Origin of the sequence: Leptospira neocaledonica, from assembly GCF_002812205.1 — a bacterium.
In the GTDB taxonomy this organism is placed as follows: Bacteria; Spirochaetota; Leptospiria; order Leptospirales; family Leptospiraceae; genus Leptospira_B; species Leptospira_B neocaledonica.
Genome location: NZ_NPEA01000001.1, coordinates 344547 through 402217, shown reverse-complemented (window position 1 = coordinate 402217; position 57671 = coordinate 344547). Strand labels below are relative to the sequence as shown.

Here is a 57671-nt window from a genome sequence, read left to right as displayed (position 1 = left end):
ATTTCCAAGCGGAGAAGAATACGGACTCGTTCGTTTCCGGTCCAGGAGGAATTTCTAATGCGAAAAGTTTCCATTCTCCAACATGCAGAACTTCTTCCAATTCGGTTACTAAAGGAGAACCTTTTTCCGAGAAGACGCAAACTACAGTTTTGATTCCTAGATCTGCCCAGGCTCTTAACTCGTCCTGATTTTGGATCTTATCCTTTGCTCTGGCCCAGAAGGCGACTGCACCATTTGGTCCGAAGGGAATGTATTTTGTAGATGATGGCATTTTGTTCCTAAGGAAGTTCCGGAATAAAAAAATTCTCTTTTAGAAAGCTAAAAAATCGATCCGTCTAGCGGAAAGTAGATTCTGGAAATCCTCCGTTAAATTATCGGAACAACAGCATTCTATATTGAAAACAAGTAGAATAGGTTCTCTCCCAATAAGGATACCTATTTAGTTGATTACTCAGACACTGGTTAGAATCTGGATTTTGAGGATATTTATGGCGACTGCTAAGTTTACCACCAACCGAGGGACCTTCTCCGTTTTATTGGAAGATGAGAAGGCTCCGATTACGGCCGGGAATTTCATCCAATTGGCTCAAAAAGGCTTTTATAATGGCTTAATCTTCCACAGAATTATTGCAAATTTTATGATCCAAGGCGGTTGCCCGCAAGGAACTGGAACTGGTGGACCAGGGTATAAAATTCAGGACGAATTTCATCCGGATCTCAAAAACAAAAAGTATACTATCTCCATGGCAAATGCTGGACCTAATACTGGTGGTTCTCAGTTTTTCATTAATGTGAGGGACAATCTTTATCTGGACAACCGTCATGCGGTTTTCGGCCACGTAAGCGAGGGAGAAGATATCGTCCAAAGTATCGCTGAAACTCCTACAGCTCCTGGGGATCGCCCTTTCCAGCCTGTGGTAATTGAGACGATAGAAATCATCTAACGTATCCCTTACGGGATATATATTCCACAAACTCCACAAAAAGTCGAAATATGCTTGAAAATATCTATATTTCGCCATAATTAGAACCCCCTGCCCGGAATTTCTATTCCGGGCGGATCTATTTATGGGCTCCCGTTCTCCTATTTTTTCAGATTCCAACCGCGAAAATCCAAAATCTTTACTAGATTATATTCTCTCCAATTCCCCGATCGTACTGTTTTCCGCAGACGAAACTGGGCTCATGAATTTTGCCTCAGGTAAAGCGTTAGATATGCTTGGCCTGGATTCCAGCGCCTTTATCGGGACTAACTTCGTACAACATCAATGGAACGCGGAGTTTAGGGAAGAAGATGGATCGGTCCGAAGTGTGGAACAGACTGAGGCATTAAAACTTGTACTTTCCGGAAAAGAGATTAGTGCAGAGACAATCTTTTTAGGAAGGCATTTTGCCGTAAGAATCTCCCCTGCGATAGGAGAAGATGGAAAAATCAAAGGACTCGTGGGAGTTTCCCTAGATATAACCGACCGTAAGATTGCGGAAGATATATTAGAAAAACGTACTATAGATTTTCAGACTTTGATAGGTGCCTTGCCTGTAATCGTATTTTCCATTTCTCCTGAGGGAAGGATCATTCTCGCTGATGGAAAAGGATTGGATAGGCTTAAGATCAATCCAAAAGAAGTGGTGGGAAAGACCATTTTTGAAAGAGCAGGCAATCGACCGGAAGTGATGGAAGCATTTTCTAAATCTCTCCAGGGAGAAGAGAGTATATATCATAGCAACCAAAATGATCTTCTCTTGGAAACAAGAATGTATCCAAGGATCGGAAAGAATGGCCGTATCCAGGAAATATTAGGAATTGTTTATGATATTTCCGATCGCAAAGAATATGAGGCTCGTATCCGTAAGAACGAGGAGAAGTATAGGAATTTATTCCAAAACAATCCTCAGATCATGTTTGTTTTTGAAAGATCTTCACTTAAAATTCTGGCGGTAAACCAAACAGCAACCCAGATCTACGGTTATTCCGAAAAAGAATTTTTAGAAAAAAGCGCTGTGGAACTTAGACTCCCCGAAGAGAGAGAGTTTATGATGGAGAAGATCAAGGGTTTGAAACCTGGCCCGAATTTTTTCCAGGAAATGAAACATCTTAGAAAAGATGGAAGTATCGTGTTTTTGGATATAGTTTCATCTCCTATTCAATTTCAGGAGACAGAGGCCGTGCTTGTTTCCGCGATGGATGTTTCTGAACGGGTTCGATTGACAAAAGAACATCGTTTTAATTTGGAAGTCATCTCTCAAGTTAATGATGCGATTATTGCTTTAGACGGAGATCAGAAGATCACATATTATAATAGTTACGCCGCGAAAATGTATGAAGTAAAAGAGGGGGAATGTTTAGGGAAACATTATAATTCTCTTTTTGAAGAGGATTGGATTTCCGAGGAAAATTATAAAGAGGCCATGGAGGATTGGAAGACATTAGGCGCTTCTAAAAGAGAATTTATCCATACATTAAGATCAGGCAGAAAGATCACAATCGAAAGTAATTTCAAAAAAATTAATGCAGAAGGTTATCTGGTCCCGGGCCTTATCATGGTCAATCGGGACATTTCCGAAAAAATTGAATATAGAAAATCTTTGGAGGAAGCACTTCTTGGTTTGGCGAAAACGAATAAGGAACTGGAACAATTCGCTTATATTGCATCTCACGATTTGCAGGAACCACTTAGGACGATTGCGAGTTATCTACAATTATTAGAGAGAAAATTTTCGGAAGAGATCAAGCCGGAAATGAGGGAATTCATTCATGTATCTGTTGAAGCTGCTAAACGACAACAGGGATTGATTGAAAGCCTTTTAAGTTATTCCAGAGTGGGCTCGGATTCTGTAAAAAAATCGAAAGGGGATCCGAATCTGATTTTAGAAGAGCTCAGAAGGGACCTTTCTTCAGTAATAGAAGAAACACAAGCGAATTTAGTTTTAGAAGGTCCTTTTCCTGAAGTATATGCCGACCAGGATCAGATTAGGCGTTTATTCAGTAATCTGATTTCTAACGGGATCAAATTCAGATCTCCTAGCAGGAGTCCGGAAATCCGAATCAAGGTAAAACATGTTCCCGGTGCAAACGTGTTTTCTGTCTCCGATAACGGGATAGGAATGGACTCTAAATACTTTGATCGTATTTTTATCATATTCCAAAAATTGCATACTAGGTCCGAATATCCCGGCACTGGAATCGGATTATCCATCTGTAAAAAGATCGTAGAAAATCATGGAGGAAAAATTTGGGTCCAGTCTTCTGTAGGAAAGGGATCCGAGTTCTTTTTTTCTCTGCCTGAGGTTTAATTATGAGCACTTCTTCCAAACAATATTTTGATATTCTTCTTGTGGAGGATAATCCTGCGGATGTCCGACTCACTATAGAAGCATTGAACGATCTTAAGTCCGAAAAAAGATTATTCATCGCGAAAGACGGGGAAGAGGCAATCGACTTCGTAAAAGGAGAGGGAGAATTCGTAGGTGCAAGACGCCCTGATCTGATCCTATTAGATCTGAATCTTCCTAAAAAGAACGGATTAGAAGTTTTAGAAGAACTTAAATCGGACCCTGAATACAAAAGAATTCCTGTTGTGGTTTTGACTACTTCCGGATCGGAAAGGGATATTATCGCCACTTTTAATCTACACGCGAACTCATATATACAGAAACCGGTGGAGTACGATAATTTTTTGGAAGCGATGGATACGTTACGTATCTATTGGTTCAAAACTTCGAGGTTGCCTCCGAAATGAATGCAAGAGTAGTATCCGTCCGGGTAAAACAAATTTTAGTAGTGGAGGACAACGAGGACGATTCTCGTTTGTTCGAAATATTTTTGAAAGAAGCTGATCCTTCCGGGGTACGGTTGAAACATTCTCCTACGGTAGCGGACGCTTTGGAAATACTGAAAGACCAAGGAGAAGAGATCGATTGTATTCTTCTGGACCTAACCCTACCTGATAGTTTCGGGTTGGACGGTTTCGAAATGATCAAAAAGGGATTTCCTAAAATACCTATAGTAATCTGTTCCGGGACCCAGGATGAATCGGTTGCAATGGAAGCATTACAGTCGGGCGGTCAGGATTATCTGATCAAAGGAAAATTCGATTCTCATCTTCTTTTTAGATCCATTTTATATGCGATTGAAAGACAGGATATGTTGTCCAAGTTGGAAGAGCAGGCATTCCTTATCAAAGAAAATGAAAAAAGATATAGGCTGATCTTTGAACATAATCCTCATCCGATCGTTTTATACAATTATGATTGTGAAGGGATTTTGGATCTAAACCAAGAAACTGAAAGGATTTACGGTTTCGATCGGGAAGAACTTCTTCATATGAAATTTTCAGATCTGTTTATTGGCGCTTTTTCGGGAGACCGTAGGCAGTATATGGCCTTACATAACGGAAAAAATATTCCGGAAACACATGTGCATAGATCCAAGGAAGGAACTCCTCTCTTAATGGAGATTACTTCTTATAAATTCCAATTAGAAGGAAAGGAAGTGGTTCTTGCAATCTTGGTAGATATGACCAAGTGGAAACAATCCGAAGATAATCTGATACAATCTTTGAGAGATAAGGAAGCACTTCTACAGGAGATCCATCATAGGGTTAAAAATAATCTGCAGATCATGGCAAGTCTTCTAAACTTGCAGGCAAATTATGCAAAGAATAAAGAAGTGACCAGGGAACTTAGGGATACGGAGAGTAGGATCTACTCTATGTCCTTGGTCCATAACGAACTTTATAATTCCAAAAGCCTGGCTGAGATCGGTCTAGGTTCTTATGTCGAAAAGTTATTGGATAATCTTTGGAATGTGTATGGGGTCGGACCTGAAATCGGAAGAATGATCGATGTGGGAAATTTAAGTTTGGCAGTGGAGAAGGCCCTTCCCATCGGAATGATGATCAATGAGATCGCCACAAATTCTATCAAATACGCTTATTCTGAAAAGAAGAAGGGGCAGTTTTATATAAAGGCAAAATCAGGAAATGGGATATTTTATTTGGAAGTTGGGGACGATGGAAAGGGGATCCCGGATTATCCTCAGATAGAAGCCAAAGAAACCTTAGGTTTGCAACTGATCCGGATTTTATCCAAACAGTTGAAGGCAAAATTGGACATCAATACCTCAGCTCCAGGAACCCGATTCCAGATAGAGTTCGAGTATTAAGCAGCCAGTAATTTTTTAAATTCGGAAATACATGCTTTGCAAGCTTCCGAACAGGCCTTACACTCTTCGTGATGGTCTGCATGTTTATCACATTGAGCTGCACATCTTTCGCAGGACTCCAAACAAATCGAGGCTAACTTTTTAGAGGAAGCCGAACCAAGTGAAGATAATACAACGAATGCGTCGCATAATGCCACAGTCTCCTCGACTGATCTAAGACAATCCGCCATTTCCTTATGACCTTCTGCCAACATGTCCACGCACATATTGATACAAATTCTACCCTTCAAAATACAGGCAGAGGAGGCTTCTATTGCGGAGCCTGGTACGGAAGTTTTTTCGGCCTTTTTCTTTTTAGGAGCTTTTTTATCTCCGTGATCATGTCCTAAAACGGAGGAACTTGCAAGTAAAGCCATGGTAGTCGCACCTAGGCCTAGGATTTGTTTTCTAGATATTTTCTGTTCCAAAGGAACCTCCCTCGGTGCTCTAAATTATCTAAGAATCCGCTTTTCGTCGCCTAAAATAGGTTGAAAACTTTAAAAAAAACCGCTTTCTTTTCGGAACTTTTGGAATAGGTTTGGAAAATTCTTCCCACAAAGTAGCTCTTACTGAAAAGACTCGTCGGATGAATTCAACTAGTTAAAATGTTCGGACCAACGAAAGAAAAAAGCGAATCATCCGCGACGATTGGCGAATCGGACAAAATTCTCATTCTGGACGATGCTCCAGAAAACTGTCAGCTTGTAGAAAGGATCCTAAAAAAAGCAGGATACGGAGACGTAATATCTACTCAATCACCTGAGACAGCTTTGGAATGGTTAGGTCTCCAAGGAAACGCGGAAAACAAAAAAGATATTTCACTTTTACTTTTGGATATTCTTCTTCCCGGAGGAATGAACGGTCTGGATATCCTACGCACCTTAAGCTCTAAGGAAGAATTTTCCGACCTTCCTGTTATTATCATCACAGCAATTCACGATACCCAAACCTTGGAGTCCGCATTCGAATTAGGTGCGATCGATTACGTTACAAAACCTTTTGATGCTCATGAATTAAGAGCAAGGGTCCGTTCTACTTTGAGGCTTCGTCATGAGATGCTCCAAAGAAAACAAAGAGAAAGAGACCTAGAAGAGATCACCGATAAACTTTCGGAAGCCTACCAAACATTGCTCAGAGTTTCCAGAACGGATGGTCTTTCCGGGATTTGGAACAGAAGATTTTTTGATGAGATCTTAGAGGTAGAATGGAAAAGAGCCTGTCGTTCCGAAAAACCGATCTCATTACTTTTATTGGATATAGATTTTTTCAAAAAATTTAACGATACATATGGTCACCAAGCGGGAGACGAATGTATTCGTCAGGTCGCAGGAGTCCTAAAAAATACCGCCAGAAGAGCTGGGGATTTTCCTGCTCGTTACGGCGGAGAAGAATTTGCAGTGATCTTACCCGAAACCGATTCGGACAAAGCACTAGTAGTTGCGGAAAATATTCGGACTCGTGTACAAGAACTGAAGATCGCTCATGAAGGTTCCCAGACTTCTGAGTTTGTTTCTGTGAGTATTGGGATCAGTAGTCGTATGTCCGGAAAAGATAAAGAGAGCAAAAAGTTTTTGGAAGAGGCCGACAAGGCTCTTTATAAATCCAAAGAAGACGGAAGAAATAGAAGTACAGTCTTTAAAGATTAAACATTTAGGCTTAGGTCCTACCAGGGTCTTATTTCATCCTTTTTTTCCCGTATTGTAACGAATCTTCTTCATTTTTTTCCCAAAATTGGAAATTTGTTTGCATCGCACTAAGTCATATAACTTAATTAACGATACATAGAGATAGAAATGGCTATATTGGATAAAATAGTACAGGAATTCAAAAACAGGTTTTTTGAGACCGTAAAGGTTCCGGTGCAGGTGCATTCTTCTTCCGGGGATTTCCAAGCAACTTGGGAGGGGATTGAAGGTACTGCGCTCAGCTTTACCCTAGATCGTTTTCATCCCGATCCGGAAGGTAGTAATGCTGTTATAGAGATTCGTGTTCCTTTTTGGAAGGAACCCTTATTATTTTCAGGAAAACTTTTGGATAAAAAAGTGGTGAAATCCAAATCTCCGGAAAGGATTACAGATACTGTTTTGGTATTCGAATCGGAACTTTCAGAATTCCTAAAAAAGAATCTTCCCAAAATAGATCTCACACTTCCTAAAAAAAAGTAATTCTTATTTTTTAGGAAGATCCACTTCTAAGATCATCGCTGCATGATCGGAAAGGATGGGATCTTTTTTGACTGTGAGTTTTTTAAGTTTGGATTTAAGCTCCGGGGTTACGAAAAAGTAATCAATTCTCCAGCCCTTATTATTCCCTCTCGCTCCCGCTCTAAAAGTCCACCAGGTATATTCCTGTTTATTCGGATATAATTCCCTAAAACTATCCACCCAACCTGTAGAAAGGAATTTGGTTACCCAGGCTCTTTCTTCCGGAAGGAATCCACTATTCTTTGCATTTCCTTTCGGATCATGTATGTCCATTTCTGTATGGGCGATATTCACATCCCCGCAGAGTATTAGGTTAGAATGTTTCTTTTTTAGTTTTGCGGAGATTTTTAAGAATTCATCTAAAAATCTCATTTTGGCAGCTTGTCTCACGTCACCCGTGGTTCCGGAAGGAAAGTAAACTGTCCAGATCGCGTATGAATCAAATTCTACAAGGACACTTCTTCCTTCTTTATCAAATTCATCTAGATCGAGTCCATAGGTTACTTTTTTAGGTTCCTGTTTGGTCCAAATGGAAACTCCAGAGTAACCTTTTTTTACCGCTGAATGGAAGAATGCCTTGTATCCCAATTTTTCCCAAATTTCCGAACTGAGTTGGTCCGGCTGCGCTTTGGTTTCTTGGAAACATACAAAATCGGGTTTTTCAGAAGAGAGGATATCGCCAAGGCCCTTGCCCCAAGCGGATCGGATTCCATTGCAGTTCAGACAGAAAACTTTCATAGGCTTAGAAGAGTTCCCAGGATTTTCGGGATGCTAAGTCCGGGCAAAGAAAAAAAATGTCCGTATGAGCATTCGTATCAGGGAAGTAGGGTTGGATTTCTCCTTTGAACCCATTCTCCAAAGAGCAAAGCAAGACTTAAATGACACTTTGGCCCTGGTACGTCCCATTTTGGACCAGGTGAGAGAAGGCGGAGACAAAGCCGTTTATGAGCTCACCGAAAAATTCGATCGAATAAAACCTGAAAAATTGGTTTATCCTGTCTCTGGCTGGAACGGAAAAGCGGACCCAGAACTAGTTTCCGCATTGGAAAAGGCCAAAGAGAATATTGAAACTTTCCACAAAGCCCAGATCCCAGCCGACTTAGACGTGAATGTCTCCGGAAATACATTAGGAATTCGTTATACTCCAATAGAATCGGTTACTGTATATGCTCCAGGCGGAAAGGCATTGTACCCTTCTACAATTTTGATGGGAGTGATCCCGGCAAAAATTGCAGGAGTAAAACATATACAGATTGTGACTCCTCCCCAGAAAGATGGTATTCCCGACGGATTGTATGCGGCGGCTAAGATTGCAGGTGCGGATGCGATCGTAACGGTAGGGGGTGCCCAAGGAATTGCCGCTGCCTCCTATGGGACTGAAACTATTTCTCGTTCCGAATTTGTGATCGGGCCTGGGAACAAGTTTGTGACGGCTGCAAAAGTTCTCTTAAGTGGACAAGGTGTGATCGGAATTGATAGTCCAGCGGGTCCAAGCGAAGTTCTTGTGATCGCAGACGATTCTGCAAATCCGAATTGGGTAGCGGCGGATTTACTTTCTCAAGCGGAACATGGAGAAGATTCAGCAGCGATACTTTGCACAAACTCTATGGAGTTCGCTAAAAAAGTTTCGGAAGAAATAGACAAGGCATTAAAGGAAAGACCTAAAAGAGAATCTATCAAAAGAGCCTCGATAGAAAACGAAAGTTGGATATTAGTTTTTCCTAATTTAGAAGAATGTGTAAATTTTTCTAATTTATATGCTCCTGAACATTTAGAGATCCAAACTAAAAACTATCAGGAATTATTCAAAAAAATTAAACATGCCGGTTCCGTATTTTTAGGACCTTATTCTCCTGTGGCAATGGGGGATTATATTAGCGGCACAAATCATATTCTTCCAACAGCGGGGGGAAGTAGGATCTTTTCTTCCTTAGGAGTTCTTACATTCTTAAAAAGAGTGACCTATCAAGAAGTGACTAGGGACTCTTTGGAAAAATTATATCCATATGTAAAAGTTCTCTCCGAATTCGAAGGTTTGGATGAGGAACATGGAAATTCAGTGAAAGTAAGACTTTCCTGGAACGGAAAATCATGATCGTATCCAAGGATCCAAACGAGGTCAGAGACCAAATTCTTTCCTGGAAGTCCGAAAAACTTTCGGTAGGTTTTGCTCCTACCATGGGTTTTTTGCATGAAGGGCATGCGAATTTATTCGTTCGCTCGGCCGGCGAAAATTCCAAAACAGTAGTTTCTATTTTTGTAAATCCTGCACAATTCAATGATCCAGAAGATTATCTAAAATATCCGATCAATACGGAAGGTGATTTAGAAATTTGTAAATCGTCAAAAGTGGATCTGGTGTATTTACCGGATAAGGATACGATGTATCCGGGTGGAATTCCTGAAGTAGAATTACGGATCCCACATTTGATGAAAAATCTGGATGCTACTACCAGGCCTGGACATTTTGAAGGTGTTCTTTTAGTTCTTTCTCGTTTGTTTCATACAATTCCTGCGGATCGTTCTTATTTTGGTAAGAAGGATTACCAACAATATCTGGTTGTAAAAGAATTCGTAAAAGTTTTGGGATTTCCTATGGAGATCATAGGAGTGGATACGGTTCGCTCTGCAGAAGGCCTTGCATTAAGTTCCAGAAATGCTCGTTTAATAGGACAGGAAAAAGAAGAAGCACTGCTGCTCATCCGGGCATTACGTTTGGGAGAAAGTCTGATCCGACAAGGAGAAAAAGATCCTTCTGAAGTTTTGACTGTGATGAGAGATGTTCTGGATTCTTCTTCCAAAATACAAACGGATTATCTGGAAATTTTGGATGCAAACACATTGGAAGAACTTCCTATTCTAAAAGGAGAAATCCTTCTCGCCGTCGCTGCCTTCTTAGGGCAAGTAAGACTGATCGATAATCTAACCGTTAAGGTGTCTTAATTTAGTATGGCTAAATTGGCTTCCACTCCGGGCGATTGGAAAAAATCTTTAGAAGATCTTTTATCTTCTACAAAAGAGAATTCTAAAATTTCCTCCGTTCCTGTTTCCGTTCATTCTCTTTTATCTTCCGTTCTTTTTCAGGCACAGAAAAATTCTAAAATTGTAATCTCTCCTACAAATACCGAATCAGAGTTTTTATATAGAGAAAGTTTAAGTTATTTGGATCCTAATCTAGTTTGTTACCTTCCAGGCCAGGAAGTTTTACCTTACGAGTATATGCGTTATCCGGCTGAGATGAAAAGAGAAAGGATCCAGGCCCTGGCTCGCATTTTATCCGGAGAAAAAATTTTAGTATTCACTTCCGTTTCCGGTTTTTTGAAAACACTTCCTGAAGCTTCCGCACTGAAAGAAAGATCCTTATCCGTAAAATTAGGCCAAGAGATCCAACCTGAAACTTTAATGAGAGAACTTATTCGTTTAGGTTATCACAGAGTGGATATGTGTCAGGCATTCGGTGAGTTCAGTTTGAAGGGTGGTATCTTGGATGTATTTTCTTCCTTCTCCGCTGATCCTATTCGGATCGATTTTTTCGGGGACGAAGTGGAATCCATCCGCACATTCGATCCGGAAACACAAAGATCTTTGGAAAATCTGAAAGAAGCATTTTTACTTCCTGCGGACGAGTTCATTCTCACGGATTCTCAGAAAGAACAATATCGCAACCTGATTATAAATGCGGATAAGTCTTTACATTTGCCTGAGATTCCGGACGATGCAGGCGGAACATATTACGAAGAACTTATCCCGATGGTCCGGGAAAATAAAGGAATATTATCTTTTTTTAAATCAAAACCTGGACTTGTATTTCCGGATCCGAACGGAGCGAAAGAAAGATACTCTCATCTTTTGAGGGAATATGACGCACTTTACGAAAAAAGAAGTAAGGAGATTTTATGCGCTCCTCCTTCTTTCCTTTTGAGGGATAAAGAAGAATCCGAAATTTTAGAAAACCTAAGCGGTATTAAATTTACACAACTTCCGCCGAGTAAGCCTGAAGATCTGATATGCCCTCTACATCAGGCACCTTCTTTTAAGGGGAAGATCAGAGAGGTTCGAGAAAAAATAGGGGAGCTAAAAACGGAAGGCGGATGGAAAATCATCCTTACTTCTTCTTTCGAAGCCCAAACCCAAAGACTTTTGGGACTTTTTGAATCGGAAGGAATTCGTTTATTAAATTCGGAAACTTCTGAGCCGGAACCAATACTTCTTCCTAACAAATCCAAAGAAGAAGTATATTTGGCGGTTTCCGAAATACGAAACGGTTTTTTATGGGAAGAAGAGAAACTTCTATTCTTATCCGAGAATGATGTATTCGGCAGGGAATACAAACGTAAGACAAGATTCAAAAAACAAAGTAGTAAGGCCATCCAAAGTTTCCTAGACCTGAAAGAAGGGGACTTTGTGGTTCACGTAAACCATGGAGTCGGAAAATTCCTCAAAATAGAAAGAGTGAACGCTGGTGGAAAAGAAAGAGATTTTCTTAAACTGGAATATTATGGCGGAGACACGTTATTCGTCCCTTTGGATCAGATTTCTCTTGTCCAAAGATTTGTAGGCGGAACGGAAAGGCCTAGATTAGATAGCCTTGGTAAAAGTACCTGGAAAAAAACAAAGGACAGGGTCCAAAAGGCAGTCGAGGGCCTCGCAGAAGATTTGGTCCATATGTATTCCAATCGGATTAAATTACAGGGATATGCTTTTCCTCCGGACACGATCTACCAGGAAGAGTTTGAAGCTGAATTCGAATACGAAGAAACTCCGGATCAAATCGAAGCGATCGAAGCAGTTAAAAAGGACCTAGAATCCACAAGACCGATGGATCGTCTCATTTGCGGGGATGTGGGTTACGGAAAAACGGAAGTTGCCATCAGAGCAGCGTTCAAGGTGGCAATGGCAGGTAAACAGATCCTGATGCTTGCTCCTACAACGATCCTTGCCTTACAACATTATAATAATATGAAAAAGAGGTTCGAGAACTATCCGATCACAGTGGAATTAGTTTCTCGCCTTAGGACCGCGGCCGAAACCCGTGACGTTCTGAAACGTTTTGCCGCCGGAAAAGTGGACATGCTCATCGGAACTCATGCGGTTCTTGCAAATTCCGTCCAACCCAAAAATCTGGGGTTACTCATTATAGACGAAGAACAAAGATTCGGAGTGAACCATAAGGAATCCATTAAGAAGATTAAAAATCTTGTGGATGTTCTGACTTTGACCGCGACCCCGATCCCGCGCACGCTTCATATGGCATTAACCGGGATCAGGGAACTTTCTATCATAGCTACTCCGCCTAAAAACAGACAAAGTGTGGAAACATATGTGATCGAAGAAGACGAAGAGGTTCTAAGAGATGCGATCCGCACCGAACTTTCGAGAGAAGGGCAAGTATTCTATCTTTATAATAGAGTAGAATCCATTGAACAAGAGACTAAAAGATTAAACGAAATCGTTCCCGAGGCTTCCATCGGAGTTCTTCATGGACAAATGACAGAGGATGAGATCGAAGAAACCCTCGTGGATTTTTACGCCCGCAAATTTGATATTTTGGTCACAACTACCATTATCGAATCCGGGATAGATATCCCAAATGTAAATACTCTAATCGTAAAAAGAGCCGATCTATTCGGCCTTTCTCAGCTTTACCAGATTCGAGGTAGAGTGGGAAGAAGTGACCGAAAGGCGTTTGCCTACCTTCTTCTTCCTAAAGACAGGGTAGTAACGGAAGATGCGGAAAAACGACTGAATACTATTTACGAATACCAAGAACTTGGTTCCGGATTCAAGGTAGCAATGCGTGACTTGGAAATCCGAGGTGCAGGTAATCTTTTAGGAAAGGAACAATCCGGAGATATTATGGAAGTCGGCTTCGATCTGTATGTGCAGATGTTGGAAGAAGCGATCGCAAGAATTAAAGGAGAAGAAGTTAAAATTGAAGTGCGAACCGCGATCAATTTGGATTCTAACTTCTTCATTCCTGAATCATACATACCTGACACAAGGCAGAAGATAGAATTTTATAAACGATTCGAAGGCGCAAGAGATCTAGACGAAATAGAAGAAGTTGCCCAGGAAATGACGGATCGTTTCGGCGAACCTCCAGAAGAAGCAAAAACTTTCTTGATGTTGGAAAAAATTAGGACCCTTGCTTCCGTCTTAGGTTTTGAATCAGTCTCCGAGTTAGGGGAGGAAATTCGTCTGAAATTGGGAGCACATTTCTTAGGCAGTTATGACAAAATTGTAAACTTGATTTCGGCTCGGATGGGTCTTACCATGAATCCTAGAGAACCGAATGTTCTTTTGTACGTTCCCGGAAAAGCCAACCAAAAGGACAAACTTGTGAAACTTGTGTACTTCTTAACGGAAATGTTGCCCGACAAAAAGTAATGGACGCCAGGCCCGGTTCTCCTATTTTTTGCGTAGGAATTCCAACACAGATGAAAAGGCTATATATCTCCCTCACTTTACTCTTATCTTTTTTCTTATTCGCTTATTGTGGAGACGGTACTCCGGTCATCGAATCCATCGATGGCAATAAGATCACTACTGCAAGTTTTGAAAGCGCTTTGGATGTCGCTTTGGATTCTTTAAGCCGTACACAAAACATTGAAAAAAAGAATGTTATTAGATTCCTTTTCACAGAAGAGGAAAGCAAAGTCCCTCAAGCTTTCTTACAACTAAGACCTGAATTTAAAAAGAGAAAGTTTTTCGATCGTTATCATGAGATGATGGTTGTAAAAGCTGCCGCTGACAAAAGTGGTTTCAGCAAAAGATCCGATATTAAAGAAATTTTAAAATTCCAAGAGATGCAGATGATCTATGGAATGTACATCGCTGAGCAGATCGAATCCAGAATTAAAATTACCGAGCAAGAGTTGAACCAAGGTTGCCAAGAACTCCGTGCTAAATATAAACAAGCGGAGTCTTTAACTCTGGAACAATGTTATGATGCAGCAAGAGCTCAGATTAAAGGAAGAAAATCGGAAGAAGTTTATAAATCGGTTCTAGACAGAATTAAAGAATCTGTCGCTATTAAACATAACGATAAATTCGATCTGGAAAAATATCTGGAGAAAGAATTCACCATTCCTGGAGCAAATAAGGAAGAGGCGCCTAAGGCCGAGGAAACCAAGGCACCGGAGGCTACTACTCCTACAACAGCGCCAGAAGCTACTAAGTAAAAAAAGAAATTTTTCAACGATTTGAATTCATATCTAAACGCAATCTTCCGTAGCGTAATTGAAGCGATTACGGAATTCTTACCGGTGTCCTCCACAGGACACCTTTTCTTATTCTCCTCCTTCTATCCATTTTCGGAGGGAGCGGATTTCGACGACCTATTCGATATATTCATCCAAAGCGGTGCGATTCTGTCTGTTCTGGTATTATATAAGGAAAAGTTTTTAGATCAGGGAAGATCGGCAGTACGTTACCTTCTCCGCAAAGAAGAAAACAAAGAAGGATTCCTTTTCTTAATCAGAGTTACGATTGGATTTTTGCCGATTATGGCCGCTGGATTTTTGTTCAGGGGATTTTTAGATAAGATCAAGGCAAGAGAAGATATTTTGGCGATCTTAGGAGGAGCTTGGCTTATCGGAGGAATTCTTATCTTGGCATCTGAGTTCTGGTTCCAAAGAAATGAAAAGATTAAAACAAGTGAACCTATCGGAACAAAGGATGCGATTCTGATCGGTATTTTCCAATGTTTAGCTTTGGTCCCTGGTGTTTCCAGATCCGGAGCAACGATCGTAACCGCCAGATTTTTGGGAAAGGATACTAGAAGTTCCGCCGAATTTTCCTTCTTCGTTGCGGTTCCCGTGTTATTCCTGGCCGGAGCTTATAAACTATTCAAACATCGGGCAGTGTTAAATTGGGAGAATCTGCCGATTTTAGGTTTGGGTTTTGTTCTTTCCTTCCTACTTTGTTTTTTCGTAATCAAATGGTTCCTGAAATACTTGCAGTCCCATTCCTTTACCGGGTTCGGCTGGTATCGGATACTTCTTGGGATCTCAGTGCTTACCTTCTACAAATTAGTGATGCAGGGCTGACCCGACACGATAGTCTGGCTTAGATCGGAATGCGCCCCTGGATCCGAAATTGTCTATTTTTGCTTTTTTTGCCTAGTCTATTATGGGGGCAACCGGCCGACCTAGGCCCTCGGGGTTCTGCAGGTGATGCGAACTCGGAAGACGATACCCAAAGGTCTGTTGTTAAGACCAGAAACCGCCTCTTAAACAAGTCCATCGAAGTTCTAAGCGAAAGAGAAGTGGATGAACAGTTGGAGAACCTGGGTCTTTCCAGAGAAGGTTCTATCTATACTAGACGTAAAAGATTAAAGGCCGCTTTAGGAGAGAAGGAAGATAATAAGCCCGACTTTGCCGCGTTAGCCGGAACAACTAAGAAAGATCTTCCCATGGTCATAGAGAATGCCGCCGAAGGGGAGCTCATGAGAGTGGATCAAACCAAGGGCGGAGTTTTGGTTTTAAGAGGTAGAGTTCGTATCAAACTTAGATCCGGAAGTTTGGAAGCAGAGACAATTTCGGTAGATTCGGACCGCCAAGAAGTTTATGCGGAAGGCGGGATTAAATTCGAAGATGGAAGAGCGAAAATCACCGGAGATAAATTCATCTATGACTATAAATTGGATAAGGGTGTGGTCTATAATACCAAAGGAACGGTCGCACCAGCATACTTCTTCGGAGAGAAAGTCAAAAAATTAGATGATAAACGTTACATGTTGGAGATGGGATATTTCACCTCATGTAATGCCGAGAAGCCTCATTATTCTTTTAAGGTTGATAAAGTTGTACTCTATCAAGATAGAACGGTTGTAGGAACTAACGTTCGATTCCAGGTAGGAGGTACGACAGTATTCTGGCTTCCATTCTTTTATAATAATAATTTAGGAAACGGTTGGACCACCCAAGCAGGTAAGAATAATACCCAAGGTTTATTCATCCAAAACTCCTTACAATGGTCCACGATCCCTTCTTGGTCCTGGACTCCAATGGGTTATAAGTTCCGAGCGGACTTCTATGAAAAAACGGGACAAGCCTTCCAGATGGAGATGTGGAGGCAAAGTAATAATCTAAACTATTTGATAGATATAGGTTACGCGAATCATAAAGCCTACCAGATTACTTCCGGTTTTGAGGATAGATTTGCAAATTACGGTCTCGGAACAAGTGCAGTCACTAACCAAGTAGATAAGGGAAATTTTTGGGGGACCAATATTCCGAATATCGGAGAGGATAGGGATCCTTGGTGGAAAGGCAGAATATTCTTAAATTCTAAAATGAATAATACGGAGAAGGACGTTACCCGAAACCTTTCCGTTCAATATGAGAATTTTACGAACCGTTTATTCGAATACGAATACGGGAATAGATATCAACCAAGCAATAGTTTGCAGTCCTTATATACATTCAGAGATGTTCGCTACGGTTACGTTCGGAATAACCTGGAATGGAAATTGGATTATACCGAGAATAGGGGAGATCTTTCGGTTAATATCAACATGAAGAGAAATATGCTCTTCTATAACCTTTCTCCTTTATCCAAATCGGGTTATTTCCCTACAGTGGATATTCTTCCTTCTGTTACGATCAAAAACAGTTCTGAAATCGCTAAACTTCCTTATTTCGAAACTCCGGTATATTGGGACGTATATTTAACGAATACATTGATGAGATTCTACGGCGTTCCTACCCAAGAAAAACTGAAAATTCCTACTTCCGATGGAAGTTACGATAATCCGAACGGGGACTATAAAGAAAATCTTCTTAGGACTCAGAACTTCTTACAGGGAGAGACAGGATTTAGAACTTCTATGAATTTTGGAAGTTACGTGTCCTTGGCTCCGAGCGTTTATTACGGGGCTAAAAAACAATCCGCTCAATTACCTGCGGGAAATGCGGATACTGTTTCTACTAACTTTACTTCCTTGGAAAGAAGTTTGGCCAGGGACAGTTATCAATATTTTAGAACGAATACTAACTTAAGAATTGGTGCTCCTATATTATTTTTTAATGCAACATACCGTAAGTTAGAAGCGGAGAAGCCCGATTTGCAAGATCCTATTCTCATGAAAAATCGCCAGCATGAGATGGAACTTTCTTTGGAAAGTTATGCCTTGGAAAATTTCGAAGTTTCTCTTAAAACTATCCGAGATCTTAGAACCTTTTCGGACGAATACCAACCTCAGCCTACGAGCCAGGAAAGATGGTATTATACAGTATTCCGTTTTGCAGGTTATATAGATTTCTTGGATGGATTCAGTAAAAGAAAGAGAACGCTTTTGGAGAGAAAAAGAAGTTTTTATACGGGACTTTTTTTCAATAATGATTTTGTATATCATACTCCCTTACATCGTCCTTTGTCCAATAACTTCACTCTATCGTATAAAATGGGAGGATTTAGACTTCCTTTCTTAAGATATATTCGTGAGTTAGAAGTTGGGGGAACCTGGTATCATATTTATTACGCTTCTATGATGGACAATTATAGAATCTACGCTAAAGCAAGTATCGATATCACTAGAGAATTCGGATTTGAGGCGGAAATCGATTCAAGGGTGACTGAACCTTGGAGATACACTAATCAAACGGATAATTATTATTACCAAAGATATATTTTGAATACGGACCCTACTTCTCCGTTCACTTCTATGAATATGAACTCAACGAATTTCGGCCAGGATATCATCAACGGTTCGGGGATAAACGGTACTCAGGCAAGACAAACTACCGCTCTGAATGTTAACCGTGCAATGGCCGTCTTAAAATATAATCTGCATACGATGAATTTCAGATTGGGTCTAAGTAGTGATCTTAGATCCGTACCTGGGGGAATAACTGGAGCAAGCCAAGTGACTTTTTACGACCAGTCCATTTTCTTCTCCATATCTCTAACGGATTTCAGTCTAGGCCAGGAAGATTCTTCCCAACTTTCCAGGATCCGTCTGTTCAGATTTAGAAAACGTCCTCTGCGGACAGGTTATACGGAAGGAGTCGAGTCGGAATAATATGCTGAAAGAAAGAAGCCAAACTTTTAAATTATTATTCGTCTTTTTAGACCTAATCTTCTCTTTGGGAAGTTGTGTCTTCGCGTTCCTTCTTCGTTTTTACGTAGGAGATCCTACAGGAATAGATAGATCTTATATTGATCTTGAAAGTTATTTTATATTAGGTTCCGTTCTCTCCGTTTCTCAAGTAATCGTCTTCTTATTCATAGATTTATATCATCCCAGAAGGGGATTGTCCTTCCTGGACGAGTTCCTTGCGATTTTCGGGGGAGTGTTCTTAAATTTACTTTTCGTATTGTCTATGTTATTCTTCTTCCGAGGTGATTTCGGAAGCGAAAGATTCTCTCGTTCTTTCATTTTAGTTTTTGCAGGAACAAATATTTTTTCGATTGGTGCTCTTCACCTTCTCGCCCGCCAATTTTTAAGATATCTCAGAAGTAAAGGATACAATTTACGTAGAGTTCTTGTGATAGGGACAAGAGAGACTGCCGCTCGTTTTGCGGATTCAGTCCAAAGACATCAGATCTACGGATACCAAATCATAGGTTATGTGAGTTCTGGAAACTCCAAGGCAATCCGTAAAGAGATGCAAGTTGTCGGAAAGACTAACAAGATAGAGAAGGTTTTGTCTGAGATAAAACCCGACCTAGTAGTTTATGCCCTGAATAACGCAGAAGGCGATTGCCTGGAAACTGTTTTGGATGCATGTGATACGGAAGGTATCGATCTAAAAGTAATACCTGGTTTCCAAGAATTCATCAAGGCAAAAGGAAGAGTGGATGAGATGGACGGTCTTCCGGTTATTTCTATCCGAAATATTCCTGTTCGCCTTGGCTATAACCGAGTTATCAAAAGAAGTTTTGATATTCTATTTTCTCTTTTCTTCATTACTCTTTTTTCGCCTGTGTTTCTGATCATCGCATTTCTGATCAAATTAAGCTCCAGGGGGCCGGTATTTTATTACCAGGAAAGAGTGGGCTTGGACAATAAAAGTTTCAAAATGATCAAGTTTAGAAGTATGGTAGTCCAAACAAGGTCCCAATCTGAGACTACGTGGACAGTCCAGAATGATCCGAGGGTGACTGGGATTGGCAAGATACTACGTAAGACCTCCCTTGACGAAATACCTCAGTTTTTTAATGTGCTTTTAGGAGATATGTCCGTAGTGGGTCCAAGACCCGAAAGACCTCATTTTGTCGAAAAATTCAAAACGGATCATAGACATTATATGAGAAGGCATGCGGTCAAGGCTGGGATCACCGGTCTTGCGCAAGTGCAGGGTCTGAGAGGAGACACTTCTATCGATGATAGAATTGATGCGGATATCTACTATATAGAAAACTGGTCTCTTTGGTTAGATATTAAAATCATCCTGCTTACACCTTTAAAAGGTGTGATGGATAAGAACGCCTATTAAGGGAAAAGGAGAACGAAGGCCGTGAACCTAAACGAAGAATCCCTTCAAAAAATCGCAGAGTTATCTAGGCTCAAAATAGATCCTAAGGATATCCAAAACTTCCTTACGGATTTTAATAAGGTCCTAAATTATGTGGATACGATCACAGAATTAAATGTGAGTTCCGTATCCGACGAGGACTTATATCCGAACGAAGGAAATTCACTTCGTGCAGATAAGGCACAAGAAGGATTGAGCCGTTCTCAGATAGAATCTTTCGCACCTAGCTTTCAAAACGGATACTTCGTAGTTCCGAAGGTGATCGAAACATGAAAGAACTTTGGAAATTAAAATATTCTGATATTAAAAAAGGCTTAAATTCGGGAGAGTTTACTCCTACCGATCTGATCCAATCTTTAATCGCTCGTATCGAAGCAGAAGATTCCAAAATTAAGGCGTTTCTTTCCTGGGAAAAGGAAAGTATCGTCAGGGCAGCCGCAGAAAGTACTGAAAGAAGAAAATCAGGTAAACCTCTTTCCGAGTTCGACGGTATTCCAATAGGAGTGAAGGATAATATTTGTATCGAGAATACAATCACTTCTTGCGCTTCTAAAATTTTAGAAAACTATCGTTCTCCATTTCATGCGACTGCTATCGAAAAACTTTTAGCGAAAGGTTTTGTTCTTATTCCAAGAGCAAATATGGATGAGTTTGCAATGGGTTCTTCCACTGAGAATTCTGCTTATCAGGTCACTAAAAATCCGTTTGATACAGCAAGGATCCCGGGTGGATCTTCCGGAGGATCTGCGGCTGCTGTTGCAGCATCTTTTGTTCCGGTAGCATTGGGTTCAGATACTGGAGGATCCGTTAGGCAGCCTGCATCTCTTTGCGGGATTTACGGTTTAAAACCTACTTATGGAACTGTTTCCAGATATGGGCTTGTGGCTTACGCTTCGAGCCTAGACCAGATTGGTCCGTTATCAAAGGATATAGATGGAATCATAGATGTGTATTCTGTGATCTCTGGTAAAGATCAGAGAGATGCTACTTCTAAAAATATTCCTGCATTCGATCCTTCTAAGGTAAAAGAACTTCCTTGGAAAGGTTTAAGAATAGGGAAGATGAAGATCACTTCTGAAATTGAACCTGATATTGCAAAAGTATACGAATCTCTTTTGGCAGAATTGGAATCCAAAGGTGCTCAACTTGTAGATCTGGATTTCTCTCTTCTTTCCAATTCAATTCCGATCTATTATATCATCGCAACTGCGGAATGTTCTTCTAATCTTTCCAGGTTCGATGGAATCCGTTTCGGACAAAGAAAAGATCCAAGCGGTAAACTGGAAGATTTATACGTAACAAGTAGAAGTGAAGGTTTCGGAAAAGAAGTCCAGAGAAGGATACTTCTTGGAACATTCTCCTTATCTGCGGGTTATTACGACGCATATTACGGTAGAGCTCAGAAAGCCAGAGTTCTGATCAAAAAAGAATATGAAGGTTATTTTTCCAAAGTTGATCTGATCCTTCAGCCTACATCTCCTACAACTGCGTTTAAAGTGGGTGAAAAAACTTCCGATCCGATCCAAATGTATAAGGCGGATATTCTTACAACTTCTGTGAACTTAGCTGGAGTTCCTGCCATGTCTGTTCCAATCGGAAAAGATTCTAATGGACTTCCTATCGGTTTGCAAATAACTGCTCCCGCCTTACACGAAGATAAAATATTCGGTTTTGCTAAAATGATTTCCGACTGGGCTTCTAAGGTGGAATTGCCCGAAACTATCAAATGAGTGAGCTTGCCGCGAGAATTATTCCCTGCCTAGACATCAAAGATGGTAGGGTAGTCAAGGGAGTGAATTTTGTAAACCTTGTGGATGCAGGTGATCCTGTGGAGTCCGCAGTAGTTTACGAAAAAAATCTCGCGGATGAGTTATGTTTCTTGGATATCACCGCTTCCAGCGATAAAAGGGATATCCTGATCCATTTGGTGGAAGCGGTTGCGGAAAGAATTTTTATTCCTTTCACCGTGGGTGGAGGAATTCGCACATTAGATGATGTGAAAGCTGTTTTGGAAAAGGGAGCAGACAAGGTCTCTATTAATACTGCAGCTTTCCAAAATCCGGACCTTCTCCGCGCGGCGGCAGAAATTTACGGCTCCCAATGTATTGTGTGTGCGGTGGATGTGAAATTTCATCCGGACAGACAGAGATACGAGGTATTCTTACATGGAGGAAGGACCGAAACCGGAAGAGATGCCTTAGATTGGGGACAAGAAGCTCAAGAAAGAGGAGCAGGAGAAATTTTGCTCACTTCCATGGATAGAGACGGAACCAAAAAAGGATTCGATATCCAACTTTTAAAATTATTTTCTTCTAATTTAGAAATTCCTATTATTGCAAGCGGTGGAGCCGGAAATCCGGAACATATGGTAGAAGCGATACTGAGAGGAAAGGCCGACGCAGTACTCGCCGCATCCATTTTCCATTTTGGTGAATTTACGATCAGAGAAACCAAAGAAAATATGCAGGAAATGGGAATTAAGGTCAGACTCTGAGAAAAGTGAGCAAACCGGAATTCGGAATCTACATTCCGACCCAAGAGTTCATGAATCTAACTTGCTAGTTTGCAAATTTTCTGATATAGAGTCGGGAAGGAATTCTCCCACGGGCCACTCCCCACCACCCAAAGCGGGGCGGGGGCGCTCATAGATCAGTTGGAATTCCTACACTTACAAAACAAAATCTCTATTTCTTGGCGGCTTCGCATGTGGACTTGTTTTCCATTAAGGTAGAGCACCCACGATCGTAAAAACTTCATTAAATACATTATCAAAATGAGTTTTTACAATGGTAAGTCCTCCTGCCATTCCACCTTCATTTCTAAAAGACATTTGAGAATGGTCCATATTGCCGACAGTATGTTGTGTGCCGGCTCTTCCATTTAAAAGTGCAGAATTCAAGGGAACAATTCCATCAGAGCTACCAAATACCGGATCTCCGCTTGTAATCACCGTACACGCTGCTCGGTAGGTGGTAGCATGATCAGTATCGCTACAATTTCCTGCTACCATGTTTCCTCCATAGACCGTCGTAATAGGATCATAGGTAGTCTTTGCGATCATCTTTTCTAAAAAGAAATTAAATGCTTGGTTGGTCCCGTCTACAATTGCAGGAGTGATCGGATCCACACCGGCACTGATTCCGTTTGTGTACGCAAGCCCCTGTCCGCCAGGAGTGTCTGTCATAAATTTAATAATTGTTCCGATGGTTGATAAATTCCCTGTATATTGCGGAGAAGAATAAGGAGATCCATAATAAGGAGTACCTAAGCTTACGATATGATCTATTACGTCTTCTGTATTATTTGCATGTTGGATCGCGGCTCTTGCAACAAGTCCCCCCATAGAATGGGCTACGACGACCACCTTATCGGAGGAGTTAAAAGCTGCATTTAAGGAATCGATAAACCTTCTTCCATTCACTTCTATATAATCAGAAGTTCTATAGGTAAAAACGTATATTTCGAATTCATCATATACGCTTCCGGAATAGCTGCTGGGAGGAGTTGCAGTATCAGTTGTGAATGCAAGACCTTGGTTCCAGGTCCCAAGCAGATTTGCTACTTTTTTATTAAAATCTGTCGGAGGGTCGGTTTGTCTTTCTCCAAAATCCCAACCATGTATAAATACAATTTTTGCTTTGGAATTATCTCTTTGGAAATAAGGATCTTGGAAATACAGTGGGGAGAGACTGCCTACAGCCATATCGGGAAATACTGTCGAAAATTTATACAGCGCGTGGTTCGTTTCAGCAAAATAGCTTGAGATAATATAATCCTTAATTTGCTCCCCTAATGATTTACTATCGGAAGGAGTGAGTCTATCTTGGAGGTACTCGCAGTTTCCGAAAGATAGAAGAATGAAAAATAAAAACAAAGATTGGAAAGATAAAAATCTTTTCATTAGATACGATCCAAATTTCCGGAAAACGTCAGGTTCGAATGTTGGAATTCCTACGAACGTCTTCAGAAGATATTATAGAAAGTTTGGAACTGATCCTGAAAAACCGCAAGCTAGAATTTGATGTAAGTTGTTCAATAATATCGTAACAGAAAGGAAATAAATGTTTGAATAAAATTCACTTCGGTCGGTTTTTCAAACGATCTAGTACGATCCCAGTGGCAACTGTTACATTTAAAGAAGAGATATGGCCATGAAGTGGAATGCGAACTGTAAAATCCGATTTTTCCATCAGAATTCTTTTGAGCCCTTCTCCTTCATTTCCCATTAAGATCACTAATTCTTCCCAAGCAGGAATTTTAGACCAATCTTCTGTTCCTTTGTCGGAAGTGGACACTACCCAAAAATTTCGTTTTTGCAATTTTTCTAATATTTGCGCCAGGTTCCCTACTTTAAAAACGTTTAGATAGGCTAGTGCACCTGAGGCAACTTTTTCCACAGCCGGAGTGATCCCTGAGGAATCCCTTTCGGGGATGAGAACCGTTTCCACTCCGAAACATTCTGCCGTTCTTAAAATATTTCCTAGATTGCCCGGATCTTGGATACGATCTAAAACCAGGATTGGGCCCTTACAGTTTTCTAGATGAGAATCGAATGATTTTTTATCTCCGGAGTGGAGTTGTATTCTAAGCGCAAGGACACCCTGGTGATTCACGCCAGGAGCCATCTTGTCTAATTTACTGGGAGAAGCTTCTTTGATAAGAAGTTTGCCTTCTAATTCAGAGAGAATTTCTTCTAATTCTTTTTTGGCTCCGGAAGTCAGCCAAATTTCTTGGAAGGAGAGTTCGGAACCTTTTTCAAGATGTCGTTCCAGAATTTCTCGGATATTTCTTCTTCCGTAGATATAATCCTGGCGGCTCATTTTCTCTTCCAGCGAAGACCTTCTTTTGTGTCTTCGAGTATAATCCCTAATTCGTTCAATTTATCTCTGAGTCTGTCCGCTTCTGCAAAATTTTTGTTTTTGCGAGCTTCTTGTCTTTGTCTGACTAACTCATCGATTTCGGAATCTAAAACTTCTACTTTTCTTTCGAAACTTAAAACACCCAAGATGGAATCTATTGCAATAAAACGTTCTAATCGATGTAGAATTCCTTCTCTGGAAATTTTACCTTTGTCTAAATAATGATTAGAATCTTTTACTAGCTCAAAGACTAACGATAAGAATTTTGATATGTTTAGATCGTCTCCAAGAGCACCTAAGAATTCATTAGGTAACCGCGGATTCGAATCCATTTCATAATCTTGATCAAATGCAGGCTCTGCCTTAGGGGAATCTTCTAATAATCGATTGATACAATTTTGGATCTTGGAAACGGATTGTGAAGCTTCTTCTAATCTTTCTTTTGTGAAGTTCAATTTACTTCTGTAATGAGCGGAGAGTAGAAGGAATCTGATATTTCGAGGTTCTGCGCCTTCTTTTACCAGGTCTCTTAGGGTGAAAAAGTTTCCCTTGGACTTGGCCATCTTCTCTCCATTTACGAGAAGATGTTCCGAGTGCAGCCAATATTTTACGAAGGATTCTTCCGGGTAAGCGCCTTCACTCTGAGCGATTTCATTTTCATGGTGGGGGAAGGTAAGATCTACACCACCTGTATGGATATCGACTCCGGAGCCGTATACGTCGCGCACCATTGCGGAACATTCTAAATGCCAGCCAGGTCTTCCGGAACCAATCTCAGTCTCCCAAGAAGGTTCCCCGTCTTGTTTCGGGAATTTCCAAAGGACGAAGTCTCTTACATCGTCCTTCTCATATTCGTCCGTATCATAACGAGTGCCTGTTTTCATTCCGCTTACGTCAATTTTGGAAAGTTTTCCGTAATTTTTGAATTTGGAAATGGAATAATACAAACTTCCGTCTTTTTCGTAGACGAGTCCTTGGTTCTGTAGATGTTTTATGATCTCTACCATGGAAGGAATGGAATCAGTAGCCCTAGGATAATGTTCCAATTTTTGAATATTCAGAGATTCTAAATCTTCCTGGAATGCTTTTACCCAAGGTTCTGTAAATTCTCTGATCCCTTTTCCTTGTGCCAAGGATTCACGGATGATCTTATCATCAATATCAGTGATGTTCATTGTCATATCCGGTTTATAACCGAATGCGACTAATGTTCTTCTGAGAAGATCTACAAATAAGAATGCACGCAAATTTCCCAAATGTGCGAAGTTATAAACTGTGGGCCCGCAGGAATATACTCTGACTCTGTCCGGAAACTCCGGACGGAATACTTCTTTGTTTCCACTAAGAGAATTATGGAAACGGATTTCTTTCATTCTGGGAAGAGAATCTCTTTCGAGAATTCCAGATTGGCCAAATTCTGTTTGTCCCCTGCGATTCCTGCTTCGTTTCCTTCCGTAGGATAAACCTGCATTCTTTTATCGCAAACTAAGTGGTTGAATAACGCGAAAACAGACTTAGGATGAGAAACCTTATCTTCCATTCCGACGGATACCAAAGTAGGGATCTTAATCTTTTTGGAAAAATTCAAAGTATCAAAATAAGAAAGATTCTTTTTTAGCTGGGTCTTTTTGGATTTAGAATTGGAGATCTGTTCCGAAATTTCCTTGGACCAGCTGGTTCCTAATTTGAGTTGTGTATCATCTACATGGCAAAAATTAGGAGTTTCTAATATAAGTGCTTTTACTCTAGGGGAATTAGCGGCTCCAAAAAGAGCCATAGAGGCACCGATCCCTTTTCCAGCCAGGATGATCTTGTCTCCGTCGATCCCATCAGTGAGTCTTAAAAATTCTATGGTACGGATCACGTCTAAATAATTGGCTTTTAAGAAGAAGGATTCTTTGGTTTCCAATCCTTTTCTGTAGTATCCTGGAGTCCAATCCGGATCAGGGAGCTCTCCTTCCTTTAAAACAGGATGAATAAGCTGGGTGCCGTGGCCTCTTAGGTCCAGGATGAGTTGCGCTACTCCGGCTTCTGTCAGTCCTTTGATGATCTGAGGTCTGTCTTTCGCATAATCATGGAAATATACAAGAACTGGAAGATCGCCTCTTTTCCTAGGGATCACCAAACTGCCGGTAAGCGTCGCATTCCCGTAAGATTGGAAAGAAATATCGTAGATGGTTTCTTTTAAAATGGTCCCTTTGAGAAGAGCCTTGGTTTGGTTTTTAACCGGAAAACCTTTAAGTTCTCGGATCGACTCCGCCCAAAAATCGTCCAAATCCGCAGGAGGTGAGAAGGGAGGATAAGTCTGGAAGCACTCGTCGAAACTGATAGCCATCAGAGATACATCGTTTTCATTTCAGCGGGGGTGTAAAGTGATCTTTTGCCGAATACAATGTCTGTAGAAGAAGGACTGAAATTGTCATAGGTCCTACACCACCCGGAACAGGAGTGTAATGGGAGGATTTTTCCCAGGCCTTAGAAATTTCGATATCTCCCACGTTCCCTGGGTTGTAACCTGCATCCAATAATACTGCTCCCGGTTTGATCCAATCCGCTTTGATAAATTCAGGTTTTCCTACAGCACCCACAACAATATCAGCCTGGGCTACGATTTCCGGCAGATTTTTGGTCTTGGAATGACAGAGAGTGACAGTCGCGTTCATTTCGGTAAGAAGCATTGCCATCGGTTTTCCTAAAATAGGAGAACGTCCTACAACCACGGCTCTTTTTCCGGCAGGATCAATCCCGTATTCTTTTAAAAGAAGAACCATTCCATACGGAGTACAAGGAAGATAGGTTTCCACTCCCATAGACAATTTCCCAAAGGATAATGTAGTAACTCCGTCCACATCCTTCTTCAAATCGATCCGATCGAATGCTGCTCTTTCGTCTATCTGGGGTGGAGAAGGGTGTTGTAGAAGAATTCCATGAGTGTCCGGATCCGCGTTCAATTTATCAATAACCGCGAGTAATTCCTGGGTGGTTGTAGTATCAGGAAGTTCTATTTTTTCGGAGATCATTCCCACCGCATGGCAGGACTTGACTTTCATATTTACATAAGTGGCAGAAGCCGGATCGTTTCCTACCAGGATCGTTGCGAGTTTCGGGGGCTTTTTTCCGGAAGCCGTGAGAGTTTTGATCTCTTCGGCGATAGAATCTTTTATCTTTTGAGAAAGTTTTTTGCCATCCAGTAAAATCGCAGTCATGGGTTCAGGATTTAGCCTCCGGTCCCGATGTCATCCGAAAATAATCCTTTTCAGTCGGGTAGAATGCTTAAAATAGGATCATGTCCGAAGTTTCCACAATTGATCTAAACCGTTTACCGGAACATGTAAACCAAACCGTACGTATCCAAGGTTGGGTGCACGGTTTGAGAGGATCTAACGCCAGACAATTTTTAAGTCTGAGAAATTCAGGAAAAATCCTACAGGTACTGGCTGAAAAAGAAATTTTAGGAGAAGATCTATTTTCCGAGATCAAACACCTAAAACAGGAAACCTCAGTCGAGGTAATCGGTAAATTAGTGGAGAATGAAAAGTCTCCTATCGGATACGAACTAATACTTTCTTCTTACAAGAAGGTAGGAGAATCGGAAAATTATCCAATTACGCCCAAAGAACACGGAATAGACTTTTTACTTTCTCAAAGACATCTTTGGTTACGTTCCAGTAAGCAGTTAGCTATCATAAAAGTAAGAAGTGAACTTTCTTATCAGATCCGAAAATATTTCCATACCAACCAATTTACATTGATAGATACTCCTATCCTTACGGGTTCCATAGGAGAATCCGCAGGAACATTATTCTCGACGGAATACTTCGACCTTGGTAATGCCTATCTGGCCCAGACTGGACAATTGTATTTAGAAACTGCGATATTTGCTCATAATAAAGTATATTGTTACGGACCTACATTCAGAGCGGAGAAGAGTAAAACCAGAAGGCATTTAACTGAATTCTGGATGGTAGAAGCGGAAACCGCATTTTTAACACATGCAGAAAACCTAAAGCTGCAAGAGGATTTTGTTAAAACTGTGATCCGAGAAACTGTGGCCGCTTGTGCTCCAGAACTAAAAGTTTTGGAAAGAGATCCTTCTCCTTTACTGGATTATATATCAAAACCTTTCGCATTGATAGATTATAAAGAAGCCCTAGAATACCTACAATCCCAAGGAGAGGATATTGTCTGGGGAGACGATATCAATTCAGAAAGAGAACAGATGCTTTGTCAAAAATTCGGCGGACCTGTTTTTATACAAAAATATCCGAGGGAAGCAAAGGCATTTTATATGAAGGTCAACCCCGAGGATCCAAGAACTGTTTTGAATGCAGATCTGATCGCTCCTGACGGAGTGGGGGAAATCATTGGCGGCTCAGAAAGGGAAGAAAGTTACGAAAATATCACTAAAAGGCTAGAGGAAGAAAACCTACCTGTAGAATCTTATGAATGGTATTTGGAGCTTAGAAAATACGGTTCTGTTCCTCATTCCGGTTTCGGTCTTGGAACCGAAAGGTTGATCGCTTGGATCTGCGGCCTTCAGCATGTCCGGGAATGTATCCCTTTCCCTCGTATGATGGAGAGATTATATCCTTAAACCTCTGAGGCTCTGCGTCTCTGTGTGAAAAAAAATCCGCTAAAAAATCCGGATCTTACCGATACCAAAAATAGAGGTATCGTATGGCTAAAAGTTCCGCCCTTTCCACACAGCTTTCCTTAGAAGAGTCCGCTTGGGAACTCTTTGAAACAGGAGCTTACGAGGAAGTATCTAAACTTGCGGAGAAGAATGCGAAAAACGTGTTCTTAAATCATTTAAGAGCGGTTTGCGAATTCGAAACGGAAACAAATACTGCCAATAATTTTCCTTTAGAGGGAAAAACGGTCCTGACCCCTTTACTCGGTGCTTATCTGCATAGAGCCAAAGGAAATTCGAAAGAGGCCGCTGTATTATTCCACGAATATTTCAAGGCATCTTCTAGTCCCGTATCTTATTCTATCTTAACCACGGGGATCAAGGCATGCGAAGAAGTGGGCGCCCACAAAGCATGTGCGGATCTCATCCAAAGATATAAGGCTCTTTGGTCCGATGGGTATTTTGCTAAACTGGAATTTTTCTCTCTATATCATTTGAGAAAATTCGAAGAAGCCCTTAAGGTATTCAAAGAAAATTCTGAAAGCCTAAAAGAAGACAGAGATGTTCTTGCTGCCTTAGGATTATGTTTTGTTCATATAGGAAGATTTGAAGAAGCTTGTAATATCCTGGAAAAACTTCCGGGTGCAGGTGAGATCCCTTCCTACGAAGATAAAGTGACTGAATATTCAGACAGGATCAAAAATATTCCGAAATATGAGGCGAGAAAAAAAGAACTTTCTAGAAACGAACTTTTGGATCTAGGATATGCGTATTTGTTCTCTGAGTCTTATAAAAAAGCAGAAGAGGTATTTACTTCTCTGGTTTCCCTAGAATCACGATAACCTTTCCTTTCAAGAGAGCCTCCCTGGATTTAGGGGAGGCCAAAATTTTTTCTGCATCCTCGTTGGAGATCACTAGATCCGCTCCCAATTTTCCGGAAACACCTAAGGCTGTAGTCAATAGAGGTTTATAACCTGCTATCTCTTCTTTCATTGCGTCCTGGACTCTGGAAAAATAACGTATATAACCGTAATTTATTACGGAATTTTTTTTAACAAAGAGTGGAGAATAAATTCCGATTCCATCCTCATCTCTGATCTCCGAGAATAGAGCAGGTACAACTTCTAAATGTCTTGCATCCACTATTAGCCCGGTATATGAATCCGCTGGATTATGAATCGGATGAGCTTCCGGAAAACTTTCTGACGAATAAGGAAGAGTAATATGAGAAAGAATTCCTTTTTTTCCTTTTAAGGAAAGAATCCCGGTGGCTATTAAATGATTTCCATTGAACCGGTTGTGGATCTCGATCGGTTCTTTTTCATAGATCTCTTGAAAAATTTCCCGAAAGGATTCGTCTTGTGCTATTTTTTCACGAAGAAGAAGATTGGAATCCAACTTCAGATTTTCCATACTTCTGTATAAGTATTTTTTAATTTCTTCTTTTGCAGTTTCTTTTGCGATGTTTCTAGCTTCTGTGATATTTTTTGCGGTTCCGATCTTATTATAATCCGGATCGTCCGGATGGAATGAGATCTTAGGGAGCTTAATTTCTACAGTCTTAATGATCTCCCCGGTTCTCCAGTTTACTATTGTTTCCGTTTTATCCTTGGACTCCCAGGCAAAAAGGGAAAGACCAGAGATCAAAAAAAAGATCAGTAGCGCCTTACGTTTCATACCGCTTCTCCGGAAGAGTAATTGGGAAGTTTAGAATATTCTAATTTTAGTTGGTTCCATTCCGAAATACGTTTTGCAGGAGGAAGAGAATTGATCAAATCTGTTCCATAAGACTTAGTCCAGATCCTGGAATCCAATAAACTTACGATACCTGTATCTTTTTCAGAACGGATAAGTCTTCCAAAACCTTGTTTTAGAACCGTGGTTGCATAAGGAAGTTGTAGATCTTTGAAAGGATTTCCACCTTTCTCTTTTAATTTTTCACTTCTTGCTTCGAGTACCGGATCATTCGGCGGCTGGAATGGAAGTTTGGTCAGGATGACTGATCTGAGTTTATCACCCCTAATATCGACTCCCTGCCAGAAGGAAGCTACTCCGAATAGAACCGCATCCTTTTCCGCTAAAAAACGATTCTTAGCGGCTTCCGGTCCCATTTCCAATTGTGAGATTATCGGAAGATCTGTAAGAGGTCGGATCGTTTCTATAATTTCGTTTAAAGATTTGTTAGAAGTGAATAAAACGAATGCTCCACCTTTGGTCAGCTCGATCAATTTCAAAATATAACGAGAAAGATCTGCCGCATTTCTTTCAGCCGATTCTGTAGCATCCTTGATGTCTTTAGGTAAAAAGAGTAACGCATTTTTTTCATACGGAAAAGGAGAAGCTACCAATTTAGAGCGAGAGGGTAATCTTCCGATCCGGTCTGCAAAATAACTTAGGTCACCCTTATTGGTTGAAAGTGTAGCGGAAGTAAACACTATACTTTCAGTTCTGGGTTCTAAAACTTCTCGAAGTATTGTTTCCGATTTTAAGGGTTGGGTCAGAAGTTTAGGGAACATTTCCTTTGTTCTAGTATTCGGAGGATCTGCCCAATACACTCTTTCCCCTTCGTCCATGGTTCGGAAAAGATGTAAACCTTCTGCGATTTGACCTATACGTCCTGAAGACATTTCTATCTCCATCGCGATCTCTTTTTCTTCTATCTCATCACTATCTTTAGAATATTTTTTCAATTCTATAAGTAGCGCCTCTTGTAGAGAATCTAAGGCAGCTTCTAATTCTCCTCCGTCCATTTTTAATGGCCTACGGATTCTTTGGGAACCATAGAAGTTGAGAGGAAGTTCTCCAACGACTTTATTAAAACAAAGGAAAAGTTTTTCTCCCGCAAGATTTGCAAGATCATTGATCTTAGGAGAATTAAGTCTTGCACCCAATCCTGATTTTTTTTGGGAATTCCAGACACCTTGTAAAAGTTTTTGGATCTCGAGAGAAGATAATTCGATCCTGAATGCGTTTCCTAAAACTTCAGGAAAATTATGAGCCTCATCCACTACGATCTTTTTGAAGTCCGGAAGAATATTAAAATCGGAGGCAATATGTGCCGCGAGTAGGGAATGGTTTACGATCAGAAGGTTTGACTTCTGCCATTTAGCTCTTTCTAAAAAATAAAAAGAATGAGAGAAGTTCGGACAACTTCTTCCCAAACAAGAATCTGCTTCTCTTGTTACCTTGGACCAAAAATCGGGAGAAGCATATCCATCATATTCTTGTCTTCTTCCTGATTCGGATTGGTTTACCCAGTCCTTAAAAGAATTTAAATGGTCCATCATTTCCGGACCAAAGGTTCCTTGTGTCAGAACATTTCCTAATTTTCTTTTACAGACGTAATTAGAGGCTCCCATCGCAATTTCAGCTTTCACTTCTTGTCCTAAAATTTGAGAAACAAGAGGGATATCTTTTCTTATAAGCTGGTCTTGGAGTGCCTTTGTTTCCGTGGAGATGACTACGATCTCTTCTCCTTCTAACGCACTGATTGCAGCAGGGATCAAATAGGCTAGGGATTTTCCAACACCTGTTCCTGCTTCTACGATCAAATGTTCCGAACTAGCAAATGCTTGTTCCACGCTGTTTGCCATTTGGATCTGACCGGTCCTGGATTCGAAATCAGGCCAGAGTTTGGAAAGTTTTTTGAATTGTTCTTCTACTCTACTCAAAGGTATTCACGCTTCCCTGGTCCGGAAAAGTTTGATCACACAATATAAGGACAGAAGGCTAACTAAACCGAGAGAAACCCACATGATCAATGCTCCATCTAAAGTCAATTCGGGGGACACGGATCCGAATGTGGCCTTGATGGAAGCGGTTTCTTTGTAAGGGAAGATATTCATAAAGAATGCCAGGATCAGTATAAAACTTCCCAAAAAGATTGGTAGCACTTTGTTCGTGGATTTGTCCTTGGATTCTTCCTTACCCTTTAAGCTGAGATGTACAAGTAAATACACCAAACCGAATACTGCGATGATAGCCAGAAATACATAACGAGAGATCAATGCTTGGAATCCTGCTTCTTCCGGATTGGTTCCCGGTCCTGCATTTGCAATCATCCAGTCCACATCCATCTTATTGATATAGGATCCTAAATTTTGGTAGAGGAACATTCCGAATACGATCAGCAAAAAAGCAGGTGTAATGTATTGGATTACCCACCAGAAAAACTTAGGTAAGTGGGCCTGTGCTCCCTTATGACCTTCTTCCAAACCTTTTTTGGCTCCAATCACCCAACCGAAAATTAAGATCTGTAAGGTAGCCAAAATATAAATAAGGACCGTTCCGACCCAGAAATCCGCTTGGTCTAGCGCATTGAAGTTTTTATTAAAATACAAGATCGGGAAAGAAAGCCCGAACGTAAAAAGGAAAAGTATAAAACTGGAAGTCCTTCTTCTGATATGGAAAGCTTCTTCCAAAAATACGATTACCGGTTGGAGCATCGTTACCGAAGAAGTGAGAGCCGCTAAGAATAATACAAAATACCAAATGGCTCCAAAAAAGGATCCTCCAGGCATTAATGCAAATACGGAAGGAAGTGCTATAAATCCCATCCCGAATGTTCCAAAAGAAGTAGCCGATAGTCCTAAAAACAAAAATGCCACTGGGATAGTGATCATTCCACCAAACGCAACTTCTACAAATTCGTTTAGAGAAGCTGCAGAAACGGAAGATAAGATCACATCATTTTCTTTTTTGAGATAACTGGAAAATACTAAGGCGATCCCAAATCCCGCGGATAAAGTAAAAAAGATCTGACCTGCTGCAGAGATCCAAACCTTAGCTTCTCCCAATGCAGACCAGTCCGGATTCCACATTTGTGCGAGCCCGAGCTCTATATTATCTAAAGTTAATACTCTGACGAGAACGATGACTGAACAGATTAGCATAGAAGGAACTGCGATCTTAGCGAATACTTCCAGACCTTTTGCAATTCCTCTATATACTAAAATAAAGTTCATTAGAAAGCAGGCGAGTGTGGCATAAAAAATTTTACCTTGGACAGCACTTCCATTTTCTTTTGCGCCTACTAATGTATGAAAATGATTGGAAGAATTTTGGATGAGGGAATTCAGATCCCCATTCCCTGAATTTAAGCTGATACTACCTGTTACAAAATCGAAAGCATAAGCGAGACACCAAGCTTCCACGAAAACATAATATACATAAATGAGCAAAGGAATGGTAACACCAATTGCACCGAGCAGTCTAAGAGGAACACCGGAAAGATAGGCTCGAAACAGATTCGGAAAACTATGACCTTGTTCTCCACCCATTCTTCCCATCACCCATTCGGTGATACAGACTGGAATTCCAACTAGGATAAAACTGATGATATAGGGGAGAAGGAAGGCTCCTCCTCCATTCTGCACTGCCTGTCCCGGAAATCGGAGGAAATTTCCGAGTCCGATTGCTCCAGAGGCAACGGTCAATATGAGTCCAGTACGGGATTTCCAACTTTCCTTGGGCGGTTCTTTAGTCATCTAGGGTTGTTCCGGCTTTTAGGGATTTCGGACTTACACCTGTCCGAAAAGGGAATGGACTATAATCCCAGTGGAACATACCACCTTGTCAAAACGAATTCGAATTTAGAAATGGAAAAAAACGGGACATAATGAGCGGAAAACCGTCTCTGACTTTCTGGCAGAAAATTTCAGAAATAGTTCTGCTGGCCCAGTCTAAGTACCAACTCGAATACAAGTGGATTCGGACTAAAATGAAACTAGATAAGATTACATTAAAATTGAATGAAGCACTTTCCGGTGCCCAAAGTTCCTATGATAAGAACCCTGAGATACAAGAGGAACATATCATCGCTCAAATCCTTGGCCAAGGAGATGGGTTTGCTCCTCCTTTATTTTCCAAACTGGGTTTAAATCTTTCGGAGTTCCGACGAAAGACAGAAGAAGCGATCACAAAACTTCCTAGAGTAGAAGGCCATTCCGAAAAAGGATTTTCCAGGGCTTCTATCTCTCTTCTACAATCTTCCGATAAAATTCGGGCAGAATTGAAGGATGAATATCTTTCTACAGATCATGTGCTCTTGGCATTTTTGAAGAACGGAATATCTTCTCTTCGCCAAGAATTTGCGAGATTAGGACTCGATTATCCTAAATTATTAAAAGCAGTAATAGAACTCAGAAAAGGACAACCCATCATGGATGATACTCCGGAAAACAAGGCAGATGCCTTGAAAAAATATGCAAAAAATCTAAATGAGCTGGCAAAACTCGGAAAGTTAGACCCGGTCATCGGAAGAGATGAGGAGATCAGAAGGACCATCCAGGTACTTTCCCGCAGGACCAAGAATAACCCTGTGCTTATCGGAGAACCAGGTGTTGGTAAAACTGCAATTGTAGAAGGACTCGCAGGTAAGATCATCCAAGGAGAAGTTCCGGAAGGAATTAAGACCAAAACAATTTATGCATTGGATCTAGGTGCTATGATAGCGGGTGCAAAGTACAGGGGCGAATTTGAAGAAAGACTAAAAGCCACCCTCGACGAAGTAAAACACAGCGATGGAAATATCATCTTATTCATAGACGAGATCCATACACTTGTGGGAGCAGGGGCACAAGAAGGAGCAATGGATGCTTCTAATATGCTGAAACCTATGCTTGCACGTGGAGAACTTCGTTGTATAGGTGCGACGACCTTAAAGGAATACCAAAAGTATATCGAGAAGGATGCAGCCTTAGAAAGGAGATTCCAACCTGTTTATGTAAAAGAACCAAGTGTAGAAGAAACAGTCACTATCCTTAGAGGATTAAAAGATAGATACGAGCTACATCATGGAATTAAAATATTGGATTCTGCGATCGTGGCTGCAGCTAGTTTATCCAATCGTTATATAGCGGATCGTTTCCTTCCTGACAAGGCGGTAGATCTGATCGACGAAGCAAGTTCCAAGATGAGGATAGAAATGGATTCTATGCCGGAAGAATTGGACAAGCTGAGTAAAAAGATCCAATCCTTAAAGATCGAAAAAGAGGCTCTAAAAAGAGAAACGGATCCTGCTTCCAAACAAAGAGTGGAAAATATTTCCAAAGAACTTTCCGAACAGGAAGAACTTTTTAGAAATCTAAAAGCTCGCTGGGATCTTGAAAAATCCAAAATTTCCAAAATTAAGGAAATCAAGGAAGAAACGGACAAATACAAAGTTTTAGAAGCGGAAGCAGAAAGAAGAGGGGAGATCAATAGAGTCGCCGAAATACGTTATGGAAAACTAATAGAACTTTCCAAAGAAATGGAAAAGGCGAACGCGGAACTTAAAAAAATCTCGGGTTCAGGAAGACTTCTAAAAGAAGAAGTGGATGAGGAAGATATAGCAAATATAGTCTCTCGTTGGACTGGAATTCCGGTCTCCAAGATGCTCCAAGGAGAGAAGGCAAAACTTCTCAAAATGGAAGATTCTCTTAAGATCAAGGTAATCGGCCAGGACCATGCTTTGGAATTATTATCCGAAGCGATTCGTAGATCCAGGGCCGGCATTGCGGATCCGAATCGTCCGATCGGCACATTTTTATTCTTAGGACCTACCGGTGTAGGGAAAACGGAGACTGCAAAGGCATTGTCCGAATTCCTATTTGATGATGTGAATGCAATGCTTCGTATCGATATGAGTGAATATATGGAAGCTCATTCCGTATCCAGACTGATCGGAGCTCCTCCAGGTTATATTGGACATGATGAAGGTGGACAATTGACCGAAGCGGTAAGACGTAGGCCTTATTCTGTGATCTTATTCGACGAGGTGGAGAAGGCTCATCCTGAAGTATTCAATATCTTCTTACAAATACTGGATGAGGGTAGGCTGACCGACTCCAAGGGGAGGAATGTGGACTTCAAGAACACTGTCATCATTCTTACTTCTAATATCGGTTCGGAGGTCCTCAGTTCGACCGAGTATTCGGAAGAAGAAAAAGAAAGAATGGTAGACCAAAGGTTGAAAAAACATTTCAAACCTGAGTTCTTAAACCGCTTGGATGAAGTCATCTTGTTCAAGTCCGTGGACGAAGCAATGATCGCAAAGATCGCAGAATTACAATTGCAGATCATGGCAAGGAAGGCTTCTGAGAATGGACTAACGGTAAGCTTTACTCCTGCTTTGAAAAAACATATAGTGCAAGCGGGTTTTGATCCTGAATATGGAGCAAGGCCATTAAAGAGGCTCGTCCAAAGAGAGATCGGGAACGCTCTCAGTAATTTCATTTTGAAAGGTGAATTCAAAGAGGGGCAGAGTATTGTCTTGGATTATTCCGGAGGTTCCGTGCTCGTAAAGTAACTTAGAAAATAAAAAACCCCGGGTTGTCTAACCTGGGGTTTCACTAAGTACAGCACATAGTAAGGGAAAAGAATGTGCAGTATTGCTTTACGGGAGTATTACCTCCCGTGTTCGATTTAGAATTCTACTTTATGTAGAAATAATTCCTCTTTTTTCATTTTTAAAACTTTAGAAGCCATACTCTTGAAATCTTCAGGCGGCTCTAATAGTCCTAACTCCACTTTAGAAAGGAAAGGAGTTGAGACCTTTAATTTTTTAGCCATATCGTATTGTTTGATTCCCAATTCTCTGCGTTTTGCCCAAAGTTTATTGGTAAGTCCTTGGCTGAATTCAGGATAAACCTCTTCTACCGGACTTTCGTTGAACAGTTTATCTAATGTCGTTTTCAAATATTTAGCGCAAGCTTGTCTGAATTTTTCAGTAGGAGCTTGGCTTCCGGTTTCAATTTTGGAAAGGTAGCTAGGGGATACACCCAGAGCCCTTGCCATATCATATTGCTTGATTCCCCGTTTTTTACGGAGCATATAGATGTGGTTGTTCATTCTTTTCCCCTTTTTAACCGTTTTAAAACGACCTTGCTTTGCCTCAAGAATAAATTTCCATTAGGCCAAACAGGCACTTAAGTATAGAAATTTTTTCCAAAGTGGGCTAATAGTAAAAGAGATAAGAATAAGAATCAAGCATTTGAAGTCTTATTCAATAAAAAATAGACGTTAGAGTTATAGCAATTGTAGAACACGGTCAGTAGTCCGAAGTATAAAGGTCTATAACCTTTTCGGACTACTGAACAGGGATATCTAAGTGTATCGTAATATACGATTAGATCTTACCTTCTTTCAATCTGCTGGAATCCAGAATGAATTGGTAATCTGTTTTAAGCTTTTGGGTAAGCTCTCTTACGAAGTTTTGTTTTTTAGCTCGGATCAAATCTTCTTTGATCTTCTCTCGAACTTCTCCGTAAGGCATAGGGATCCTGTCTTGAGGATTGTTTGGATTCGACTTAGAATACGAGAACATTTTGGCTGCCTCATATTGTTCTCTCATCTCCGCTTCTGAAACGTTTACATCACTAGGAAGTTCTCTTTTAAATACCAAAGGTTGTACAATGTAGAGCTTCATAACATTGAACATATCTTGGAAATCCTTGGATTCTAAAGCTTCTTTTAATTCATTGGAGTGGTCCGCTATCTTATACCAAACAAATTGTTGTCTGAAAAATTGGAGCACATTCGCCTTATCGTCTAACTTAGAGGAATCCAATCCGCTTTGTTTTGCCAATTGTTCCAACTCGTTCAAAACATCTTTAAACTTAACTGTTTCTCCGGTTTTGGTATTGGTCAATAAAACGGATTCATGATTGAAAGTATTCAGATTGTCCTGAGTAATATTCGCTTTTTCGAAACCTGCATTTTTTACTAATTGTTCTTCTTGTTCGCTAACTGCGCTAAACAAGAATCTTTTTTTCATAAAGTCTTCGTAACGAGGAGCGATATCATCGATTTTAAGATCTAAATAATTACGTTTTACGTCTGCTTTGATCTGATCGGAAATTCCAGGAGTCGCAATATAATTTTTAGCCAGATTTTTTAGTTTTCCGAATTCTTTTGAGAAAAATTTTCCGACTCTCGATGCGTAAATGGTTTCTACTTTTTCTACTCTTAAGATCAGGAATTTTTTCTTTCTAGGAGCTTTAGGATTTGCTCCCGGAGGAACTTGGTCATCGATCTCTTTTAAGATCCATTTTCCTTGGTTCGCTGCAGCTTCTTGGTAATAAGCAAGGTTTGGATCATTTCCACAATTTAAACATTGTGGATCTAATAATCCGCCTACCGCTTTATATGCAGGTTGATCGGTATGATCTACTACGTATTGGATAATCTCTTTTTTAGAGGAAAGTTTTTGAACTCCTTCAAAAATACTCTCCGCTCTTTGTCTGGTAACCGCTTCGTCTTTTGGATCGAAAGAGAAAACCGCGATCACTCTTACGAAAGCGAATTTTAATTTACCAACTTGTTCTAACTTCTCCGCTAGATTTCTTTGCAAGAAAGAAGCAGCCATTTGTGGTTTGGAGTATTTTAGAAAAACCGCTAATTCATCTTCGCTAACAAGTTTCTTTTCCGTATTGTATAGAGAGATCAATTTGAAAAGACCTAAAGTTTCCAGAAGTTGAGTTTGTTCTTCTTTGGTTGGATGATTCGGTTCTGGCTTACGTCCGCCTGTATTGAGTTGGTAGAAGTTCCTGAGTTCTTTTCTGGTAACTGTGCCCCCTTTGAAAGAGGCTAATACGTCCGAGTCCGAATTACACTGAAAGAGTAATGCAGCCAGGAACGAGAGTACGATTATTTTTTTGTTCATGTTGTTTTATATAACCTGTTCTTTTCGGATCTCGAAAAAACTAGTATTTATGGATGGTCTTTCGGGCAGGTTGCTGCTTCTTACCTTGGATTTCAACGGATATTTCGCGAGTTAGGCGTTTTTCGTTGTCTTGGTAAAGCCCTTCGGCTGCCCTAGCACCTGAAGGTGGGCCGGACGAATTCCAATCAGAAGGAGTTTCCTTTGTCTTCAAAGAAAGTATCTCTTGCTTTTGAGAAGAGAGCTTATCCATCTCTGCTCCAATAGATACTTTTAAAGATTCGGAATAATCCCGGTCTGCTGCAATTCTATCCTTGATTTTGCCTAGTTCGGTCAGGTCCCGATCTAATTCTTCCGTTTTGCGTAAAAGATGAGCCACTTTAATTTTCATGGAATAAGACCCGGAACTTTAAACTTCAGTTCCTGAATCTAGGCCCCAGGCTGCTTCTTGCAAGTAGGAAAAAAAGAGTCCGCAGCTGAGGATCATCAGCTCTTCTCCCGGTTTGGATAGGCATATAAGAAGGAAGAAGGTGGAAAATAAGAGACTACTAAGGAGATCCTTCTTTCCCTTCCAGATGACCCAGATCATTCCCAAAAATAATAATACTGATTTGAATAGGGAAGGTTCTAAACCAGGGTGGGGGGTCTCATATAAAATCCAAACTCCCGAAAGTAAAACACAAAGTCCTAAAATAATAATACGAACCTGTTTCGGAATGGATAAAATTAGAAATAAAGAAAGTGTAGGGATTAAAAACGGAGAAAGTTCCCTTCTGGCAAAGGAAAGAATACAAGACCCGGCCAATATTAGAATTCCTAAAGTTTCTCTAAATGCAGGAGAACGGCTTCCTAAAAAAGAAAACCCACCCGACGAGATCATACCTGCGAGACTTAAGGATACCAGATCCAAAATGAATTCCGCAGATGTGCCGTCCCAAAAGGAAAGTGCACATAATGAAGCAGGAAAAAGTAAAAAACTTAAGTTAGGTCTAAGAGTTTTAGAAGAATGGAATTGGGAAAACGCGATCGTAAGACAAAGCACCAAGGAGCCAGAGAATGGAAATCCATAGGTTTTGAAAAACAGATAAGCTGAGGTGAAGAATAGAAAAACCATTTGTATCTATTGTGAAATTCCGGTATCTTGACGAATCGAAACGTTATGATCCTGAACGAGATTATCATCTCAACGGAAAAGATAGACAGCGTTCAAGTTCTGAAATTGCAGGGTTCTATCAACTCCTTTACGGAGAAAAAATTCAAGGATGTGCTTTCCTTGGCTGTCCGCCAGGGACCGGTCATCATGGATATGGAAGACGTACATTTGGTGTCCTCTACCGGGGTTCAGGCCTTAAAAGAAGTGAGCCAATCCAGTTTTTCAAGCAAGAACAAACTCGTCCTTGTAAATATCTCCAAAGCAGTGATCAATGTTTTTAAAATGGCTGGTCTAAACGGATTTTTCCTAATCGCAAACGACGAAGAAGCAGCCTTGAAGATAGCTTCTAAACGTTGATATTCTCGGATCTAAGATGGACAATCTCGGAAATAAAAAATGAAATCTGAAAAAACTTCTTCCTTTAATTATTTGAGAAAGGCCTGGCATTTACTTGGGCTAATCATTCCTGCATTCTATTATTTCGATGTATTTCACGGACAATTTTTGTTAGTGTATGCTACTCGAGCAATTCTCACTGTCTTACTTGTTTTATGCCTCGGACTTTTGGTCTTATTAGAATGGGCGAGGTTCCATATTCCTGTTGTCCAGACAATATTCGTAAAGTTAGCCGGCCCATTATTAAAAGAAGAGGAGAAGTCCAGGATCAACGGGACCTTTCCTTATTTCCTTTCCATTACTCTGGTTGTCTTTTTCTTTCCTCCTGATATCGCGATCCTTTCCCTATTATTCTTAGTGATCGGAGATCCAATGGCTGCTTGGGTTGGGACTCATTTTGGAAAGAACAGATTTTCAAACGGTAAATCCAAGGAAGGGATCCTTGCATTCATTTTATCTTCTACGATCGTAGGACTTTGGTTTATCTATGTGATCCAATCCGGTTCCAGAGAATTCGGGATCTATCAATTTTCCTCCGGAGAATTTTTGCAGAATGTAATTTTAGTTTTGCCGGCAGTGATCGCTGCTGCAGTAACCGAATTATACAGTGGGACTTATTGGAACGGGATCGTGGACGATAATCTTCTAATTCCTGTTGTATCCGCGGTTGTATTAGGAGTATTTGCTTATTTCACTTTAGATCTAAGCATAGGTCAGATCTTCTTAAACCCGGCAGAAATTTTCGAAACGTATTAGAAAAATCGATTTTGATTATTTGGGATCATCTATTCTTTCAAAGGTAATAGGTCTTGACATTTTTAAGAATCGAGACTTGAATTAAGACCGATCTTATTATGATTACTGCTCCGAAAGTCCAAGAAATTATTTCCGCTCATAGAGAAGAGTTACGTTCTATGGGAGTAGAAAAACTTTTTCTTTTCGGTTCTGTTGCAAAAAAACGGAACCTAGAAACTAGTGACGTGGATTTATTGGTTAAGTTCTATTTGGGTAAGAAAAATTTTGATAATTTTATGGATCTTTCCTTCCATCTGGAGAAGATCCTAGAAGAAGATGTGGACCTTATGACTGAGGATTCCCTTTCTGAAAACTTCAGGAACTCGATCATGTCTGAGGCTCTGGAAATTGAAATTTGATATAGAGTATCTAAATCACATTAAAGATGAAATAGATTTTTTGAATTTAAAATCTAAGACTCTGAATCGAAACGATTTTTTATCCGACGAAACCACAAAAAGAGCCTTCGTTCGTAGTATTGAAATTATTGGAGAAGCTGCGACTAAGATTTCAGATCCTTTCAAAAACAAATATCCGGAAATTGAATGGAAAAAGTTATCCGCAACCCGAAATCGATTGATACACGGATATTTTGTAGTGGATTACGAAATCGTATGGGATCTAGTAACGAATAAAATTCCTACCTTAGAAATTCAGATAGTAGTTATATTCGAAAAAGAAAGGACTTTATTCGATTGAACCCAAAAACTCTCTACTAAGGGGCCTTCTCCGCAGGAAGAACATGATATACAAAATCGATCTTGGTTTTTGTACTACCTTTGATTCCTTTTGCAGACCAGGTAAATTCTAATTCAGTGGGAAAGATAGAAGTCTCGTAAGGGTATTGTCCTAAACGATTTTCTTTTTTCTGTTTTTCCTTCACCATAGAACCTAAATAATTGAAAGAACCGATCCAATCTTCTCCAATTTCGAAACCTTCCATCTTACCTTTTACACCTGCAAATTCATACATCGCAAAATAGGTTTCTTGGATCTGCTTTCTTTCTTCCGGACTCATCCTACGATTCATTCTGAGAACGAAACCAGGAGTTTCTCTGGCATGAAAATAAAGATAATTGCCTAATTCTTCCCAGGTATTCGGTTTCTTTACATTCGGGATATCCACCGAATATTTTTTATTCAATGGAGAAGGTTCCCTACATACTCCATCTCGAGTAAAATAATCGCAAAGTTCCACATTGCTAACGGAAAGAACAGAAGGTTCACAAGCCGCGAAAACGAGCAGGGATAAATAGGTGAGTTTAACGTTTTTCCAAAGAGCTAACATAAGATTCTCGTAAATTAGTAAAAAAGTATAAAACTTCAGGATGTTTAAAAAACTCCCAGGCCGAGGCTTGCGGGATCCATTTTTGTCCCTGGTACGTATAAATGATCTCTGCAAATACTCCATGGAACATATAGATCCTGTGTAGATCTTCTTCCAGAGAAGCTAAAACCAAATTATAAGGAGTTAGATAACCAGGCAATACACGAATTGACTCGTCTGATTTACACAAAGAGGTCTGGAATTTGGTACATTCTTTTTGTAAGCTTGGAAGTTCTTCTCTGGAGATTCTGCGCTTCAAAGAAAGAACTCTTGTAAACCTTCCGATAGGAGAATCCAGAAAATTCTCAAATTGATGGGTCCATTTCGGAAGAGGTTTGGATTCGTATAATGTTTGGGAAAATGAATCTTCCGCTTTTTCCTTTAAACGATAATAAGCCTCTTCGTTCTCATAGGAAACCACTATAAAGAAGGAAGCAGGCAGAGGTTTTTTGGATCTGGAAGAGGTTTGTTTTGAATTCACTTGTTTAGGCGGGTTTCAGGCAGCAGATTATAATTTAGAATCGAAATAATCCAGCAGAATTTTAGTAAGCCAGCGGCCGTCCGGAAGGTCCGGATTGGAATCGGTCACAAATCCTACATGGCCTCCCTTTTTTGTAAGAATGGTTTTTAAATTAGGAAGTTTACTCCAATTGATGGAATTCCATTCGAATAGTGGAACTACGGGATCGTCCTCTGCATGTATTAGGATTCCTGGATGAGTGATCGATTGGATATAACCGATACAGGAATTTTTTCTGTAATATTCTATTGCACTCGGATATCCGAAAGAAGGAGCAGTAATCATATCATCGAAGTCGAAAAATGTCTTTACCTTCTTTGAATTTTCCAACTGCAAAGGAGTTAGATCTAAAATGCCTTCTTTGATCTTCTTCTTAAAACTACCGATAAAATGATTTCTATAAAATCTTCCGGATAGTGAATCTATAAATTCGCAATTTTTGGCAAGATCTAGAGGTGGGGAAACCGCTGAGAATCCGAGTGATTTATGATTTCTGGATTCTCCGAAAAATTTCAGGACCAAATTTGCAGAGAGAGAAAATCCTGAAACGAATATCTTTTTGCTCAGATATTCATGGATATAATCCAGAACATCTTGTACATCTTCCGATTGGCCTGCGTAATACGATTTACGAGCGAATCCTCTTCCTCTTCCGCAATTTCTCAGATTCATTCGGATAACGCCGTATCCTCTTTCCAACGCGGAAGTTGCGAGTGACACTAGATAAGAACTTTCAGAATCACCTTCCATTCCGTGAATCATAAGTATATAAGTCCCATTAGAAGGAATGGAACTTTTACGATAAGAAGAAACAGGAGGATTATGTTCTAACCAGAGTTTATCCCCAGATTCTCCGCTAACTGTTAGAAGAATATCTTCGCAATAGTAAGAAGTCCTGAGAGGATTTTCAGGAGGAAAAATTGTATTATAAAGGGTTTGGGCATGTTTGCCGGAGACGAATCGTTTGGGTCGAAAATGAGAGGTTTCCATAGATCAACGGATTTCGTTTTCTTTAAAAAACTCTTTCCACTCTTCTTCTTGTTCTTTTTTCAAAAGAGATCTTTTCTCTAAGAACTTTTTAAATTTTTTGAGAAAGGTTTTTCCTTTCTCCCTGATTTTTGCATCCTCGGGAAACATATCCTCTAAATAAAAATTCAAGAACTCGTCCAGTTCGAATGCGCTTAGATCGGTGATTAAAATTTTTTCGGACGTATCTTCCGGATCCTCGAATAATAATTCTGAGAATTCCAGAAGTAGAGTAGGCATTTCTTTTTCGGAGGAATGTGCTCCTTCCGGAATGGTTTCCAGAAAGGAGCTGATTGTTTCTTCTAACGAAGGAACTCCCGACAAACGAATGGCCTTAATTGGAAGGTTTAGGGAAGTCTATTGTGGTTGCGAGTGAATCTACGATACCGTATTTGATCGCTTCTTCTGCGTCCATATAATAGTCTCTGTCCGTATCTTCTTCCAATTTTTCGACAGGATGTCCGCAAGCTTCTGCAAGAATTTGATTCAATCTTGCTCTTGTTTTTAGGATTTCTTCTGCATGGATTTGCAGGTCGGTTGCCGGAGCAACGATTTGTCCGCCTATACTCGGCTGGTGGATCATCACTTTACCGTTCGGCCAAATGGATCTTTTTCCTTTTACGCCTGCTGCAAGAAGAACGGATCCCATAGAAGCTGCCAGTCCCATACAAACAGTATGAACCGGAGAAGTGATCATCTTCATTGTATCGTAGATGGTAAGTCCGGAAGTAACAACTCCTCCTGGGCTATTGATATAGAATGTAATTTCTTTTCCGGGATCAGCCATTTCTAGATAGAGTAGTTTACCTACGATATCTTTTGCGGATTCATCGGTAACCGCTCCCCATAAGAAAATTTTTCTATGGTCGATGAATTTTTTGGAAATTTTGCTACCGGCTAATTCTTCGATTACTTCGGTGATTTTTTCTGTCTCGGACATTATGGCTCCCTTAAGCAGCGGTTCGTTCTTCCAGTTTCTTCCTCCGTAATTTCCTGAAAACTCCAATAAATACGAAAGCTACAAAGGAAACGTAAAAAAAGCGAAGCAACTGGATCGGAGGGACCGGCATATCACGGTCCGCTCTTAAAGCAATTAGACGGGAGGCGAGGACCGGACGATTCTCCGCTTTTGGCTCAGGCTCCCTAAATTTAATAATTTGTGCGTTTTCGGAAAGAAGATAATACTTTCTGGCTTCTTTCTCCAAGGCGACCTTATCGTCTCTTAGGAGTTTTTGCCTTTCTTCTAACTGTCTATTCTCATACTCCAGTCTCTCCACATCCAAACGAAGGCTGGAAAGACTGGTCTCTAGGGTAGAACGTACGACCAAACCGGACTCTCCCAATACCGTGAAGTAAAACATTCCGGAAAGGAAGAGCAGAAGTAAAAACAGTTTGTTCGCTATATTCATGCCCATAAGAAGTTTAGAGATTATAGAATGTATTTCTCCCTTTGTAAACCGCAGAAGAACCTAATTCTTCTTCGATCCTCAAAAGTTCGTTATATTTAGCGATCCTATCGGTTCTGGAAAGGGATCCAGTTTTGATCTGGCCCGCGTTCGTACCCACCGCGATATGCGAAATAGTTACGTCCTCTGTTTCTCCGGATCTATGGCTGATCACATTCGTATATTTGGCTTTTTTAGCCATATCGATGGACGCCAATGTTTCGGACAAACTTCCGATTTGGTTCACCTTGATCAGGATGGAATTCCCCACCTTTTGGGAAATTCCCTGAGAAAGTTTTTCTATATTGGTAACGAACAAATCGTCACCAACGAGTTGGATCTTCTTACCCAATTTCTCGCTTAGAAGTTTCCAACCTTCCCAGTCGTTTTCATCCAGACCGTCTTCAATAGTAATGATCGGATACTTTGAGACTAGATTTGAATAGTATTCCACTAATTCCGCGCTAGAGAACTCTTTATTTCCTTCTCCGCCCAGAACGTACTTTTTCTTGGTTTTGTCGAAAAACTCGGAAGAAGCTGCGTCGAGACCCAATAATACGTCTTTTTCAGGCTTATAACCCGCTTTTTCGATGGCTTGGAGGATCACTTCTAATCCTTCCAGGTTGCTTGCCAGATCCGGCGCAAATCCACCCTCATCTCCGACTGCAGTATTCAGTTTTTTGGATTTGAGAACTGACTTAAGGCTATGGAAAACTTCTGCTCCTACTCTTAAAGCTTCGCGGAAGCTATTTACTCCCACTGGAAGAATCATAAATTCTTGGAAGTCCACATTATTGTCCGCGTGGGCTCCACCGTTGATGATATTCATCATTGGAACAGGAAGTTCTTTTGCGAAGTTTCCTCCGATGTATCTGTAAAGTGGAAGTTTTGTGTGAGAAGCTGCCGCTTTTGCTACCGCTAGGGAAGTTCCTAAGATTGCATTTGCACCTAATTTGGATTTGTTTTTGGTTCCGTCCTTATCCAACATCAGGGAATCGATTCTGTTTTGGTCTAAAGCGTCCTCTCCAATCAGAACGTCTTTGATCTTTACATTTACGTTCTCAACTGCTTTCAGGACACCTTTTCCTAAATAACGAGATTTATCTCCGTCTCTTAATTCTACTGCTTCGTATTCTCCTGTGGAGGCTCCGGAGGGGACTGCAGCTCTACCAAAAGAGCCGTCTTCCAGTTTAACATCTACTTCTACCGTAGGATTTCCTCTGGAATCCATGATTTCGCGGGCGCGGATCGCCGAAATTTTGGAGGATTTGGACATGTGATTCTTATAATACCTATCTCTTATAGATTTTTCCTGAAATCCTTTTGTTACGGGGAAATAAATCAAGCGGGAAAAGGAGGAAAAAAGATTGCCTGGACAGGCTATAAAGTTAGAAATCCATCGATGAAAACGACAGAAAAACATTCTATATTCTTTCATATCTCCTTCACAATACTATGTATCATAGTATTATTACTTCCGATTCCGGCAACAACCGGTTGGAGAATGTTTTTTCTGGTCCTAGTATATAATGTTTCTCTGCCAATCGTTGCCCAGGTCTGGGATCACGATCGTTGGATGGATATTTTCCTTTTTGTTTTGCCTGTAAGTATTCTACAAGTAGTCCCTGATTGGTTCTTGTCCAAGGTGCTCGGGGTTTTAGTATTTCCTCAGGACGGATTTTATAAGTTCGGAACGGTTTCTGCGTACATGGCCGGTCTTTGGACCATTCCACTTTTTATTATAGTCTATGTAGCAACGAGATTCGAGAAAAGATATCCTGAAGCAAATCCGATCAGCAAATATCTGTTAGCTGGAGGGACTGCATTTGTGATCTTCTTCTTATCCGAAGAATTTATGAGACTGATCCCAGTTTGGTATGCACAGAATGTTTCTATGATTGGGCATACTGCGATCTATGTTCTATTCCCCGAATTTATATTGGGAATATTCGCTACATTCGCATATTTTCATACAGAGCATAAACCTTTTAGGACAAAGCTACTTTGGGCAATACCAACTATGTCCGTGTATTTGGGGGCACTCTCTTTCAGCTATTTATTTGTAGAAGGTGTATGGAAAGTCTAAAAAATAATGAAGGTCCTGACCCAAATTTCAGAAATTAAAGACTTACTCTCGGATCGAAATCCGGAAATTTTGAGTCTTCCTCCCGAGTTTTCGCAAGGTACAGAAGTAGATCCGGATTATTCGTATACCATACAAAAAGAATTTCAGGTACACGGTAAGGCGACCTTCGAGAATAAAGAATCCGTGGTTAAGGTAGGGCCGGCCCAAAATGGAAAATCGGGCTTTAGTTGGAATGGGACCAGATATGATCTGGACAGTCAAAAATGTATTAAAGGAAATCATAATATACAATTGGGAGAAGTGAAGGTGATAGAACATCCACTTGCCTGGATGTTGGCCTTTGGAGTGTATGCTGATTTTACCTTGAGCGAATCCAGTTTTCCCACTTTCGATCATTGTGATCGGGTCTATATGGACCATGCCAAAGGAAATCTAAGAATATTAGAGAAAAGAAAAAAGATTTCAGTATCTTCTCCATTTGCTTTAGTTTGGGAGAAGGGTTACTGTGTCTTAGAACCTGCAGAAAAAGATTATAGAGGACTTGTGATAGACCACCAAGTGGAATATCCAGGAACCACAGTCGGAAGATCAAGAATCGTAACAGAACTTACTCCTGAAAATTTTTCGTATTTCGGAGACGCAAGAACGACCGCATTCCGTAACAAAAAGGACGCGGAAAGTTTTTACCAGATTGGACTTGCCGGTGGTTTAAAAGATTATCCTTTCACCTTGGAAAATGTATTACTTTTGGATGAAGACAAAATTTACAATATCCGAGACAAATTTAAGGATCCAAGATCCGCTTATAATTACGAATTCATCTGCCACGAATTGATAGATATCATATCTTGGTTACGTTTTGTAGAAGAAAAATACGAGGGAAAATTTTTCGGAAAGATGACAACTTTCCTTTTTGATCATCACAAACAGATAGATATCGCTCAATTTTCCTGCGATCCAGAAGAATTGGAAAAATATGGGTTAGAGATCGGAAATTAATTTCTGGTAAACGATTTTTAAAAACCTAAAACTACTTGTAATCGAAACGGTTTCGTTTTAGAAAATCAAAACGGAGTCCAAATTTTTTCTAAAGAGGTTTCTAATGCGGATCGGAATATTACCGCTTTTATTTATACTAACGATCGCAATAAATTGCGTGGCATTTAACGCCACCGGATTAACGAATCGTTATAAAGGAAACGAGGCAAAGGATAAAATTGCGGATGCAGCAACCGTTGCGGCTCAGCTTTACGCAATCAGTACCGGGGACCTTAACGGTACAACCTATATCAACAATGTCTTCCTTCCTCCAATTTTGGCAGGGCTTGAACCAGGCGAGTACTATGCTAAAGAAGATGTGGATGCCTGTGTTGACGAGATCAAATTATTCGGAGCCTTAGGGCTTGCTCCTACAATTGGAGTCTTATTTGGACAATGCTCGAATTTACAGCCTGATAATAATATCTACGGAAACGTAAACTAAGCTATACTTTTCCTCAATCCTCGGCTTCATCGGGGCCGAGGACAAATTTCCCCCAGTAAAAGGCTTTTCACCGGCTCCCTCCCGCTGGACTTTGTTTTTAACAATGTCCGATCGCCAACAATTCATCCGCAATTTCTCAATTATAGCCCATATTGACCATGGTAAGTCCACCTTAGCGGACAGACTTTTGGAAATAGGCCGGATCACTGATGATCGGACAAAAAAAGACCAGATCCTGGACTCCATGGATATCGAAAGGGAGAGAGGGATCACGATCAAGGCGAACAACGCCACCTTCAATTATACCGCAGCTGACGGTAATACTTATACGATGAACCTGATCGATACTCCTGGCCACGTGGATTTTACCTACGAAGTATCTAGATCCTTAAAAGCATGCGAAGGTGTGCTTCTTATAGTAGATGCAAGCCAAGGAGTAGAGGCCCAAACTCTTGCGAACCTTTATCTTGCTATGGAGCAAGATTTAGCAATCATCCCAGTTATGAATAAAGTGGATCTTCCCGCAGCGGATGTAGAGAAGACCAAACTTCAGATCGAAGACAGTTTAGGTTTGGATGCAGAGAATGCTGTGGCGATTTCTGCAAAAACTGGACTGAACGTACAAGCAGTCTTAGAAGAAATCACAAGGCAAATTCCTTCTCCAAAAGGAGATCCAAAAGGTCCTCTTAAAGCACTTATCTATGATTCTTATTTCGATCCTTACATGGGAGTTGTTATCAAGATCAGGGTATTCGACGGATCCGTAAAAAAAGGGGACCGTATCCTTTTGATGAGCAGCCAAAAGGATTTTACAGTCAACGAAGTTGGTATCAAGGGAATTGGTTTAACACCTACAGATTCTCTCACTGCGGGAGAAGTAGGATATATCATCGCAGGTATCAAAAAAGTTTCTGATGCAAGAACTGGAGATACAGTTACTTTATTCTCCAACCCAAGTGCTGAAGCAGTTCCAGGTTATAAAGATGCGAAACCTATGGTATTTGCCGGATTATTTCCTATTATGGGAGAACAATTCGAAGAACTCGTAGATGCGATCGAAAAAATGAAACTGAATGATGCAGCGCTTGTTTATGAAAAAGAAAGTTCTGCCGCATTGGGGTTTGGATTCCGTGTCGGATATCTTGGACTTCTCCACATGGAGATCGTACAAGAAAGATTGGAAAGAGAATTCAATCTTGATCTGATCACCACTGCACCTTCCGTAAAATATACGATCCGAATGAAAAACGGAGAAGTATTCGATATAGATAATCCTTCTAAATTTCCTGATCCAGTTTTTATAGAAGCTACGGAAGAACCTTATGTAAAAGCTTCCATCATCACTCCAAATGAGTATGTAGGGAATATCATGTCACTCGCGATAGATAAAAGAGGAGTCCAATTGGACACAGTTTATCTTTCTCAGGATAAGGTGCAGTTGACTTATGAGATCCCTCTTGCAGAGTTAATTTTCGAATTTTATGATAAACTAAAATCTTTAACCAGAGGATATGCTTCCTTGGATTATGAGCCTTGCGGTTATAAGGCTTCGAGACTTGTTAAAATGGATATTCTTGTAAATGGAGAATCTGTGGATGCACTTTCCATGATTGTCCATTCTTCCAAAGCAGAATCCCGTGGTAGAGAGATCATTGAAAAATTAAAAGAAATCATTCCTCGTCACCAGTTCATGATCCCAATCCAAGCTGCAGTGGGAGGAAAAATCCTCGCGAGAGAAAGTATTTCTGCTCTTCGTAAGAACGTAACTGCTAAATGTTACGGCGGAGATATCACCCGTAAGAAAAAACTTTTAGAAAAGCAGAAAGAAGGGAAGAAGAGGATGAAACAGATCGGAAACGTTGAAATCCCTCAAGAGGCCTTCTTAGCGGTCTTGAAAACCGGGGATTAATTTTTGAAAGACTCCGTTTTGCGTCCCCGCAGAACCGGAGTAGATTCCGTTCTCAAAGTTCATTCTTCCGAACTATTTATCAAAAGAGAAGACCGGATTTTTTTCTCCCAAGGGACAAAGATTCGCAAATTACTCGGGATTTATAAAAACTTAGAATCTAAACTCCGATCCGGCGAAATCCAGAAGGTCATTTTACAAGGGAATTTGCATTCGAATGCGATCTTAGCTGGAAGTTTGTTCTTTAAGTTTGTCGAAGTGCCTACAAAAATCCTGGGATATTCCAGGGATCCAAAGTTAATTACTCCTGCTTCTATCATTTCCAAACGATTTTCAGAGATGGAATTGTATCCGACAAGGAAGGAATGGGGAGAAGTTGTCGAAGATACTACAAAATCCCTACCTCCCAACGAAGTTCTAATTCCGGAATATTTATTCACAACCTCTGCATTACAAGGTCTCATGTCTCTCTGGGAGGAAATAGATCCAATGAAATACGATCGGATCATTTTAGACGTGGGTTCCGGGCTTACTTGGATTTCTTCGATTCTTTGGGGGAAACTTCCAATGACTGGAATTTGTCTCGGAATGGAAAAGGAGAAGTTTATACCTTGGATAAAATTGCGTCTGTCGTCACTTCGACTTCCCAATATCGACCTCCCATGGGAAAGCCTAATCGATCCGAGGGAAAAAATAGAAGGAGATTTCTCCTACGGAAAAAAAGGGAATATCTGGCTGGAAAAATCTAGCGAATATCAAAAGCGATTCGGAATTTATTTAGAGCCTATCTATGCTGCTAAATCTATTAGCATGATTGAATCTATGATGAAAAAAAGAGAATTAGAAGGAAGGATTTTATATATTTATCAAGGTGGAATTCTACAAGGAGGGGTTTCTTCTATTCTTTAATCACCTTCGTCAAAAATAAAAAGGCCCTCTTTCGAAGGCCTTCTTCTTATTAGGAAATTCTAATTCTTAAGAAAGAATAAATTCTTTGTTTAGAACTCGGATGAAATCCCGTTTGATGTCTTTCGGACAAGCAGCTTCGCATTCGTACTGGTTTGTACAATTTCCGAAACCTTCTTTGTCCATTGCGTTTACCATGTTTTTCACACGTTCTTTTTTCTCTACTTGGCCTTGTGGAAGTAGCGCAAGGTGAGAAACTTTTGCAGAAACGAATAACATAGCTGAAGCATTTTTACAAGAAGCTACACAAGCACCGCAACCGATACAGGTTGCCGCATCCATTGCAACGTCCGCATCCTTTTTAGGAATCGGTAATGCGTTTGCGTCAGGCGCTCCTCCTGTATTAATACTAACGAATCCTCCAGCTTGGATGATTCTATCAAAACCGCTTCGATCGACAACTAAGTCCTTTAATACAGGGAAAGCTTTTGCTCTCCATGGTTCGAGAAAGATCGTATCTCCATCTTTGAAAGTTCTCATATGAAGTTGGCAGGTGGTTACACCAGGAAGAGGGCCGTGAGCCTCTCCGTTGATCATAATATTACAAGAACCGCAAATACCTTCTCTACAATCGTGCTCGAACGCAATCGGATCATCTCCTTTTACGATCAAGTCCTCGTTAACTACGTCCAACATTTCCAAGAAAGACATATCGGGAGAAATCCCTTTGGCATCGTAATTTACGATTTTGCCTTTCTCTTTTGCGTTTTTTTGTCTCCAGACTTTTAGTTTGAGGTCCATTATTTGTAGCTCCTCGTTGCGAGTTTAATATTCTCGAATTCCAGTTTTTCTCTGTGCTCTGTAGGTTTTGCTCCCACACCTTTCCATTCCCAAGCGGTGGCATGACAGAATTTTTCGTCGTCCCGTTTCGCCTCTCCGTCGTCCATCTGGTGTTCTGAACGGAAATGTCCTCCACAAGATTCTTCTCTTGTAAGAGCATCTAAGCAGAGAAGTTCTCCGAACTCTAAGAAGTCGGCAACTCTTCCTGCTTTTTCCAAGGATTGATTTAGGTCAGCACCGGAACCAGGAACGTTTACATTTTTCCAGAATTCTTCTCTGATCTCAGGAATTTTCACGAGAGCTTCTTTTAAACTTTTATCGGTCCTTGCCATTCCGCAATTATTCCACATAATCTTTCCGAGTTCTTTATGGAAAGAATCAACAGTTCTCTTACCTTTGATGGAAAGGAATTTATTGAGTTGAGTATTTGCGTCAGTCTCTGCTTTTTTGAATTCGGCATGATCTGTAGAAGGAGTTTTTCCGAATCCTACTTCTGCCAGATAATTTCCGATAGTGTAAGGAAGAACGAAATATCCATCAGCAAGACCTTGCATCAGTGCAGAAGCTCCGAGCCTGTTTGCTCCGTGATCTGAGAAGTTTGCCTCACCAATCACGAATAAACCTGGAAGATTGCTCATTAGGTTATAATCCACCCAGAGTCCGCCCATTGTATAGTGAACAGCAGGGTAAATTCTCATTGGAACTTTATAAGGATTTTCTCCAGTGATCTGCTCATACATCTGGAAGAGGTTACCGTATCTTTCCGCGATTGTATGTTCTCCCAAACGATTGATCGCAGAAGAGAAGTCCAGATACACACCTTGGCCACCTGGTCCTACACCGAATCCTGCATCACAAACTTCTTTTGCAGAACGGGATGCGATATCACGAGGACAAAGGTTTCCATAACTTGGGTATTTTCTTTCTAAGTAATAATCTCTTTCGCTCTCAGGGATATCCGCAGGGTTACGGGTATCTCCCTGTTTTTTAGGGACCCAAATACGTCCGTCATTTCGAAGAGACTCAGACATCAAAGTTAATTTGGACTGATGGTCTCCTGAAACCGGGATACAAGTAGGGTGGATCTGAGTGTAACAAGGGTTAGCGAAGAAGGCACCTTTTTTGTATGCGCGGAATGTTGCTGTAACGTTAGAGCCTTTCGCGTTTGTAGAAAGATAGAATACGTTACCATATCCTCCGGAAGCAAGAACCACTGCATCTGCAGAATGAACTGTTACTTGGCCGGTTACTAAGTCGCGGATCACCACACCTTTTGCATGACCGTCGATCACGACTAAGTCCAACATTTCGGTTCTAGGATACATCTTCACATTTCCTAAACCGATCTGTCTAGAAAGTGCTGAATACGCTCCTAATAGAAGCTGCTGTCCAGTTTGACCTTTCGCATAGAATGTACGGGATACTTGGGCACCACCAAAGGATCGGTTGTCCAAATGTCCGCCGTATTCTCTCGCAAATGGAACACCCTGAGCCACACATTGGTCAATGATGTTTGTAGAAACTTGAGCTAGACGATATACGTTAGCTTCTCTTGCTCTAAAGTCCCCACCTTTGATCGTATCATAGAATAAACGATAAACTGAGTCACCGTCGTTCTGGTAGTTCTTAGCTGCGTTAATACCACCCTGAGCTGCGATGGAGTGAGCTCTACGCGGGCTATCTTGGAAGCAGAATGTTTTAACATTATATCCAAGCTCTGCCAAGGTCGCAGAAGCGGAACCCCCAGCGAGTCCAGTACCGATCACGATAACTGTATATTTTCTTTTATTAGCCGGGTTCACTAATTTGATATGGGATTTATAATCGTCCCATTTTTTTTCCAAGGGACCCGATGGGATTTTGGAGTCTAAACTCATTATTGCGCTCCTGGAACTTTCACGAAGTTGAGAAGAATAGCAACCGGCATGGAAACATTGCCGATGAAGATGGTCAAAGCGTAGAGGATCGCAAATGCGTTCGTCTTAGGCGCCCAGAAAGTGGTGTTAAAACCTAAAGTTTGGAAAACACTCGCAACTCCGTGACGAAGGTGAAACGCAAGCAATGTCATCGCTACTATATAGGAAATTGAAACATAAACGTTCTTAAATCCAAAGATTACCATAGAGTAAACATCATGTCTTTGTTTATCCCCAATGGTTTCTTGGAGTGCGAAGTTTTCAGGCTGGATCTTACCGATCGTAAAATGAAGCAGATGGTATATTACAAAAGCTAATAATACGGAACCAGTCAAAGCCATATATCGCGAAGACAGAGTAGCTTGGATCGTACTTTCTTTTACGTAGCCAACCGGTCTTGCCTTCTTGTTTTCAAGAGACAATTTGAGGGCGTAGTAAACGTGTAATGCGAACGCTACTAAAAGAATTCCGCGGGCTAGCCATAAAAGTCCGCCTAAATTGTGTAGGAACTCAGCGTAAGTGTTAATCTTATCCGGTTCTTGGAAGATCTGGAGGTTCCCCAGCATGTGTACAAACACAAAGCCGAAGAGAATGATTCCGGTAATCGCAACGATAGTCTTTCTACCGATGGACGACCTTAGATATCCAGCTTGAAAATCCATTCAAAATCTCCTGTGAGGATCATGGGAAGAAGTCATCGATTTGTTTGAGGAAGGGATTGAAAAAGCGAAAGATCGCATTTAGAATCCCTCTACAAAGTAGGATAAAAAATCAGGTCCAGACGAAAAGCACTTTTAAACTAAAAGACAAAAAATGGACATCTATCGAGGAATATTTAGACTTGGTCTCATTTAGTGCGGCGCGAAAATTCAAAAAAACGCAAATGATATCTAAAGACCCGTTTCAATCTTTGTACAGAGAGCCCCTTCACGAGGGGAGAAAGGAAAAATTCTCTCCAGGAAAAAAGGGAGAAGGGCTCGGCTATTTTCTATTCCGAGAACTTAGGCTTTCCCGAATCGCGTTCGGTGGATATAGGATAGGCCTCGAAGATCCGGAACATAAGGAAGCTCTTCAACTTGCTCTGTATTCTGGAGTGAACGTCATAGATGTTTCGGCAAATTATGGAGATGGAGAGGCTGAAAGTTTAGTTGGCAAGGTGCTGGATGAAAATATCAAAAAAAGACAACTGAATCGAAAGGAAATTTTTTTAGTCACCAAAGCTGGATATATCCAAGGAAGGAATATGAAGCTTGTGGAAACTAAAGAAAAAGAGAAGGATCCTTTTCCGGAAATCACTTATTACCAACCTGGCTGTTATCATTGTATCTCTCCTGAATTTTTAGAGGACCAGTTAGAAAGGTCCAGAAAGCGACTTGGGCTTTCGACCATCGATGCATTCTTATTGCATAATCCTGAATATTTCCTAAGTCATTCCGAAAAGAAGGGAATTCCAAAAGAAGAAGCCCAAGCGGAATACTATCGTAGGATCAAAGAGGCGTTTCAATTTTTAGAGAAGGCCAGAAAAGAAGGGAAAATCCAATTTTATGGAATTTCCAGTAATACATTTCCTCTGCCGGAAGAGGAATACACTCATACTTCTTTGTCGAAGTGCCTACAAATTGCGGAGAAAATTGCCGGAAAAGAAAATGGATTCGCAGTGGTCCAGTTCCCTGGCAATTGGTACGAGGACGGATTCCTTCGGAATCGATCGGAAGGGCAGAGTATCTTGGAAATCTGTAGGCACTTCGACCTTCTACCCCTAATCAACCGACCGCTCAACTCCTTCCAGACTGGAAAAGGAATGGTCCGACTGTCTTACTCGCCCCAAAACCAAACTCCGGATCAGTCGAAGTTACTA

At 40.6% G+C, this 57671-nt stretch carries 54 protein-coding genes (2 of these 54 cut by a window edge); 29 read left to right on the top strand and 25 right to left on the bottom strand.

Features of this window, described 5'->3' with window-relative positions:
- Nucleotides 1-271: the 5' portion of an adenylate/guanylate cyclase domain-containing protein gene (locus CH365_RS01905; protein WP_100766902.1), read on the bottom strand. 2378 nt of this gene lie to the left of the window's left edge; the window shows 271 of its 2649 coding nt (coding positions 1-271); its start codon is at nt 269-271; its stop codon lies off the left edge, out of view.
- A 217-nt stretch (nt 272-488) separates the two neighbouring features.
- Here CH365_RS01905 and CH365_RS01900 point away from each other — a divergent pair, with 217 nt between their 5' ends.
- From CH365_RS01900 to CH365_RS01885, 4 genes are all read left to right on the top strand, one after another.
- On the top strand, nt 489-944 hold the full coding sequence (locus tag CH365_RS01900; RefSeq protein ID WP_100766901.1) for a peptidylprolyl isomerase: 456 nt from the start codon (nt 489-491) through the stop codon (nt 942-944).
- A 124-nt stretch (nt 945-1068) separates the two neighbouring features.
- Nucleotides 1069-3294 (top strand): PAS domain-containing sensor histidine kinase, encoded by a 2226-nt coding sequence (locus CH365_RS01895; RefSeq protein ID WP_100766900.1) that lies wholly within the window; start codon nt 1069-1071, stop codon nt 3292-3294.
- Between the two features lie 2 nt (nt 3295-3296).
- Nucleotides 3297-3740, top strand: coding sequence for a response regulator (locus CH365_RS01890; protein WP_100766899.1), 444 nt, complete (start codon nt 3297-3299; stop codon nt 3738-3740).
- A complete protein-coding gene (locus tag CH365_RS01885; protein ID WP_100766898.1) occupies nt 3737-5164 on the top strand; it encodes a histidine kinase dimerization/phosphoacceptor domain -containing protein in 1428 nt (475 codons plus the stop codon). Before CH365_RS01890 ends, CH365_RS01885 begins: the two co-directional genes overlap by 4 nt.
- On the opposite strand, the gene CH365_RS01880 is transcribed toward CH365_RS01885, so the two are convergent.
- Entirely contained in the window at nt 5161-5631 is a 471-nt protein-coding gene (locus CH365_RS01880; protein WP_100766897.1) for a four-helix bundle copper-binding protein, read from the bottom strand. The genes CH365_RS01885 and CH365_RS01880 overlap by 4 nt on opposite strands.
- 177 nt (nt 5632-5808) lie before the next feature.
- On the opposite strand from CH365_RS01880, the gene CH365_RS01875 reads away from it, so the two are divergent.
- Together CH365_RS01875 and CH365_RS01870 are read left to right on the top strand one after the other, a co-directional pair.
- Nucleotides 5809-6849, top strand: coding sequence for a GGDEF domain-containing response regulator (locus CH365_RS01875; protein WP_100766896.1), 1041 nt, complete (start codon nt 5809-5811; stop codon nt 6847-6849).
- A 147-nt stretch (nt 6850-6996) separates the two neighbouring features.
- Nucleotides 6997-7368, top strand: a complete 372-nt coding sequence (locus CH365_RS01870; RefSeq protein ID WP_208861142.1) for a hypothetical protein — start codon at nt 6997-6999, stop codon at nt 7366-7368.
- 3 nt (nt 7369-7371) lie between these two features.
- Here CH365_RS01870 and xth read toward each other — a convergent pair whose 3' ends face one another.
- The gene (xth, locus tag CH365_RS01865) at nt 7372-8145 is read right to left on the bottom strand and encodes an exodeoxyribonuclease III (protein WP_100766894.1); all 774 of its coding nucleotides are present in this window, start codon (nt 8143-8145) and stop codon (nt 7372-7374) included.
- Nucleotides 8146-8209: 64 nt separating this feature from the next.
- Between xth and hisD the strand changes: the two genes are divergently transcribed.
- The 10 genes from hisD to hisF are packed head-to-tail and all read left to right on the top strand — an operon-like array spanning nt 8210 to nt 22380.
- Nucleotides 8210-9502, top strand: coding sequence for a histidinol dehydrogenase (gene hisD, locus CH365_RS01860; RefSeq protein WP_100766893.1), 1293 nt, complete (start codon nt 8210-8212; stop codon nt 9500-9502).
- The gene (panC, locus tag CH365_RS01855; RefSeq protein WP_100766892.1) at nt 9499-10350 is read left to right on the top strand and encodes a pantoate--beta-alanine ligase; all 852 of its coding nucleotides are present in this window, start codon (nt 9499-9501) and stop codon (nt 10348-10350) included. Before hisD ends, panC begins: the two co-directional genes overlap by 4 nt.
- Nucleotides 10351-10356: 6 nt before the next feature.
- On the top strand, nt 10357-13794 hold the full coding sequence (gene mfd / locus CH365_RS01850) for a transcription-repair coupling factor (RefSeq protein ID WP_100766891.1): 3438 nt from the start codon (nt 10357-10359) through the stop codon (nt 13792-13794).
- A 50-nt stretch (nt 13795-13844) separates the two neighbouring features.
- Nucleotides 13845-14588 carry a lipoprotein LipL31 gene (locus CH365_RS01845; protein WP_100767021.1) on the top strand — a complete coding sequence of 248 codons (744 nt, stop codon included), beginning with the start codon at nt 13845-13847 and terminating at the stop codon, nt 14586-14588.
- A 21-nt stretch (nt 14589-14609) separates the two neighbouring features.
- Complete coding sequence (locus CH365_RS01840) at nt 14610-15455, top strand: undecaprenyl-diphosphate phosphatase (protein WP_100766890.1); 846 nt, start codon at nt 14610-14612, stop codon at nt 15453-15455.
- Between the two features lie 29 nt (nt 15456-15484).
- Nucleotides 15485-18430, top strand: a complete 2946-nt coding sequence (locus CH365_RS01835; protein ID WP_100766889.1) for an LPS-assembly protein LptD — start codon at nt 15485-15487, stop codon at nt 18428-18430.
- Nucleotide 18431: 1 nt separating this feature from the next.
- Nucleotides 18432-19847 carry an undecaprenyl-phosphate glucose phosphotransferase gene (locus CH365_RS01830; RefSeq protein ID WP_100766888.1) on the top strand — a complete coding sequence of 472 codons (1416 nt, stop codon included), beginning with the start codon at nt 18432-18434 and terminating at the stop codon, nt 19845-19847.
- A 21-nt stretch (nt 19848-19868) separates the two neighbouring features.
- Nucleotides 19869-20159, top strand: a complete 291-nt coding sequence (gene gatC, locus CH365_RS01825; protein ID WP_100766887.1) for an Asp-tRNA(Asn)/Glu-tRNA(Gln) amidotransferase subunit GatC — start codon at nt 19869-19871, stop codon at nt 20157-20159.
- Nucleotides 20156-21616: an Asp-tRNA(Asn)/Glu-tRNA(Gln) amidotransferase subunit GatA gene (gene gatA, locus CH365_RS01820; RefSeq protein WP_100766886.1), complete on the top strand. Its 1461-nt coding sequence runs from the start codon at nt 20156-20158 to the stop codon at nt 21614-21616. Before gatC ends, gatA begins: the two co-directional genes overlap by 4 nt.
- Nucleotides 21613-22380, top strand: coding sequence for an imidazole glycerol phosphate synthase subunit HisF (hisF, locus tag CH365_RS01815; protein WP_100766885.1), 768 nt, complete (start codon nt 21613-21615; stop codon nt 22378-22380). Before gatA ends, hisF begins: the two co-directional genes overlap by 4 nt.
- Nucleotides 22381-22608: 228 nt before the next feature.
- Here hisF and CH365_RS01810 read toward each other — a convergent pair whose 3' ends face one another.
- The 5 genes from CH365_RS01810 to folD form a co-directional block, all read right to left on the bottom strand.
- Nucleotides 22609-23787, bottom strand: coding sequence for an alpha/beta fold hydrolase (locus CH365_RS01810; protein WP_100766884.1), 1179 nt, complete (start codon nt 23785-23787; stop codon nt 22609-22611).
- Between the two features lie 175 nt (nt 23788-23962).
- Nucleotides 23963-24706 (bottom strand): 23S rRNA (guanosine(2251)-2'-O)-methyltransferase RlmB, encoded by a 744-nt coding sequence (rlmB, locus tag CH365_RS01805; protein WP_100766883.1) that lies wholly within the window; start codon nt 24704-24706, stop codon nt 23963-23965.
- Nucleotides 24703-26118: a cysteine--tRNA ligase gene (cysS, locus tag CH365_RS01800; RefSeq protein WP_100766882.1), complete on the bottom strand. Its 1416-nt coding sequence runs from the start codon at nt 26116-26118 to the stop codon at nt 24703-24705. Before cysS ends, rlmB begins: the two co-directional genes overlap by 4 nt.
- On the bottom strand, nt 26115-27080 hold the full coding sequence (locus CH365_RS01795) for an acetylxylan esterase (protein WP_100766881.1): 966 nt from the start codon (nt 27078-27080) through the stop codon (nt 26115-26117). The genes cysS and CH365_RS01795 overlap by 4 nt, the downstream gene beginning before the upstream one ends.
- A gap of 16 nt (nt 27081-27096) precedes the next feature.
- A complete protein-coding gene (gene folD, locus CH365_RS01790) occupies nt 27097-27951 on the bottom strand; it encodes a bifunctional methylenetetrahydrofolate dehydrogenase/methenyltetrahydrofolate cyclohydrolase FolD (RefSeq protein ID WP_100766880.1) in 855 nt (284 codons plus the stop codon).
- Nucleotides 27952-28031: 80 nt separating this feature from the next.
- Here folD and asnS point away from each other — a divergent pair, with 80 nt between their 5' ends.
- Both asnS and CH365_RS01780 read left to right on the top strand, forming a co-directional pair.
- The gene (gene asnS / locus CH365_RS01785; RefSeq protein WP_100766879.1) at nt 28032-29339 is read left to right on the top strand and encodes an asparagine--tRNA ligase; all 1308 of its coding nucleotides are present in this window, start codon (nt 28032-28034) and stop codon (nt 29337-29339) included.
- A gap of 83 nt (nt 29340-29422) precedes the next feature.
- Complete coding sequence (locus tag CH365_RS01780; protein ID WP_100766878.1) at nt 29423-30217, top strand: hypothetical protein; 795 nt, start codon at nt 29423-29425, stop codon at nt 30215-30217.
- On the opposite strand, the gene CH365_RS01775 is transcribed toward CH365_RS01780, so the two are convergent.
- The 3 genes from CH365_RS01775 to CH365_RS01765 are packed head-to-tail and all read right to left on the bottom strand — an operon-like array spanning nt 30186 to nt 34861.
- Nucleotides 30186-31052: a hypothetical protein gene (locus CH365_RS01775; protein WP_100766877.1), complete on the bottom strand. Its 867-nt coding sequence runs from the start codon at nt 31050-31052 to the stop codon at nt 30186-30188. The genes CH365_RS01780 and CH365_RS01775 overlap by 32 nt on opposite strands.
- Complete coding sequence (locus CH365_RS01770; protein ID WP_100766876.1) at nt 31049-33046, bottom strand: ATP-dependent DNA helicase; 1998 nt, start codon at nt 33044-33046, stop codon at nt 31049-31051. Before CH365_RS01770 ends, CH365_RS01775 begins: the two co-directional genes overlap by 4 nt.
- 6 nt (nt 33047-33052) lie before the next feature.
- Nucleotides 33053-34861 (bottom strand): sodium-dependent transporter, encoded by a 1809-nt coding sequence (locus CH365_RS01765; RefSeq protein WP_100766875.1) that lies wholly within the window; start codon nt 34859-34861, stop codon nt 33053-33055.
- A 233-nt stretch (nt 34862-35094) separates the two neighbouring features.
- On the opposite strand from CH365_RS01765, the gene clpB reads away from it, so the two are divergent.
- Entirely contained in the window at nt 35095-37662 is a 2568-nt protein-coding gene (gene clpB, locus CH365_RS01760; protein ID WP_100767020.1) for an ATP-dependent chaperone ClpB, read from the top strand.
- 116 nt (nt 37663-37778) lie between these two features.
- Here clpB and CH365_RS01755 read toward each other — a convergent pair whose 3' ends face one another.
- The 4 genes from CH365_RS01755 to CH365_RS01740 form a co-directional block, all read right to left on the bottom strand.
- The gene (locus CH365_RS01755; protein WP_010515694.1) at nt 37779-38186 is read right to left on the bottom strand and encodes a helix-turn-helix domain-containing protein; all 408 of its coding nucleotides are present in this window, start codon (nt 38184-38186) and stop codon (nt 37779-37781) included.
- A gap of 295 nt (nt 38187-38481) precedes the next feature.
- Entirely contained in the window at nt 38482-40017 is a 1536-nt protein-coding gene (locus tag CH365_RS01750) for an LIC12015 family putative lipoprotein (protein ID WP_100766874.1), read from the bottom strand.
- A gap of 40 nt (nt 40018-40057) precedes the next feature.
- Nucleotides 40058-40405, bottom strand: a complete 348-nt coding sequence (locus tag CH365_RS01745) for a hypothetical protein (RefSeq protein WP_100766873.1) — start codon at nt 40403-40405, stop codon at nt 40058-40060.
- An 18-nt stretch (nt 40406-40423) separates the two neighbouring features.
- A complete protein-coding gene (locus CH365_RS01740) occupies nt 40424-41128 on the bottom strand; it encodes a hypothetical protein (RefSeq protein ID WP_100766872.1) in 705 nt (234 codons plus the stop codon).
- A gap of 45 nt (nt 41129-41173) precedes the next feature.
- Here CH365_RS01740 and CH365_RS01735 point away from each other — a divergent pair, with 45 nt between their 5' ends.
- The 4 genes from CH365_RS01735 (at nt 41174) to CH365_RS01720 (ending at nt 43057) form a co-directional block, all read left to right on the top strand.
- Entirely contained in the window at nt 41174-41524 is a 351-nt protein-coding gene (locus CH365_RS01735) for an STAS domain-containing protein (protein WP_100766871.1), read from the top strand.
- 39 nt (nt 41525-41563) lie between these two features.
- Nucleotides 41564-42319 carry a diacylglycerol/polyprenol kinase family protein gene (locus CH365_RS01730; protein ID WP_100766870.1) on the top strand — a complete coding sequence of 252 codons (756 nt, stop codon included), beginning with the start codon at nt 41564-41566 and terminating at the stop codon, nt 42317-42319.
- Between the two features lie 98 nt (nt 42320-42417).
- A complete protein-coding gene (locus CH365_RS01725) occupies nt 42418-42717 on the top strand; it encodes a nucleotidyltransferase family protein (RefSeq protein ID WP_208861141.1) in 300 nt (99 codons plus the stop codon).
- The gene (locus tag CH365_RS01720) at nt 42707-43057 is read left to right on the top strand and encodes a HepT-like ribonuclease domain-containing protein (RefSeq protein ID WP_100766869.1); all 351 of its coding nucleotides are present in this window, start codon (nt 42707-42709) and stop codon (nt 43055-43057) included. The genes CH365_RS01725 and CH365_RS01720 overlap by 11 nt, the downstream gene beginning before the upstream one ends.
- Nucleotides 43058-43073: 16 nt before the next feature.
- On the opposite strand, the gene lcpA is transcribed toward CH365_RS01720, so the two are convergent.
- Genes lcpA through eno form a run of 7 tightly spaced genes read right to left on the bottom strand, consistent with a single transcriptional unit; the run spans nt 43074 to nt 47952 of the window.
- Nucleotides 43074-43646, bottom strand: a complete 573-nt coding sequence (lcpA, locus tag CH365_RS01715) for a complement regulator-acquiring protein LcpA (protein WP_100766868.1) — start codon at nt 43644-43646, stop codon at nt 43074-43076.
- Nucleotides 43621-44166, bottom strand: a complete 546-nt coding sequence (locus CH365_RS01710) for a DUF4416 family protein (RefSeq protein ID WP_100766867.1) — start codon at nt 44164-44166, stop codon at nt 43621-43623. Before CH365_RS01710 ends, lcpA begins: the two co-directional genes overlap by 26 nt.
- Before the next feature lie 27 nt (nt 44167-44193).
- Nucleotides 44194-45195, bottom strand: coding sequence for a YheT family hydrolase (locus CH365_RS01705; protein ID WP_100766866.1), 1002 nt, complete (start codon nt 45193-45195; stop codon nt 44194-44196).
- Nucleotides 45196-45198: 3 nt separating this feature from the next.
- The gene (locus tag CH365_RS01700) at nt 45199-45555 is read right to left on the bottom strand and encodes a hypothetical protein (RefSeq protein ID WP_100766865.1); all 357 of its coding nucleotides are present in this window, start codon (nt 45553-45555) and stop codon (nt 45199-45201) included.
- A 10-nt stretch (nt 45556-45565) separates the two neighbouring features.
- Nucleotides 45566-46171: a ClpP family protease gene (locus tag CH365_RS01695; protein WP_100766864.1), complete on the bottom strand. Its 606-nt coding sequence runs from the start codon at nt 46169-46171 to the stop codon at nt 45566-45568.
- A gap of 10 nt (nt 46172-46181) precedes the next feature.
- Nucleotides 46182-46646, bottom strand: coding sequence for a septum formation initiator family protein (locus CH365_RS01690; protein WP_208861140.1), 465 nt, complete (start codon nt 46644-46646; stop codon nt 46182-46184).
- A 7-nt stretch (nt 46647-46653) separates the two neighbouring features.
- Complete coding sequence (eno, locus tag CH365_RS01685; protein ID WP_100766863.1) at nt 46654-47952, bottom strand: phosphopyruvate hydratase; 1299 nt, start codon at nt 47950-47952, stop codon at nt 46654-46656.
- 126 nt (nt 47953-48078) lie between these two features.
- Here eno and CH365_RS01680 point away from each other — a divergent pair, with 126 nt between their 5' ends.
- The 5 genes from CH365_RS01680 (at nt 48079) to CH365_RS01660 (ending at nt 53060) form a co-directional block, all read left to right on the top strand.
- Nucleotides 48079-48762 carry a DUF6989 domain-containing protein gene (locus CH365_RS01680; RefSeq protein WP_100767018.1) on the top strand — a complete coding sequence of 228 codons (684 nt, stop codon included), beginning with the start codon at nt 48079-48081 and terminating at the stop codon, nt 48760-48762.
- A gap of 6 nt (nt 48763-48768) precedes the next feature.
- Nucleotides 48769-49761, top strand: coding sequence for a UDP-3-O-acyl-N-acetylglucosamine deacetylase (locus CH365_RS01675; protein ID WP_100766862.1), 993 nt, complete (start codon nt 48769-48771; stop codon nt 49759-49761).
- A gap of 103 nt (nt 49762-49864) precedes the next feature.
- A complete protein-coding gene (locus CH365_RS01670) occupies nt 49865-50245 on the top strand; it encodes a TIGR04452 family lipoprotein (RefSeq protein ID WP_100766861.1) in 381 nt (126 codons plus the stop codon).
- 103 nt (nt 50246-50348) lie between these two features.
- A complete protein-coding gene (gene lepA, locus CH365_RS01665; protein WP_100766860.1) occupies nt 50349-52154 on the top strand; it encodes a translation elongation factor 4 in 1806 nt (601 codons plus the stop codon).
- A 3-nt stretch (nt 52155-52157) separates the two neighbouring features.
- Nucleotides 52158-53060: a PALP domain-containing protein gene (locus CH365_RS01660; RefSeq protein ID WP_100766859.1), complete on the top strand. Its 903-nt coding sequence runs from the start codon at nt 52158-52160 to the stop codon at nt 53058-53060.
- Nucleotides 53061-53126: 66 nt separating this feature from the next.
- On the opposite strand, the gene CH365_RS01655 is transcribed toward CH365_RS01660, so the two are convergent.
- From CH365_RS01655 to CH365_RS01645, 3 genes are read right to left on the bottom strand one after another with little or no spacing between them, the layout of a single operon-like run.
- The gene (locus CH365_RS01655) at nt 53127-53858 is read right to left on the bottom strand and encodes a succinate dehydrogenase/fumarate reductase iron-sulfur subunit (protein WP_100766858.1); all 732 of its coding nucleotides are present in this window, start codon (nt 53856-53858) and stop codon (nt 53127-53129) included.
- On the bottom strand, nt 53858-55774 hold the full coding sequence (locus CH365_RS01650; RefSeq protein WP_100766857.1) for a fumarate reductase/succinate dehydrogenase flavoprotein subunit: 1917 nt from the start codon (nt 55772-55774) through the stop codon (nt 53858-53860). Before CH365_RS01650 ends, CH365_RS01655 begins: the two co-directional genes overlap by 1 nt.
- A complete protein-coding gene (locus CH365_RS01645) occupies nt 55774-56475 on the bottom strand; it encodes a succinate dehydrogenase cytochrome b subunit (RefSeq protein ID WP_100766856.1) in 702 nt (233 codons plus the stop codon). The genes CH365_RS01650 and CH365_RS01645 overlap by 1 nt, the downstream gene beginning before the upstream one ends.
- Before the next feature lie 221 nt (nt 56476-56696).
- On the opposite strand from CH365_RS01645, the gene CH365_RS01640 reads away from it, so the two are divergent.
- Nucleotides 56697-57671, top strand: the 5' portion of a protein-coding gene (locus CH365_RS01640; protein WP_100767017.1) for an aldo/keto reductase. It continues 504 nt past the right edge of the window; the window shows 975 of its 1479 coding nt (coding positions 1-975); it begins with the start codon at nt 56697-56699; the stop codon falls past the right edge of the window.

Excerpts from the sequence above, each read along its gene's own strand:
- CH365_RS01900 (WP_100766901.1), top strand. The coding sequence starts at position 489 with ATGGCGACTGCTAAGTTTACCACCAACCGAGGGACCTTCTCCGTTTTA.
- CH365_RS01895 (WP_100766900.1), top strand. The coding sequence starts at position 1,069 with ATGGGCTCCCGTTCTCCTATTTTTTCAGATTCCAACCGCGAAAATCCA.
- CH365_RS01890 (WP_100766899.1), top strand. The coding sequence starts at position 3,297 with ATGAGCACTTCTTCCAAACAATATTTTGATATTCTTCTTGTGGAGGAT.
- CH365_RS01885 (WP_100766898.1), top strand. The coding sequence starts at position 3,737 with ATGAATGCAAGAGTAGTATCCGTCCGGGTAAAACAAATTTTAGTAGTG.
- CH365_RS01875 (WP_100766896.1), top strand. The coding sequence starts at position 5,809 with ATGTTCGGACCAACGAAAGAAAAAAGCGAATCATCCGCGACGATTGGC.
- CH365_RS01870 (WP_208861142.1), top strand. The coding sequence starts at position 6,997 with ATGGCTATATTGGATAAAATAGTACAGGAATTCAAAAACAGGTTTTTT.
- xth (WP_100766894.1), bottom strand. The coding sequence starts at position 8,145 with ATGAAAGTTTTCTGTCTGAACTGCAATGGAATCCGATCCGCTTGGGGC.
- hisD (WP_100766893.1), top strand. The coding sequence starts at position 8,210 with ATGAGCATTCGTATCAGGGAAGTAGGGTTGGATTTCTCCTTTGAACCC.
- panC (WP_100766892.1), top strand. The coding sequence starts at position 9,499 with ATGATCGTATCCAAGGATCCAAACGAGGTCAGAGACCAAATTCTTTCC.
- mfd (WP_100766891.1), top strand. The coding sequence starts at position 10,357 with ATGGCTAAATTGGCTTCCACTCCGGGCGATTGGAAAAAATCTTTAGAA.
- CH365_RS01845 (WP_100767021.1), top strand. The coding sequence starts at position 13,845 with ATGAAAAGGCTATATATCTCCCTCACTTTACTCTTATCTTTTTTCTTA.
- CH365_RS01835 (WP_100766889.1), top strand. The coding sequence starts at position 15,485 with ATGCGCCCCTGGATCCGAAATTGTCTATTTTTGCTTTTTTTGCCTAGT.
- CH365_RS01830 (WP_100766888.1), top strand. The coding sequence starts at position 18,432 with ATGCTGAAAGAAAGAAGCCAAACTTTTAAATTATTATTCGTCTTTTTA.
- gatA (WP_100766886.1), top strand. The coding sequence starts at position 20,156 with ATGAAAGAACTTTGGAAATTAAAATATTCTGATATTAAAAAAGGCTTA.
- hisF (WP_100766885.1), top strand. The coding sequence starts at position 21,613 with ATGAGTGAGCTTGCCGCGAGAATTATTCCCTGCCTAGACATCAAAGAT.
- CH365_RS01810 (WP_100766884.1), bottom strand. The coding sequence starts at position 23,787 with ATGAAAAGATTTTTATCTTTCCAATCTTTGTTTTTATTTTTCATTCTT.
- rlmB (WP_100766883.1), bottom strand. The coding sequence starts at position 24,706 with ATGAGCCGCCAGGATTATATCTACGGAAGAAGAAATATCCGAGAAATT.
- cysS (WP_100766882.1), bottom strand. The coding sequence starts at position 26,118 with ATGAAAGAAATCCGTTTCCATAATTCTCTTAGTGGAAACAAAGAAGTA.
- CH365_RS01795 (WP_100766881.1), bottom strand. The coding sequence starts at position 27,080 with ATGGCTATCAGTTTCGACGAGTGCTTCCAGACTTATCCTCCCTTCTCA.
- folD (WP_100766880.1), bottom strand. The coding sequence starts at position 27,951 with ATGACTGCGATTTTACTGGATGGCAAAAAACTTTCTCAAAAGATAAAA.
- asnS (WP_100766879.1), top strand. The coding sequence starts at position 28,032 with ATGTCCGAAGTTTCCACAATTGATCTAAACCGTTTACCGGAACATGTA.
- CH365_RS01780 (WP_100766878.1), top strand. The coding sequence starts at position 29,423 with ATGGCTAAAAGTTCCGCCCTTTCCACACAGCTTTCCTTAGAAGAGTCC.
- CH365_RS01775 (WP_100766877.1), bottom strand. The coding sequence starts at position 31,052 with ATGAAACGTAAGGCGCTACTGATCTTTTTTTTGATCTCTGGTCTTTCC.
- CH365_RS01765 (WP_100766875.1), bottom strand. The coding sequence starts at position 34,861 with ATGACTAAAGAACCGCCCAAGGAAAGTTGGAAATCCCGTACTGGACTC.
- clpB (WP_100767020.1), top strand. The coding sequence starts at position 35,095 with ATGAAACTAGATAAGATTACATTAAAATTGAATGAAGCACTTTCCGGT.
- CH365_RS01755 (WP_010515694.1), bottom strand. The coding sequence starts at position 38,186 with ATGCTCCGTAAAAAACGGGGAATCAAGCAATATGATATGGCAAGGGCT.
- CH365_RS01750 (WP_100766874.1), bottom strand. The coding sequence starts at position 40,017 with ATGAACAAAAAAATAATCGTACTCTCGTTCCTGGCTGCATTACTCTTT.
- CH365_RS01745 (WP_100766873.1), bottom strand. The coding sequence starts at position 40,405 with ATGAAAATTAAAGTGGCTCATCTTTTACGCAAAACGGAAGAATTAGAT.
- CH365_RS01740 (WP_100766872.1), bottom strand. The coding sequence starts at position 41,128 with ATGGTTTTTCTATTCTTCACCTCAGCTTATCTGTTTTTCAAAACCTAT.
- CH365_RS01735 (WP_100766871.1), top strand. The coding sequence starts at position 41,174 with ATGATCCTGAACGAGATTATCATCTCAACGGAAAAGATAGACAGCGTT.
- CH365_RS01730 (WP_100766870.1), top strand. The coding sequence starts at position 41,564 with ATGAAATCTGAAAAAACTTCTTCCTTTAATTATTTGAGAAAGGCCTGG.
- CH365_RS01725 (WP_208861141.1), top strand. The coding sequence starts at position 42,418 with ATGATTACTGCTCCGAAAGTCCAAGAAATTATTTCCGCTCATAGAGAA.
- lcpA (WP_100766868.1), bottom strand. The coding sequence starts at position 43,646 with ATGTTAGCTCTTTGGAAAAACGTTAAACTCACCTATTTATCCCTGCTC.
- CH365_RS01705 (WP_100766866.1), bottom strand. The coding sequence starts at position 45,195 with ATGGAAACCTCTCATTTTCGACCCAAACGATTCGTCTCCGGCAAACAT.
- CH365_RS01695 (WP_100766864.1), bottom strand. The coding sequence starts at position 46,171 with ATGTCCGAGACAGAAAAAATCACCGAAGTAATCGAAGAATTAGCCGGT.
- CH365_RS01690 (WP_208861140.1), bottom strand. The coding sequence starts at position 46,646 with ATGGGCATGAATATAGCGAACAAACTGTTTTTACTTCTGCTCTTCCTT.
- eno (WP_100766863.1), bottom strand. The coding sequence starts at position 47,952 with ATGTCCAAATCCTCCAAAATTTCGGCGATCCGCGCCCGCGAAATCATG.
- CH365_RS01680 (WP_100767018.1), top strand. The coding sequence starts at position 48,079 with ATGAAAACGACAGAAAAACATTCTATATTCTTTCATATCTCCTTCACA.
- CH365_RS01675 (WP_100766862.1), top strand. The coding sequence starts at position 48,769 with ATGAAGGTCCTGACCCAAATTTCAGAAATTAAAGACTTACTCTCGGAT.
- CH365_RS01670 (WP_100766861.1), top strand. The coding sequence starts at position 49,865 with ATGCGGATCGGAATATTACCGCTTTTATTTATACTAACGATCGCAATA.
- lepA (WP_100766860.1), top strand. The coding sequence starts at position 50,349 with ATGTCCGATCGCCAACAATTCATCCGCAATTTCTCAATTATAGCCCAT.
- CH365_RS01655 (WP_100766858.1), bottom strand. The coding sequence starts at position 53,858 with ATGGACCTCAAACTAAAAGTCTGGAGACAAAAAAACGCAAAAGAGAAA.
- CH365_RS01650 (WP_100766857.1), bottom strand. The coding sequence starts at position 55,774 with ATGAGTTTAGACTCCAAAATCCCATCGGGTCCCTTGGAAAAAAAATGG.
- CH365_RS01645 (WP_100766856.1), bottom strand. The coding sequence starts at position 56,475 with ATGGATTTTCAAGCTGGATATCTAAGGTCGTCCATCGGTAGAAAGACT.